The organism is Gordonia sp. p3-SID1431 (assembly GCF_025143765.1).
Taxonomy (GTDB): domain Bacteria; phylum Actinomycetota; class Actinomycetes; order Mycobacteriales; family Mycobacteriaceae; genus Gordonia; species Gordonia hongkongensis.
The window spans coordinates 1-56,201 of record NZ_JAMBDT010000008.1; the positions used below are offsets into that span (position 1 = coordinate 1).

Here is a 56,201-nt window from a genome sequence, read left to right on the forward strand (position 1 = left end):
TTAGATGCCGGATTGCCTGGCCCGTACATAAACTTCTGGAACGACTTAGATGCGGGATTGTCTTCCCCGTACATGAAGTTCCGGAACGCCTCGGAGCGCAGCGTCGTGTCAAACGCCTCGTTGGTGCGAACCCATTCCCTCAGGCGCTCCATAGTCTCTTCGGGCAGAACGATCCTCGAACCAGAATCGGAGACAGAAATGCGTGCATTCTTGACCTCGTCGATCACATCGTTGTCCACATCGGCGTCGAGATAGGTGTTGAGGTCTTCGAGGAAGGTGTCCGAGTTCACGTGGTGGTATCGCTGGCCGGTTTCGTCAGCGAACTCACGCAGAAGGTCAGGTAGAGGCCCGAAGTCCTTGTCGTCAACGATCTGACGCCAGTCTGCCTTCATGTCGTCGCTCACAAACAGCACGTCCTGCTCGACAGCTCGGGCCAGGTCCATCATCTCCATCCAGATGAGTGGGTCACCGATCCCGCCGTCCCGCTTGGACTCATCGACTCCGGTCCCGGGGGGCATGGCAGCGGCGAGCCGAGCACGTGCCTGGTCCTCCCATGCCCGGAGGTCGGTCGATGTCCGCCGACGACCGATCTGACCGGCATCGGTGAACAGCTTCTCGATACGATCCCGGATTGGGTCATCTGTCTGAATTTGTTTGGGGTGGAGGATATTCGACTCACGCTCTGCCCGTATCGCTCCGTCGATGGTAGTCGCGGCTTCCTTGAATGCCGTGTCCGCCGCGTCGAGTAGTCGTTTCTGTACTCCGGTGTCCTTGACTTCCCTGATAGCCGCGCGAAGTTCCTGCAGGAGCTGACTATTGACGCCTTTGCCCTTGACTCCCGAGATGATGTTCGTCGCTCTGGTGTATTGCTTGGCGTGATCGGCTGCGACGGACAGTCGTTGACGGTGGTATTCGAAGCCGGCGCGGTAGGGAAGGAAGAGGCGCGGACGGATATCGTCCCGTTCGAGCTGGACGAGGATCTTCTCGCGGGACTCCTTCGATATCCGGTACAGGCCCAGCAGGACGTTGGCATCCAACGCGATTCTGGCCTTAGTGACGAAATCGCGGCGCTCATCGTCGCCATCGGAGTACCACTCACCGAACACATCACGCATCGCGTCCTCCTGCCTTCGCTGCGCCATTCCCGCTTTGCGGCGGGGCCGCTGGTCAAATCTAAAGCTCGGGTCCGTGGTCGCGGGAGCGTTCTGTGCTACGCGACGATGGCCGCGGGGAGGTCCCCGGTGCCGGTGTGCGCGGTGCCGCCTGTGCAGCACGGGTGTCGGCGAGCAGTTCTCCAATCGAACGTGGCCTGTCCGAAGTCCAGACACCGTCGTCGGGGTTCCACTGGCCGTTCTCTGTCGCGCCCGTCAGGATCGGTTCGATGAGGCTGTTGGCGGCCGTGAGCGCGGCGTCGGCCTGGTGCAGGTGCGCCGGCAAGCCGCTGTGCGCGGCGCGCTCTGGGTAGTCGCGCTCCCAGGTCGGGTTGGGCAGCACCAACGGCGCAGGGATCGTCAGGTCGCGGCGCTGTTCTTGGTGGCAGATCGCAGCATGCAGCTGCTCGGCGTCGAACGACTGGGTGCGGGCGAGGATGACGAGGTCGACCAGATCGTGGGCGCGGGTCGAGGGGCTGTCGCCGTGGGGGCCGTGCAGCTCGTAGAGGGCAGCGACTTTGTCGGCGACTGCCTCGGCGGCGGCCTGCATCCGGATCACGGGCATGGGGTCGAGTTCGTCGAGCGCGAGCACCGGGCGCGGGCTGATCGTCTCGGGCGGTAGCAGCATCTCCCGGTGGGTCGCGAGGTCGAGCGTGGCGTCGGAGAACCGTTGTCCGGCAAGGTTGTAACGGATACGCCCGGCGAACAAGCCCGGGCTACGAGTCGCGGTGATCGTGATGTCGAACTCGCCGAAGTCGCCGGGTCCGGGGTGGGCGGCCTGGCGCAGCGAGTGCTGCATGTGTTCGGCGTCGAGGCGGGTCGCCAGGTCGGCGTCGGCGGTGGGGCGGGCCTGGGTCGGCGCCCGGAATTGCAGGGCGGTGCCGCCGGTGAGGATCCACTGGTCGGCGTCGGGGGAACGGAACAGCCGGGCCAGGAACAACTGGAGGGTCACGGTCTGAGCGAGCTCGTCACGGCTGAATCTGCTCGTCCGAGCCTCGGCGGACAGGCGGGCTTTCAGCCCGGCACGGAAGGCCTCTTCGGACGCATACGCCATCAGCCGACCAGCACCGGTTCGGCCGGCATCTGGGCCTGATCGAGCAACGAGGCGAACAGCTCAGCACCCGAGGCGTACTTCCAGCGCGGCGCGGCCCGATCACATGCCGCGATCAGCTCGTCGGCGTCGACCAGCGATTCGGTCAGGCAGGTGTGCAGCGCGGTCCCGATGTGCCCGCCGTCGCCGTGGGTGAGCAGCAGGTCGACCACGGTGCGCGCGGGTGTGGTCACCGGCAGTCCGTCGACGAGGTCCCAGTCGCGGCCGCGGTCACCGATCGGCCGGCGCCAGGTGCGCACCGACGGGTCGCGGACGTTGATGCGATGCGGGCTGCTCAGCTCGAGCCCGGATGCGGTGATCGTGCCCAGCCGAAGGACCTGGGCGGCGGCGGCGTGGCTCACCACGCTGTCAGGGTGGGTGCGGCGGTCCTCGATGTCAGCGGCGGGGTGCAGCGCCAACCACTGTGCCGCCCAGTCACCGAGCGTGGTCCAGGCCGAGGACTCGGGGACCTCGTAGACACCGTGGTGTACCCGGACGATGGCCTCACGGGAAGCGAGGCGAGCCAGGACATACGGCGCGACGCCGAGGTTGCGGGCCTGGGCGGTGGTGAACAGCCCGAACTGGCGATCCGCCAGGTCGCGGATCGCACCCCACCGGCCAGCGTCAATCATGCAGCAATAATAGCAACGGGCGTGATCGGTGAGGCTTTCCGAGCTGTCCGAGCGCGGCCCGTCCGTGTGGACTGGGCCGGATGCCCCGGCACAGTGGTCACGGTGTGCCGGGGCGGTCGACGTCATCATCCGCTGGTGGGGTGCAGGACTTCGCGTAGGCGGGTGCCGATCCACAGCGGGACGGGTGGGGTGACGGCGTTGCCGTAGCCGTCGATCTGGTCGCGGCCTTTGCCCCAGACGGTGAAGGTGCCTTTGTGGTCGCCGAAGTCGGGGTCGAATCCGCAGCCGCGGCCGACCTCGTGCGGGGTCATCATGCGGAAGAAGCAGTCTTCCAGCGGGATGTCGGCGAGGGCGTCGCGCCAGTGAGTGGCCAGCAGGGCGGTGGTGTCGCGGCTGGTCAGGGTGCCCAGCGGATCGGTGAGCGGGTGCGCGGCGGTTTCGGTGCCGGTGCTGCCGTTCTGTTTGAACCAGCCCGCGAGCAGCGCGGGGTCGCCGGTCGCGGTGAGCAGGCCGGGGGTCTGTTCGGCGGTGACCGTCGGCATGGCCTGGGCGTGGCTGGTCGGGGTGGTGTGTTTGCGGAAGGGCACCACACCGGAGGACACGATGCTCAGGGTTTCCGAACCGCCCTGGGTGGGCAGCGCCTCATCGAGGCCGCGTGGTGCGCCCTGGAAGTTGTTGATGGCCATCGCGACCGGGGGAGTGAGCAGGCCGGTGGCGTTGGTGGCGGTCTGGGTCCACAGCGGCTGCCCCAGGGTTCGGGTCCGGCACTGCGATCCGGGGCGCTCGAAGGTGTTTCCGGCGGCGACCATGATCGCGCCGGTACTGAGCAGCGCGGTCTCTTGCTGCGAGGTTTGCGTCGACATCGGTTGCAGCGGGTGGCGTTCCACGCCGCGTTGGGCCTTGGCCGGCATCAGCACGGCGGGGAACTCGGCGAACTTCTGACGGCACCGCTCCGCGCGGGCCATGGTCGCCGGGGCCAGCGGCTTGGCCCGCTCGCCGATCCGGGTTCCCAGGTGGGTGAGGTCCAAGGCGGTCAGCGACGGTGTGGCGGTGGGGGAGACCTCACCGAAGCAGCGCGGGCAGCGGTAGTTGTACTGCTTGCCGTAGCGCACCGATCCGCTGGCGGGCACGCCGGTCTTCCACGCCCACATCGCCTCGACGGCCTCGTCGCAGGGGCCGCACCACGCCTGGGGGCGGTGGTCGAGGTCGGGGGCGGGCAGTGTGCGGTCCCAGAACACGATGTAGAGCCGGTCCCGGCTCTGTGGGACGCCGAAGAACATCGAGTTGAGGTAGAGCACCTTGTGCTCGTAGCCGAGCTTGGTGATCTCGCGCAGCCACCACCGATACGTCGACCCGTCGCCGACCTTGCGTCGCCCGGGCACCGCTGGACCCCAGGACTGCAACTCGGTGGTGCATTCGACCAGGATCAGCAGCGGGTGGTGCTGATCGGCGTAGTGCAGCACGCAGTTGGCCGTGGCGCGGTCCCGCTCGGACCGGGTGGCGCGTTCCTCGAACTCGGGGTCGTCGAGGTCGAACAACGTCAGACCCTGTTCGTAGGCGCGCTGGGTGTTGGCCTGGGAGTGGTTGGTGCAGGTCACCCCGGCGACCAGCAGATCGGCCGCCGGGAGTTCGCGCACCGAGTGGTAGGTGTCGGAGTCGGTGTTGATCAGATCAGCGATCCAGTGCTCGACGTGCGGGTGGTTGGCCTCGTGCACCTCGACCTTGTAGCGGTTGTGGTTGGCCCCGACGATGGTGTCGAATCCTGCGGCCTCGATGCCCTGGGTGAATCCGCCAAATCCTGAGAACAAGTCCAGCGCGGTCGGGTTGTCGTGGCGGAATCGTCTGCGACGCAGCGCCGGTCGATGTTCCGCTGTCTTCGAGATGATGTGCCCCATGATCGTCGCTTCCTCGCCCATTCCATCCGTGGTGGTTGCCTATAGACTACCATCAACGGTAGCCTATAGGCAACCATTACGGCACGGAGGAAGAAGGAGCAGCACATGGCAACGACCACCGAAAACACCTGCGCGGCAACACCGATGAGCGTTCATGCGCGAGCGATCGCCGCAAGCATCGAGCAGTGGCGCCGAGCCTGCGACCTCGCAGGCAGTGTCGACGCTGAACATGACGCGGCTGCCGCCCTTGTCGGGCTGGTCGAGCAAGCGATGCCCGAGCTGGCGCGCACCGAGGTTGTCGAGCGGTCGTATCTGGTCCGCCGGGTGCAGCGCTACGTCGGCCCGCTGCCCGAGCAGTGGGCAGCGATGGACGATTCCGACCGCGACCAGTACGTCTGTGACCACTGGCTGGCTGTCGAGGAGTTCGACGAGCACATCGACGACGACCAGCTGACCCTGACGATCGTGAAACCCGCGCAGTGAGCAGCTGTCCCGCGCCGACCGGGCGCACCGCCGTCGTAGTGCCGCCCGCGGCGACCTCGCCGGTAGGCTCAGCCACGCCGAGTGCGCCCGCCGACCTGGCGGGCGATAGGGGAGGAGGAGCCGTCATGGCCGTCGACATCGACGAACCTGCGTTGCTACGCGCTCTCGGAGAAGCGATCACGACCCGCCGCGAGGAACTGGGCCTCAGTCAGCGGGCCCTGGGTCTCGAGGCCGGCGTCGAGCGCAACATGCTGCGCGGCGTGGAAGACGGATCGCGGCGAGCAACCATCATCACCCTGGCGCGCATCGCCAAAGCTCTGAAAATGCCGGCCTCGCAGCTACTTCATAAGATCGGGCACTGACCTTCCCTGCATGGGGTGACACGCGGCCTCGGACCCAGGACGGAGGGGAGAGGGACTGCACAGTAGGGGGCCTCACCGCCCTCCCCTCCGATCCTGTGAGAACGGTCTTCGGCTGGGTGTGGCAACTCAGAAGAACGCGTCGCCACATTAGCAAACCGGATCTTTGCTGTAGTCGACAACTGGGCAAGCATGTTCGCGGCGCGCGAGCCAGCTGCGGTCAGACGCAGTCACAAGTAGCCAAAGCTGCTGGCGTGCAACGAACAACATCACCATCGGCGCGCTCTAAGAGCCACCAATGTGATCCGGTTCGCTGTTGCAAATGTACATCAGCCGGGGCGTTCGGCCCCGTGATTCCCGTTCACTATCGTCACTGGTGACGAAAGATAGTGCTATACACCGCAATTCGCCGAAAATGTACCTTACGACGTCGTAGCTGGTGATCCGCTGTGCTGCCGCTCCGCCATCAGAGGTAGCGCGGGGGATCGACTCTTGGGTCGTCGTCGACGGTATCGATCCTCGAGTCGGCAAGGGTGTCGGTGATTGCGGCGGCACTGGCACCGATGGTGGCGAATTGCGGGTCGGCGACGCACCATGCACGATCGGCCAGCCATGTCACCTAGGGCAGGCTCGAATCTTGGCGGCAACGCCAATTGCTGCGGCCGTGTGGTGTATCGATCCTCGATTGTCGCCGAGTTTCGCCAGCTGGCGCGCCATGCCTAGATGAGCGGTGACGTGCCGTCGGCGGTTCGTCGTGCAGAGGCCATGTGCTTCGGCGAAGAAAGTGTGCGCTGAGTGGGGTGTTGGCGCCCGCCGGACCTCTCGCATGGCCTTTCGGTACCGCCGCTGCTCATCATCGACGTGCTCGAAACCTGTGACCACCCGAAACGCTCCCTTGTCGGCGAGGTTCACTATGACCCCTGTCCACATCGACTCTAAATACTATCTCCGTTAGTAGGGAGCGTTCTAGGGGTTGCGGTGCCGAGTTTCTTGGGGCATGCAGGCGTGTGTTCCGGTCATACTTGGGTGCAGTGCCGTGTGGCGAGGGAAGAAGGATTGATGGAGAACGGTCCCAGCGAGTTGAACACCGTCGGCGCCTGGCGCGAGATGGGTTGGCGCTGATGAGCATGGCGGTGGTGCTGGTGGCTGCAGCGGCTCTGCTGGGTTGGTGGTGGCCGCGGTGGATGGTGCGTATCCAGCCACGCATCGATGCTCGGTGGGTGTTGGTGGCGTGGCCGGCCGCCCAGGCGATGTTCACGGCGTTGTGGGTCGCTGCGGTGTCGGTGCTGGTGGTGCCGAACCACTTCGGCGTGCATAAGTTGTCGGCGGTGGCCTCCTGCCTGCGTGTGTTGTCTCATGGCGCGCCGGCCCAGGTGGAGACCGTGGCTGGGGCCGCGGTGCTGGCCAGCACGGTGGCGGCGGCCGTTTGGGTGGTGTCCTTGGTGGCACGTGCTGCGGTCGCAATGGGCCGGGCACGCGAGCACTATCTGCAAGCGTTACGTCTGGTTGGCCAACGTTGTGATCGGTTTCCTGATGTGTGGTGGCTCAGCGATCAGCGGCCGATGGCCTTCTGTTTGCCGGGCCGCAACGCGGGGATCGCTGCGACGACGGGTTTGCAGGACGTTCTGACCGGCGCTGAACTGAATGCTGTGATGGCTCACGAACGCGCACACCGACGCCAGCGGCATCACGCGATCGTGTTGCTCGCTGGGGTTCTGGGCCGAGCGTTGCCGTTCATTCCGCTGTTCGCTCGCGGTGCTGATGAGGTGGCGACACTTGTCGAGCAGGCCGCTGATGCACGGGCGGCCGAACAGGTCGGCACCCGGACAGTGTGCTCGGCGTTGGGAACGCTGGCCCGATCGGCCGGGTCGTCGGATTTTCCGGCGGGGGCGTTGTCGATCAGTGATTCTGCGAGTGTGACGCCGCGTTTGCACCGGCTCTATGACGGTCGGCGATGTGTGTCACGTGGTCACCACGCAATGGCCGCTGCCACGGTTGCAGGGGTTGTTGTCCTACCTACCGTCGTCACCGCCACCGGCGCCGTGTCGGCGCTGGTGGCGGTAGCTTGCCTGCTGTGATGGTGAAAGCGAGCGTGTCATTTGCTCGAGGCCGTCGGGCGGGTGCGGCTGGGCCACTACAGGCCGGCGAGTAGTCGCTGCATCTCGGCGATCTCCGATTCCTGGTCGGAGATGATCTTTCGCGCCAGTGCGATGGCTTCGGGGTTCTTCCCGTCCTGGATCTCGGTCTTGGCCATGGCGACGGCGCCGCGGTGGTGCTCGATCATCTGTGTGAGGTAGAGGCGAGCCGCCGCGGTTCCCTGGGCCTCGCGCAGCTGTTGGAACTGTTGTTCGGTCATCATTCCGGGCATGTCGTGACCGCCCATTGACGGCGACATCGATTCCCCGGCACTCATCTGACTCATGTCGTGGCCCTGCGAGCTCGAGCTCATCGAAGCTCCCCACGTGGTCACCCAGGACTTCATCTGGTCGATCTCGGGCTGCTGGGCGGCTTTGATCTGCTGGGCCAGTCGGACGACCTCGGGATTGATGTCGTTCTTGTCGAGCAGGATGTTGCTCATCGTGATCGCTTGTGAGTGATGGGAAATCATCTCCTGGGCGAAGGTCATGTCGGCCGCGTTGTGCTCGCCCATGTCGGCCACAGAGGATGGTGCCGCTATCGAGGTGGTGGTGACCATTCCCGTCATCGAGGAGTGGTCTTGTCCCTCGGAGTCGGAACAGCCCGCCAACACCAGCAGGCCCGCCGCTGATGCCCCGATGATGATGCGCGCGCGCTTTGTCGACATCTGTCCTCCTTGTTTCAGACGCCCCGCAAGGTGGCGCTTCGATAACAATTCTACTAGCCACGATAGTAGTTCGGTGCGGTTCGGGCCCTTGCCTTTCCCCTACTGACCTGCGGGAAGCATGTCTCGCGACGAAAATCACGGCTGCAGTCGTGGGAACTTGTGTGACTGGTGGGGCTGGTGGTGTGCGTGGTGTGATGCTGGGCGTCGCTCTCTCGGCGTGGACTTTCGGCATCGATTCGATCCGCCCGAGTGGTGGTCGACGTCGACGTCAGAAGGGTTCGACGGTATGCACATGGTGGTGGCTTCGTTCGCGGGCGCAGTGAACGGGCGGTGGATGCTCATGGTGGTCGCGGTGGCGACGGCAGTGGGTGTGGCGTGGGCGCCGGTGCTGCCCGCGGCGGCCGCACCCGATGACCATGTCGCCCGGGAGCTGGTGGTTCTCGTGCAGGACACGGTCAAGGCGGCGCTGGGCGGTGCGGCGGCAGCGAGCTTGGGTGAGCCGATCAAGCATGCGTCGTCGTGTTTACGTGATCATGCGCAGTCCGGGAGCAGCGACAGCGGCAGTGTGGCCGCGTTGGAGTGTTTCGGCGCGTTTGGTTCGACTGTCGATCCGCTCAGTGGCTTTCGCATCATCGATGCGTTGCCGCTGGCTCGTCTGGTGGCAACGTTGGTGGCGGCGTTGGTGCCGCACGATCCCAGCGTCCCGCATGGGCCGCAACCACAACCGGGGGCTCCGGGTGCTGCGGTGCCGGGGAGCGGGGGTGCGGTGGCGCCTACTGCCGGCTCGATCACCTCGACGTTCGGGGATGGGCGCGGCCATCAGGGCATCGACATCGGCAACGATCTGGGTGCTCCGATTGTCGCGGTGGCCGATGGGGAGATCATCACCGCCGGCCCAGCGCAAGGCTTCGGCTTGTGGATGCGGATCCGCCACGATGACGGCACGATCACCACCTACGGCCACAACGATGAGAATCTGCTCGAGCAGGGCACCCGGGTCCGGATGGGACAGATCGTGGCCACGGTGGGCAACCGCGGTGTGTCGACCGGCCCGCACCTGCATTTCGAGGTTCTCGATCCCGCCGGGGTGAATGTCGATCCCGCACAGTGGCTGGCCGAGCGTGGGGTGGTGCTGGCCGTTGATGCCGAGGCCGAACGCCCGGCCCCGGGCGGGCCGGTGGTGCCGCAGTGGGTGCGACAGCCACGGACGTGAGCGGATGCGTCCGCGCCGAGGGTCGGGCGTGATCGGTTGTGCGGGTGGGGATCAGGAACGGACGAGTCGGGCGATGGCGGCGGAGGCTTCGGCGATCTTGTCCTCGGCGGTGGCGCCGCCGGCCTGGGCGGCGTCGAGGACGCAGTGTTTGAGGTGGTCGTCGAGCAGGCCGAGCGCGACACCTTCGAGCGCCTTGGTCAGCGCCGATATCTGGGTGAGGATGTCGATGCAGTATTGCTCTTCATCGACCATGCGGTGGATTCCGCGGGCTTGGCCCTCGATGCGTTTGAGTCGCGCGAGGTAGCGGCTTTTGTCACTGATGTAGCCGTGCGCGGTATGTGCGCACTCGTTCTCCGGTGCGGACGATGTCGTCATCGGACAATCATCTCCTTTTCAAGGGTCTGTTTCCTTACCCAGTGCTGGCTGTGGGGCGGGTGTCGTGCAGCGCGTGGGTGGTGCTGGTCTGCGGGCGTAGGTCCAGGCGGCGCAGGAGCTGGGCGTTGAGAGCCACGACCACCGTGGACGCCGACATCAGGATGGCACCGACCGACATGGGCAGCACGAATCCGATCGGGGCGAGGATCCCGGCAGCCAGTGGCACCGAGATCAGGTTGTATCCCGCTGCCCACCACAGGTTTTGCTTCATCTTGCGGTAGCTGGCCTTGGACAGTTCGATCACCGAGAGCACCGAACGCGGGTCATCGCTGGCGAGGATGACTCCGGCCGAGGCGATCGCGACGTCGGTGCCCGCGCCGATGGCGATGCCGACGTCGGCTTGAGCGAGTGCGGGGGCATCGTTGACGCCGTCGCCGACCATGGCGACTTTGCGGCCCTCGCGCTGCAACTCGGCGACCTTGTCGGCTTTGTCCTCAGGGCGCACCCCGGCAAAGACCCGGTCGATACCGAGCTCTGCGGCGACGCTGTGCGCGACCGCTTCGGCATCACCGGTGATCATCACTACCGCCACGCCCACTTGGTGCAGGGCGTCGACGGCTTGGCGGGACTCCGCACGTACTTCGTCGGCGAGTTTGATCGCGCCGACGACCTCGTCGTCACGCACGACGTGCAAGATGATGGCCCCGTCGGCGCGCCACTGCTCGGCGATGGCGAGTTCGTGCCGGCGGTGCTCCTCGAGCATGCGCGGCCCGCCGACCCGCACGACCGTCCCTTCGACATGGGCGCTGACCCCGACCGCGGGTGAGGAGGTGAACTCGGTGGCCGAGGGGATCTGCAGGGCCCGGTCTCGGGCGGCGGCGACAATCGCCCGGGCCAGGGGGTGTTCGCTGTCCGCTTCGGCGGCGGCAGCGGCGGCCAGCACGTCCTCGGCGTCGCTACCAGGGGCGGGCTCGACGGCGATCACAGTCGGTTCCCCCTTGGTGAGGGTTCCGGTCTTGTCGAACAGCACTGCGTCCACGGTGCGCATAGCTTCCAGGGCGAGGCGGTCTTTGATCAGCACTCCCCCGCGGGCAGCGCGTTCGGTGGCGATGGCGACCACCAGCGGTATGGCCAGCCCGAGTGCGTGCGGGCAGGCGATGACCAGCACGGTGATCGTGCGGATGACCGCGTCATCGGGTTGACCGATCACCGTCCACACGATCGCGGTGATGACCGCAGCGGTCAGTGCGAACCAAAACAGCAGCGCGGCCGCGGAATCGGCGAGGCGTTGCGCACGTGACGACGAATTCTGGGCGTCGGTGACCAGCCGCTGGATACCGGCCAACGCAGTGTTCTCACCGGTCGCGGTGACTTGCACGCGTAGACCGGAATCGGTGGCCACCGTTCCGGCGACGACCGGATCACCTACGCCACGGCGGACGGTGCGCGATTCACCGGTCACCATCGATTCGTCGACCTCGGCGGTTCCGTCGATGACGCGGCCGTCGGCGGGAACGCTGGCACCAGGGCGCACGATCACCACATCCCCGACCTGCAACTGCGCCGGGGCCACAATGCTGATCTGTTCACCGTCGACGCGTTCGGCCTCATCGGGCAGCAGTGCCGCCAACGAGTCCAGCGCCGAGGTCGTCTGGGCCAGCGACCGCATCTCGATCCAGTGCCCGAGCAGCATGATGACGATCAGCAGGGCCAGTTCCCACCAGAAGTCCAGTTCATGGTGCACAACCTCGAGACTGGCTCCCCACGAGGCGACGAAGGCCACCGTGATCGCCAGAGCGATCAGCAACATCATGCCCGGTGTGCGCGAGCGTAATTCACTTACGGCCCCCGACAGGAACGGACGCCCGCCCCAGGCGAACATCACCGTGCCCAGTACCGGGGAAATCCATTGGACCACTCCGGTATCGGGCAGCTGATAGCCGATGAGCATGGCAAACATCGGTGAGAACGCGACGACCGGCACTGCGAGGACGAGCATGATCCAGAACAACTGCCGGAACTGGCCCACATGGTCACCATGCCCGCCGTGCCCGTGACCGCCGTGACCGGCATGACCACTGTGACTGTCGTGACCGGCGTGGTCGTCGGAACCGTGATGGCGTTGTCCGGCAGAGGAATCGGGGTGGTGATGTCCGGTGTGATCGAGCACCGCCTCGTGGTGCTCAACCTGGCCGTGGTGGTGCTGATCGGCGGCCGTGTGACCGGCGTGTTCAGCAGAGGTGTGCTCGTTCATGACGCCACCTTATACCCCTGGGGGGTATGTGTCGAGGGTGTGTGGGAGGTGCGGTTGTCGTCACCGGGTGTGGTGCGTGAGGTGAAGGCACGAAGCCGCAGGCTGTTGCTGACGACGAACACGCTGGAGAAGGCCATCGCGGCGCCGGCGAGCATGGGGTTGAGCAACCCGAGTGCGGCGAGGGGGATGGCGGCGACGTTGTAGGCGAAGGCCCAGAACAGGTTGGTCTTGATCGTCGCCAGCGTCTTGCGGGCCAGGGCGATCGCGTCCGCGGCGGCGTTGAGGTCGCCACGGACCAGGGTGATGTCGGCGGCTTGCATGGCCACGTCGGTGCCGGTGCCCATGGCCAGGCCGAGGTCGGCCGAGGCCAGCGCTGCGGCGTCGTTGACCCCGTCGCCGACCATGGCCACGACTTTGCCGTCGTTCTGCAGTGCGGTGACGGCCTGGACTTTGTCGGCGGGCAGGACTTCGGCGATCACGGTGGAGATGCCGACCTCGCGTGCGACGTGTTCGGCGGCCTTCTGGTTGTCACCGGTGAGTAGGACCGGAGTCAACCCCATGGCCTGCAGTCGGGCGACGGCTGCGGCGCTGGTGGGTTTGATGGCGTCGGCGACGACCAGCACCGCACGGATCTGTCCGTCCCAGGCCACCATCACTGCGGTTTGTCCTGCGGCTTGCGCGGATTCGCGGGCAGTTGTCAGATCGGGATCGTCCAGCGACAGTCCCCAGTCGGCGAGCAGGCTGTCGCGTCCGACGAGGACTGCATGGCCCTCGACGGTGCCCTGCACTCCCATACCTTCGATGTTGGTGAATTCCTCGACCTCGGCCAGGGCGCCGAGCTCGGTGCGTGCCGCGTCGGCGATGGCGGTGGCGATGGGATGCTCGGAGGCGTCTTCGAGCGCACCGGCGAGGGCGAGTACTTCGCGGTCGGACGTGTTGGCATCGGTGTGCACGTGCAGCAACGTCATCTGACCGGTCGTGACGGTGCCGGTCTTGTCCAGGACCACGGTGTCGATCGTGCGGGTGGTCTCCAAGACTTCCGGTCCCTTGATGAGGATGCCGAGCTGGGCTCCCCGTCCGGTACCGACCAGCAGGGCGGTCGGAGTGGCCAATCCCAGCGCGCAGGGGCAGGCGATGATCAGCACGGCCACCGCAGCAGTGAACGCTGCCTCGATGGGATAACCCGCCCCGATCCAGGCGCCCAGGACCGCGACAGCGATGGCGATGACCACGGGCACGAAGATGCTCGAGATGCGGTCGGCCAGCCGCTGGGCATGGGCCTTGCCGGACTGGGCGTGTTCGACCATGGTGGCCATCTGGGCTAGCTGGGTATCGGCACCGATGCGGGTGGCGCGTATGCGCAGCCGCCCGCCGGCGTTGACCGTTGCCCCGGTGACGGTATCGCCCGGACCGACTTCGACCGGCAGCGATTCGCCGGTGAGCATGCTGGCGTCGATCGCCGAGGTGCCCGACACGATCTCACCGTCGGTGGCGATCTTTTCTCCCGGCCGCACGATGAACTCCTCGCCGACCGACAACTCGTTGATCGGGATCCGTTGTTCGTGGCCGTCTTTGATGACGGCGACCTCTTTGGCGCCGAGTTCCAGCAGCGCCCGCAGCGCTGCACCGGCCTGCCGTTTGGAGCGTTTCTCGAAGTAGCGGCCCGCGAGTACGAACATGGTGACCCCGGCGGCCACCTCAAGGTAGATGTTGCCCGCTCCGTCGGAGGGCGCCACGGTAAAACTGAAGCCATGGGTCATCCCGGGTGTGCCGGCGGTACCGAAGAACAGGGCGTACAACGACCACAGCAACGCCGCACCGGTACCCACTGAGATCAGGGTGTCCATGGTGGCGGTGCCGTGACGCAGGTTCACCCAGGCCGCGCGGTGAAACGGCCACGCCGCCCACACGATGACCGGGGCGGCCAGGGTCAACGAGGCCCACTGCCAATAGGTGAACTGCAGCGCCGGGATCATCGCCATCGCGATGACCGGTACCGACAGCACCACCGCGCCGATCAGACGAGTGCGTAATGCCTGCAGCTCGGGGTCGCTGGCGGCCTCATCGGTCGCCGCTGCGCTCGCATCGTGATCGGTCTGCGCCGACGGCGGAAGCGTGGCCTGGTAGCCGGCGTTCTCGATCTCGGTGATCAGCAGCTGCGGATCCAGATCACCCGAGGTGGTGATACGCGCCTTCTCGGTGGCGTAATTGACTGTGGCACTGACACCGTCGAGCTTGTTGAGTTTGCGCTCGATACGCATCGCGCACGACGCGCACGTCATTCCGCTGACGGCGAGTTCGATGTCTGACCCGGCCGAGCGGGACGGGGAGGTGGTGGTCATGAGGACTCCAAGACGTGGGTTGAGCCGGCGGGATGGATGACGGGCGGTCAGTGCCCGGCGTGCTCAGGCGGGACCGACGCAGACGACGCCGGAGACGACGAGGATGTCGCGCTTGCTCGAACACGCTCTGCAGCGGTGTCGACGACGAATGTCGCGGTGTGTACCTGTCCGTCGACCTGGAAGTCGAGATAGAGCAGGTAGCGGCCCGGTGTCGGTGCGTTCGTCGCGAACCTCACCTGCGGCCCGGACAACTGCCCTGGCGTGGGTGTCGAGCCTTCGGGATGCACGTGCAGGTAGGCCAGGTCGCCATCGCGCAACGCCACCAGATGCCCGAAGGCACCCAGATACGGCTGCAAGGTGGTGACCGGCTGACCGTTGCGACTCACGGTCGCAGTCAGCTCTGAGTCGGTGCCGGCGTGCAGCTCACCGGTCAGCTCGACCTGGAACCCGGCCACCTCCGACCGCCGCGACTCACCGGCTGGTGGGCGGGGTTGATAGTCGCCACCCACCTCGAGAGTGCGTGTCAGCGTCAGGGTTTCACCGGTCGCTGCCGGAACGAAATCGGCATACACCCGGTAGGTGCCGGCCGTCTGCCACTGCCATGGAATCGACCACCGCCCAGCAGCATCCACCGTGGGGTGCACGTGGCGGAATGCGGTGCCGTCAGACCGGACCACGATCAGGTGCAGTTGTTTGTCGTGTTCCACCGTGTAGTCGGTGACCGCCGAACCGGCGGGGTCGGTGATCGAAAACGTCAACACGCCCGCCTGGCCGGTCTGCGCGGGCGCTGCGAGTCCGGAGAGCAGATAACCCCCCGACCCGACGGTGACCCCGCGCACACCCGGCGTCGCGGCGGCAGACGAGGCCGGTGCGCTCTGGTGTCCGGCGTGCGCCGGTGAGTCCGACCCAGTAGCGCCTGACCGGTCCGGGGCCACCGCGGCTGCCACGGTGTAGGCGGCCACGAAGACCACCGCCAGCGCACCAGCGAAAAGGCCCAGCTTAGAAGGGACGTTCATTGTCATGTTCCTGTCTGTCAGGAGATCGCCCAGCGACGCTGCGCTGCCGAGGAGAGCCGGGCCACCACCGGGGCGGCCCGGCCCGCGACCTCACTCAGCGAGTTGATAACCGGCTTCTTGCACCGCGCTGCGGATAGCGTCACGCTCCAGCGGAGCGGAGCTGTCGATGGTGACCTGGCCGCTGGCCACGTCCACGGCGACATTGGTTACACCGTCGAGGGTGCTGATCTCTTCGCGTACCGACGAGGCGCAATGTCCGCAGGTCATCCCGGTGACAGTGACGGTAGACGTACTCATAGCGATGCTGCCCTTCCCTTCTGGCGATACCCCGGACGGCCGTATCCCGACCCCACCCGCGGCAGTGACAACTGAGCCACTCCCACCTTGGTACCATACCCCCTAGGGTAATCAACGTCCGACGCTGGTCCGACACTGATCTCGAAGGCGGACCAGCGTCGCGGCGCACCCGGGGGAGCGGACAGACCGGGGATGAGGAGTGGGCGCCCGAACCGATCCTGCGAAAAATTAGGTAGGGGCCCGCGCGGACGCGGCCCCGCAGCGAACCGAGGCGGTGGCAAGCAAGCCGAGAATCAGCCGCGACTACCAGTTCTTCAGTCCGTGCGCCGTAATTACTATGCGCAGTAGTAGCATGTAGGTGGTGGGTGATATGAAGCCGTCGACGGAGGCGACCGCACCGTCAACTCCGCACGGCGTAGCCGTACCCCGGTTGATGGCTGCACTGCTGGTCGGTGGGCTAATTGTGGCGCTGGTGATCTACGCCTGGATCTCCGGCGCCAGTCGCTACGTCGAAAGCGCAGATCCATATCCTGGGGCGGGCACAGCTGTCGCCGATGTGGTCGGCAACTTCGCTGGCTTTGCGTTGGCTGCGGTGATGCTCGGGGGACTGGTCTCGATGGTGCTCACGGCCGTGCCTGACTCGCAAGGCTTCATCGACGCTGCGGTCTATCCAGTGTTTCGCCGCGTCCGCCGCGCCGCGGGGTGCTCTGTGGTCGTTGCGCTATTCATGGCTTTCACCGCGGCCGCAGACACCACCGGCGTGTCTGTGGGCACGATGGTCTCGAGCGGCAAGGTCGGTTACGCGTTCAGTGTGAGTTTGCCGGCGCTGGCGTGGCTGGTCGTGGCGGCAGCGGGTGTCGTGGTGCTGATCGGTTCGGTGTCACTGCGGTGGTCGATGCAGGTGGCGCTGGTGGTTCCCGCAGCGATTTGTGTGCTCGCGCTGCCCGTGGTCGGCAATGCCGCGCAGGGCCCTGACCACGACTACACGACCGGCGCGGTGATCGTCTTCGCAGTGAGCTTGGCGTTGTCGGTGGGGCTGCGGTGGGCTGATCGGTTCCGGGTTCGTGGTCTGGGGTCGGCGACCATCGACGAGGCGGCCGACCGGCGTGTTGGTGGCATTGTCCTGGGCGCCGATGTGATGGCACTGGCGGGCGCGGTGGCTGTGACGCTGCTGCTGCGGACTCCCGATGTGTGGTCGTCGGCGTTCGGTCGCGCCGCGGGGTTGTTGGTGGCTGTACTGACCGTGTTAATGATTGCCGACCTCGTGCGTTTGCGCCGGGGTGTGGTGACGCCGGCAACTGCTTCTGCCTTCGCCACGGGGACCGCACTGGTGGCCGTGGCGTGCTGGGCGGTGATGGACACCAGGGTCGCACCCGGGTTGATTGCCCACCCTTTTACGGGCTGGGATGTGTACCTGGGGTATTCCCTTCCTGGCCCGCCCGATGTCGGATCGCTGGTCTCGCTGTGGCGTGTTGATCTCGTGGTGGGTGTGGCGGCGGTGGTGGGTGTCGTGGGCTATGTCGTTGCCGCCCGGCGGGAGCGGGCAAGTGGACACCGGTGGCCGATCCGGCGAACGGTGTCGTGGGTCGCGGGGTGCGCTGTGGTGGTGGTGTCCACCAGCTCTGGGCTGAAGGCCTACGGCAACGCGTTGTTCAGTGTGCACATGGCCGAACACACGGGTTTGACCATGATCGCACCCATCCTGTTGGTGGGTGGTGCGCCGATCACCTTGCTGTTGAGGGTGCTGCCGACGATCGGAACCACCGGTGGCGCGGCGTGCCGGCGGGCGCTGCTGATCGTGCTCGGCTCGCGGGGCCTGCAGCTGCTGCTCAATCCGATTGCCGCGTTCGCGTTGTTTGTGGGCTCGTCGTATCTGGTGTACTTCACTCCGGTGTTCGACGTCCTCGTGCGCTACCACTGGGGGCACGTCGTGATGAGCGTGCTGTTCCTGGCCATCGGCTACCTGTTCTTCTGGGTGACTGTGGGGATTGATCCTGGACCCAGACAGTTACCGTTTCTGGCGCGGCTTGGTCTGCTGTTCGCCGTCATGCCTTTTCATGCCTTCTTTGGTATCGCGCTGATGACCTCCACCACGGTGATCGGTGAGTCTTTCTACAGCCAGTTGCAGCTACCGTGGAATCCCGATCTGGCTCGCACGCAATGGGTGGGTGGTGTGGTGGCTGCGGTGATCAGCGAGATTCCGATGGTGCTGGTGTGCTTGGTGCTGTTGGCGCAGTGGGTGCGTGCCGAACGTCGACCCGATCGGTCCGAGTCCACGGCCATTGATGCCGGCACCTCCCACACCGTCGCTGCGATGGTCTCGCAGTTGGCCCAGCCCCAGCCTCTGTCACCTTCAGCGGTCTATACGCGCGAAGTTCTGCAAACGCAGGCTGTTGGAGACGACGAAAAACGATGACAAAGCCATTGCGGCCCCGGCGATCAGAGGATTGAGCAATCCAGCGGCAGCCAGCGGCAGCGCGGCGAGGTTGTAGCCGAACGCCCATGCCAGATTGGTGCGCATCGTGCGTCGCGTGGCCGAGGCGAGTTGCAGCGCCAGAGCGACGGTGGTGAGGTCATCGCGCACTAACACGATGTCGGCGGCGCCGATAGCAACATCGGTACCGCGTCCGATCGCAATGCCCAGATCAGCCGATGCGAGTGCGGGCCCGTCGTTGATGCCGTCGCCGACCATCGCCACACCGGCGCCACTACTGCGCACGTTGTCGATGATGGCCACTTTCTCGGCCGGGAGCACCCCGGCGATCACGTCGTCGATGCCGACCTGCTCCGCGGTGCGCTGCGCTGCGCCGGCGTTATCGCCGGTGACCAGGAACGTGCGAATTCCCATGCGGTGCAACTCATCGACCGCCTGGCGGGCAGAGGGTTTGATGCCATCACGAATGTCGATCAGGCCCCGGACTGCATCATCGGCTGCGACATAGACCGCGGTGCCCCCAGAGCGCTCGATGTCAGTGCGCCGCGCGTCGATCGCGGCGGGCACCGCGGCGCTACGGGCGATCCATGCCGGGGAACCCACCTGCACCTTCACTCCGTCGATTACCCCTCGCACGCCGCTACCGACGTCGGTGACCACCTCGTCGACCGGTGCGGCAAGCGACTGCGGACCGGCCGCGGCAGCGATAGCGGTGGCGATGGGGTGGCTGGTGTGCTGCTCGAGTGTCGCCGCCCAGCCCAGGATCAGCTCGGCACTGTCGTCGTCGACGGTGTATACGCCGGTGACGTGTGGCTGCCCGTTGGTGAGGGTGCCGGTCTTGTCGAAGACCACCACATCGATCGTCCCGGACAGTTCCAATGCGGCGTGTCCTTTGAGGAAGATGCCCAGTTGGGCGCCTCGCCCGGTAGCGATCACCAGCGCCATGGGCATGGCCAGGCCCAGCGCGCATGGGCAGGCGATGACCAGCACGGCCACCGCGGCCCTCACCGCGTGCTCCCATGACGCCCCGGTGAGCGACCAGCCCACGACAGTGGCTGCGGCTAGGGCGATGACACACGGAACGAAGATCGCGGCGATACGGTCGGCGACGCGTTGAGCGCGAGCCTTGGCTGTCTGCGCGCTGTCGACCAGCGCGATCATCTCGGCCAGGCGGGTGTCGTCACCGACTGCGGTGACTTCGACGCGTAGTCGCCCGTCGAGGCACGTCGTGCCCCCGACGGCGGTGGAGCCTTGCTCGGCTGACACCTGAACCGGCGTCGTCTCACCGGTCATGGCGCTGAGGTCCACACTGGCGGCGCCCTCGATCACCTGCCCATCTGATGGAATGGTCTCTCCCGGCAGCACGATGAGTCGTTGCCCCACTTTGAGTTCCGCGAGGGGTATGAGCATGGTCGTGTCCCCTGCGCACTCGACTCGGGCGTCGGTGGCACGCAGAGCGGCCAGCGCCGTCAGTGCTTGAACAGCTTGTGCCCGGGCACGCGCCTCGTAGTAGCGTCCTGCCAGCACGAAGACGGTGACACCGGCTGCAACTTCGAGATAGATGGAGTCGCTGGAAAAGATTGCCGACCACACCCCCTGGCCTGCGGTCGAGGTCGCTTCGGCCGAGAACATCGAGTACACCGACAGTGCGGTCGCGGCCAGCACTCCCAGCGAGACGAGGGTGTCCATCGTGGCCACGCCGGTCCGCAACGTGCGCACCGCGGTGCGGTAGAAGGGCCACGCGCAGTAGGTCACCACCGGCGCGGCAAGCGCCACCAACACTGCTTGCCAGCCGGGAAAGCGAAGGTCGGGGACGACAGCAAGCACCACGGAGAGGTTGGCCAGGGGCACGAACAGGGCTAGCGCGACGATCAGCCGGGTGAACAGTGCCTTCGCAGTCGCTGAATCTTCGTTGACGGCAGGGGCCTGCTCGGACAGTTCCGCAGCCGCATACCCTGCTGTGTGCACGGCGTCGATAGCATCGGCGACGTGTGCGTGGGTATCGAGTTCCACGGTGGCTCGCCGTGTGGCGTAGTTGACCGAGGCGCGCACGCCGTCGAGCTTGTTGAGTTTGCGTTCCACCCGAGCTGCGCACGCACCGCAGGTCATCCCGCCCACATCGAGTTGGATGCGGCGTGTTGGGTGCGTGTGGTCAACGAGGTCGGTCACGGGTGGGCGCTTTCAGTAGGCGGTGAGGGTCCGGCACCGCAAGATGCGAGGGCCCCCGTGGGGCAGTGGCAGCAGGGCTGAGGCAACCAGGCTTCGGCTACTAAGCAGGGTAGTTTGTTCTAGACTGGCAGCAAATACGAGGCGATCAGGCAGGCGACGGTGACTCAGTTGGGTTCGTTGGAACGCGCGGTGATGGATGTGCTGTGGGGCGCTTCGGCGGCGATGAGTGTGCACGACATCGTCGATGCGCTGGCCGACCGCGACTTGGCGTACACGACGGTGTTGACCGTGGTCACCAATCTGCACAAGAAGGGCTTCGCGGGTCGCGAGAAGATCAGCCGCGCCTATCGGTACTTCCCGTTGCAGTCGCGGGAGGAGGCGACGTCGCAGACACTGCGGCAGGTGCTCGATGCCAGCGGCGATTCGACGGCGGTGCTGATGCACTTCGCCCGGATGGTTACTCCCGAGGAGCGCGCGGTCCTCAGCGAGCACCTGTCCCGGACGCGGACGGATCGTCCGAGGAAGCGCTGAGAGTGTGAGCGTCGCATTGGCCCACCTGGTGGGCGCGGCCGTGCTGGGCGTGTTGGGTCCCTACGTTCTCGACCGATTGCCCCAGCGATGGTCACCGCGGGTACTGATCACCGCCTGGGTCAGCAGTATCGCCACGGCGGTGGGATTGTTGATTCTGTCGGCGCTGTCGGCGTTGTGGCCGGATCCGCCGCCGGCCGAACGCTTCGTTGACACCTTGGCTCGGTGCGCGGGAGCTGTCCTGCACGCGGTGCGCGACGATTTCAGCCAGGTGTATGGCATTGCCGTGGCCGTGGTGGTGATCGCCGCGGTCGCTCGCACCGCGATGTCGTGCGCTCGTCACACCCGCGATGTGCATCGCGTGCACCGTCTTCATCGCGATGTCGTTGCTGTGGTGGGCAGTACCGAACCCGACACCCCCGACGTGCTCTGGATCGATCATCCCCACCCCATGGCGTACTGCGTCGGCGGGCGCAGTGGTTTCGTTGTGGCAACAAGTGCGCTGCGCACAGACGTGCCCGCCGAGGCGCGGGCCGCAGTACTGGCGCACGAGTTCGCCCATCTGAGGTCGCGGCATGACCGCGTTCTGGCGGTCTGCGATGTGATGGCACGTGCTCTGCCCTTTGTGCCGCTGTTTCGCCGGGCGCCGACGGCAGTCGCGGCCTTGATCGAAGCAGATGCCGACATGTCGGCTGCTCGGGTGACCAGCACGGCTGCCGTGCGCAGCGCACTCGCGCATGTGACCGGCCAGGGTGTAGGCCCCGGGACCCCCATGCCGCACTCGACGCGCTACCGATTGCTAATGCTCGAGAACGGCGCGATCGAGCCGACGAAGTCGACCTACGCTGCGGCGAGCGTGTTGCCCCTCCTGGGTGCTGCGTTGTGTACGGCTGCGGCACTTCCGGTGTTGTCGGTTCTCGTGCATGGGCTTACCGCATAAGTCCCGGTCACGCCCAGTTCGCTCCTCAGTGGCTGCGGCTCGACGCCCGTGGGTGTCGCGCCTGGCTGCGCCACCGGTAGCGGAGGCTGTTCACCGGGTGCTCGTCTCAGCGTGTCGATCGCAGCTGCCTGCGCGGGCGGCACACCCAGTCAGTCGCGCTATCGCGACACCCTGCGTGTTCGGTACCAAATACATGGTGTGCGGTGCTGAGCAGCGCCAACCGATGCTCGACCGGGACCGCTAACCCTTGCTCCACCAGCCGATTCGCTCTCGGTCAGGCCCGGTGATCTTGGGAAAGGCCCGGTGGCTCGTGGTCTCGCCTGACGCGGCGTAGCGACGGGTCTCTCCGCGGCCGCGGGGGTCGGTGGTGAGGTGCTTCGGCTACGGCCGCGCCGCACGGCCTCGTGCTGGTTGCATTGCGCGGGTCGCGACCGCGGCCGCACCGCGGGCCGCACACGTTGCCGCGGTCGCCGCGATCAGCCACAGCAGCAGGGGAGTGCCCTGAGCGAGGACAGAACCTGCGAGCAGGGTCAGCGCAAAGGTCATCACCGCGGTGTAGCCGACTGCGAGGATGGCGAACCACCGCGGAACGGTCAGCGGGCGGCGCGTTCGCGGGACGGCCTGGTCGAGGGCAGGGTAGGGGTAGTTGCTCACGGTCGGCTCTCCGGGTCGGGATCTGTAGATGCTTCGTGGTCTCCGGTGGTCAGCGGCGCACGGCGGACTTCTTCGGCCGCCTCGCTGGGTTCACCGTGCCGTGTGCCGACGTGGGCTTCGGCGCGCAGCCGCTCCACCATATGCGGGTAGTGCAGTTCGAACGCCGGACGCTCCGACCGGATGCGGGGCAGTTCGGTGAAGTTGTGGCGCGGCGGCGGGCAGCTGGTGGCCCACTCCAGGGAGTTGCCGAAGCCCCATGGATCGTCGACGGTGACGACCTCGCCGTAGCGGTAGCTGCGGAAAACGTTCCACAGGAACGGCAGTGTCGAGACGCCGAGGACGAACGCGCCGGCGGTGGAGATGATGTTGAGCGTGGTGAAGCCGTCTGAGGGCAGGTAGTCGGCGTATCGGCGGGGCATGCCTTCGGCTCCGAGCCAGTGCTGCACCAAGAAGGTGAGGTGAAAGCCAATGAACGTCAGCCAGAAATGGATTTTGCCCAAGCGTTCGTCGAGCAGTCGTCCGGTCATCTTCGGGAACCAGAAGTAGATGCCGGCGTAGGTGGCGAACACGATCGTGCCGAACAGCACGTAGTGGAAGTGGGCGACCACGAAGTAGCTGTCGGAGAGTTGGAAGTCGATCGGCGGGCTGGCCAGGAGCACACCGGTGAGTCCGCCGAACAGGAAGGTGACCATGAAGCCGACCGAGAACAGCATCGGGGTTTCAAAGGTCATGTGGCCCCGCCACATTGTGCCGATCCAGTTGAAGAACTTCACGCCCGTGGGTACCGCGATCAGGAAGGTCATGAAGGAGAAGAACGGCAACAGCACGGCGCCAGTGACGTACATGTGGTGTGCCCACACCGCGACCGACAGGGCGGCGATGGCGAGGGTGGCGTAGACCAGTCCTGAGTACCCGAACAACGGTTTACGGCTGAAGACCGGGAAGATTTCGGAGACGATGCCGAAGAACGGCAGCGCGATGATGTACACCTCGGGGTGACCGAAGAACCAGAACATGTGCTGCCAGAGAATGGCGCCGCCGTTGGCCGGATCGAACAGATGCGCGCCGAACTGGCGGTCGACTTCGGCGCCGAGTAATGCCGCGGTGAGCAGCGGGAACACCAGCAAGATCAGCACACTGGTGACCAGGATGTTCCACGTGAAGATCGGCATACGGAACATCGTCATTCCCGGTGCGCGCAGACAGATGACCGTGGTGACCATGTTGACCGCGCCCAGGATGGTGCCCAGACCAGACACGGTCAGTCCGAGGAACCACATGTCGGAGCCGACGCCGGGTGAGTGGATGGCGTCGCTGAGCGGGGTGTAGGCGGTCCAGCCGAAGTCCGCGGCGCCACCTGGGGTGATGAAGCCGGCAATCGCGATGGTCGAACCGAAGACGAACAGCCAGAAACCCAGTGCGTTGAGCCGCGGGAAGGCGACGTCGGGAGCGCCGATCTGCAGGGGCAGTACGAAGTTGGCGAAGCCGATCACGATGGGGGTGGCATACATCAGCAGCATGATCGTGCCGTGCATGGTGAACAGCTGGTTGTACTGCTCGGTCGAGAGGAATTGCATGCCCGGCGTCGTGAGTTCTCCGCGCATCAGCAGCGCCATCAGTCCGCCGATGAGGAAGAACCCGAAGCACGCGACGATGTACATCATGCCGATCAGCTTGTGATCGGTCGTGGTCAGCATCGTGTAGATGAATGACCCTTTGGCCTTTCGCCGCTCGGGATAGGGCCGCGTGGCGACCACCTCGGGCGGGCGCGGGGACACCGCGGTCATGAGGCCTCCATCTGACTTGAAAAAATGGCGGCCCTGATCGAAGCAACACGCGCATCGTGCGTGCGACTTCCCGGGCCGTTACTACGGACTGTAGTCGATTAACTACTAGGTAGCATAGTTGATACTGGAATTCCGAGTCGCAACCGGGAGGCGACAGGACCGCGACGAAAGGTCGCCTCCCTCATTGAGATCGGCCCGACCGGTCCGCCGCGGCCGTGCGCCGCGCCCACCCTTACCGCCAGAGGTCTGCGCTTCCGGTGCCCGACGGTTCGTTGGGCGTGATAGTAGGTTCGGCGTCGCTGTCGGAGGGCAGACTGACGCCGCGTTCGGCGAGCCATCGCACCGGGTCGAGGGCGGCGCCGGATGCATCAGCAACCTCGAAGTGCAGATGAGGCCCGGTCGAGTTACCGCGATTGCCCACCGTGGCAATGGGTTGACCGACCGTGACCGGCGCTGCCGCGTCGATGAGATTGTCGTCGTTGTGGCCGTAGGTCGTGATTGTTCCGTCGGCATGCCGGATGCGTACCCACAACCCGAAGCCTTCAGCTGGCCCCGAGTTGATCACTTCGCCGTCGGTGACCGCGAAAATCGGTGCCCCCAGGTCGTTGCCGATGTCCATACCCTGATGGCCGCGGCCGTCACCGAAGGTGGAGGTCACTCGGCCGTTCGTGGGAGCGACCACCGACCCCGGCGACGGCGACGAATAGACGGGTGGACCAGCTGGTGCCGGGTGCGCAGCCGCGGGATCGTGGGGACGCATCTCGAAAGCCAGAAGCGCCAGCAGCCGCCCGATCGGCAGCGCGTCGACAATCAGTTCGGCGGCTGCTCGTCCCGCGCCGAGCACGGCGGCGAAGCATCCCACCGCAGTGATGGGATCCTCGGCTGGCACTGGCGGCTCGACTGGGCGCGCTCGATCGGCCAGACATGTGCTGACTGTTCGGATCTCGTCGGCGAGGGTTCCCATCGCCGGGCCGCCCAGTGTCGCCGAGATCGTCTCGGCGACCAGTTGGGCGAACTGCTGAGTCACGTGGGTGGCATCGGCGTCGGCTCGCGCTCGAGCGTCAATTGAGAAGCTCAGCAGAACCGCAGCAACGATTCCCGCGACCCCCAGTCTCAGACAGGGCCGTGGAGCGCCGCAGCGGCGGGTGAGGGACGACATAGGCATGCCAGCGAGACCTTCCGGAGACGGGCGCGACGCACTGACGTTCAGCACCACACGCCAGGTGCACATGAGGCCACGATCGGCAGCCCTCCGTTCGAACCATAGGCCCCACAGGTCACAGCAGTAACACGATCTGATTGAGTGCCCATCGCAATCGCGGGCCTCTACTACTAGGTGATGTAGTTGCGGATGCGCAGTGACTGCCAAGCCGGAAACTCGCCCTGAACACAGGGTAATTGCAGGTGAGCGCATCTCTTACACGAGGTGACGCCGCAAAATGCACGTCGCGAGAAGTGGGGTTCCGGTCGGTGGATGTCACAAAAACTATGGTCATGTTGACAATTCGAATGGTGATCTACCACGCTGCGTAGTAGATCAACGTCGAGGAGTGCTGGTGCAGCAGGGGAGAAGGGTATCCGCGGTGCGGGCGGCGGTCCTGGCGCTGATATGCGTGGTGCCGTGGGTAGCGTCGGGTTGTGGTAGCGCTGGCGACGACGCCGTTGCGCAGGGGGGAACCTTTCAGTTCGTCTCGCCCGGCGGGCAGACGGTCATCACCTACGATCCGCCCTCGAGCCGTCAGCGGATCGCTGACGTCTCCGGCCCTGACGTGGTGACCGACCAGACCATCGGACTCGACGACTTCGCAGGCAAAGTCGTCGTCATCAACGTCTGGGGTTCGTGGTGTGGACCCTGCCGGGGAGAAGCCGACGACCTCGAGCATGTCTACGCCCAGAACAAGGCCTCGGGAGTCGAGTTCCTCGGTATCAATCTGCGCGATAACCGGCAAGCGGCGAAGGACTTCATGATCGACAGAAAGGTCGCCTTTCCCTCGATCTACGACTTTGCCGGTCTGACCCTGGCTGCGCTGACCACCCCAACGTCGGTGGTGCCGACCACCATCGTGCTCGACCGCGACCACCGTCCGGCCGCGGTGTTCCTCAAGGCCATTACCGCCGACGAACTCGGGTCAACAGTTCAGCGAGTCCTCGCTGAGCCTGTGGCACAACCCCAATGACCCCGCAGTCGGTCGAAGTGCAGGCTGCGGTCGGCGAGACGTTTGCCGACCTCGTCGCCAGCGGTCCGCTCCTGCTGGCGCTGCTTGCGTGTGTGATCGCCGGGCTGGTGTCGTTCGCCTCACCGTGCGTGGTCCCCCTCGTTCCGGGGTATCTGTCGTATCTGGCTGGCGTGGTCGGCGCCGAGGCGCCTGCGGTGTCGGTGGGGGAGCCGAACAAGCGGGGTCGTTCGCGCGTGGCGCTCGCCGCAGGCCTGTTCGTCCTCGGTTTCACGGTGGTCTTCGTGGCAGCGACCGCCACCGTACTCGGAGTCACCACCACTTTCGTGGTGAATCGTGAAGTCCTCCAACGCATCGGCGGCGTGGTCACCATCATCATGGGCCTGGTGTTCATCGGGCTGGTGCCGGCACTGCAACAGGAACGACGGTTCGCCCCCCGCCGCGTCTCCAACATCGCCGGCGCTCCGCTGCTCGGCGGGGTCTTTGCACTCGGGTGGACCCCATGCCTAGGGCCCACGCTCGCGGCGGTCATTGCGACGGCCAGCGGCACCGAAGGTGCCACCGCAGCCAAGGGCGTCGCGCTGATCGTGGCGTACTGCGCGGGCCTTGGTATTCCTTTTGTCGTGCTTGCGTTTTCCTCGGCATGGGCGTTGCGCAGCCTCGGCTGGTTGCGGACCCACGCCCGCATGATCCAGATCGTCGGCGGCGCCATGATGATCGCGGTAGGTATCGCCTTGATCACCGGCCTGTGGGATCAATTCATCGTGTGGGTCCGCGACGCGTTCATCACCGATACCCAACTACCCATCTGACTACCCATCTGAGGCCTGTAGTGGCGGCGCCGGTTCGACGGACCCAACACCACCGGCTTCCGGTCACCGCACCGTCACGAGACCCAACACCACCGGCGTCACGCCGCCGACGTCGGGCCATCTCAGCACATCCCGATTCAGTCGTGACGTGATCCGCCGGTTCCGTTCCGCCCCGGTCTGTCATATAGTCACATGCGCATGTATTGATATATGTGGACAGCGTAGCTATCTGGGTGTGGATGAGAGGGAGTACGACGCATGGGAGCCGGACACAATCACGGACCAACCGACCCCGCATCCAGCGACTCGTCGCTGCGTGTCCGGTTGGCGATCGCGTTTGCTCTGACGGGGATCATTGTCGTGGCCCAGCTTGTCGGGTCGGTGATCACGGGAAGTCTGGCGCTACTGACCGACACCGCGCACGCCGCGACAGATGCGATCGGTTTAGCGGTCGCGCTCGTCGCAGCAACCGTGATGCACCGCCCGGTCAACAAAACCCGCACCTGGGGACTGCGGCGCATCGAGGTCATCGCCGCTCTGGGGCAGGCCTCGCTGCTGCTCGCTGTGGGCCTCTACGCTGCTGTCGAAGGCGTACGACGACTGTTCTCGCCACCCGAGGTGCCCTCGACCGAACTCCTGCTCTTCGGAGTCATCGGACTCGTGGCGAACATCGTCGCCATGCTCGTGCTCGCCTCGGGACGCGGCGCCAACTTCAACATGCGAGCGGCGTTTCTGGAGGTCCTCAACGACGCACTGGGATCGCTGGGTGTGATCGTCGCCGCAATCGTCATCGCTACCACCGGTTTCCAACAAGCTGACGCGCTGGCCGGGTTGTTCATCGCCGCGCTCATCGCACCCCGCGCCCTCAAACTCATGGCCGAGACGACGCGGGTGCTGATGGAATTCACCCCGAAAGGGATCGATCTCGACGACGTCAGGGCCCACATCCTCGAGATGGACCGTGTGCACGACGTGCACGACCTTCACGCATCGACGGTGGCCACGGGCCTACCGATCATCAGCGCTCACATTGTGGTCGATGACGACTGCTTCCAGGACGGCCACGCCCCCACCATGTTGGATGACATCCGGACCTGCGTGGCGACCCACTTCGCCATCTCCTTCGAGCATTCCACCTTCCAGCTCGAGACCAGCGCCCAGCGCCACCACGAGGAAGCGTTAGCCACCCATCACCCGTGAGGGATCACATCGGCGTCACACCACACCTGCGGTCTGCGCGAGTGCGGATCTCTGCTACGCGAGTCTGCCGTCTCGGGCCGGGCGCTGCCCCGGAGGTGTCACATCAGCGTCGACCAGTACCACCAGAAACGGTGGGCGATCAGGGCGATCACTGCCAGCACCCACACCAGCGGTACCACGGTGTGCACCGTGAGGATCGCATCGAGGGCTCGGCGCGCTGTCCCGGGTGGGCAGAAATGGTCGGCATTGCGCAGGCTCACATACCAAAAGGCAACCACGACAACCACCCACACGGCCATGCAGTACGGACAGAGCGCGTTGATTCGGTACAGGCTCTGGAAGATCAGCCAATGGACGAACACCACCGCACCCGTCAACCCACTCTGCAGCCCGATCATGACCCAGGTGGGCGGCCGGCTCCCCATCAGGACCGCGACAGCAATCAGCGCGGAGAAGCCGGCAATTCCGATCAGTGAGTTGGGAAACCCGAAGACGACCGCCTGGGGGGTGTCCATCACCGATCCGCAATTGACGATCGGGTTGATACTGCAGGTCGGTGTGTACGCCGGATCGGTTGCCAGTTCGAACTTTTCAACCGTCAGCGTGAACGCAGCGATGAGCCCGATACTTCCGCAGACCGCAAGGATCCACGCGAGCAGTCGCGGAGACACTGGGAATCGTGTAGCTGCCGCCGTGGGCGAGGATGGCGAGGCCTGGCGGGGTGGTGGTGGGACGGTCACTGGCGTAGTGCGGATTCGAGCGCCGAGCTCAGATCGTCATAGCTCTCGGGTTTGATGAGTTCGTCGTTGATGAAGAAGGTGGGTGTGCCGGTGACACCTAGCGCTTTGCCGTCAGCGACATCGCGGTCGATGAGTTCGCGGGTGGCCTGCGAGTTGTAGTCGGCGGCAAATCGATCCATGTCCAGACCGAGCTCCTGGGCATAGGAGAAGAACAGATCGTCCAGCGGTACCCGCTGCTCACCCCAGCTGCGTTGGGTGTCGAACATCTTGCGGTACATCGGTTCGAACTGGCCTTGCTCGGCCGCGGCGGCAACGGCCCGTGCCGCGCGGTCAGCGTTGAAATGCCCGGGGAGCGGGAAGTAGCGGACCACGAACGTGACCTGATCGCCGTATGTTTGGCGAAGCTGCTCCACCGCCGGGTATGCCGCCCCGCACCCTTCACATTCGAAGTCCAGGAATTCCACGAATGTTGCCTTGGACTCGGTCGGAGTCGATAGACGTGGGGAATCATCCCGTACCGTCATGCTCGCCTGGGCGTCGGCCTGTTCGCTGTCGCCGGCCCGGGACACCACGAACACCACTGTCAGCGCCAGGCAGAACACGATCACCACGGCGAGTGAGATCTTGACGTTGCGGCTCACCGGGGCACCCTCGACTCGAGTCGAACCTTCAGCGCTTGACCTGCCACGATGTTCACTCCCGTCAAACTACTACTACGTTAGCTAGTAGTTTACAGGCGCGCGGCCCCGGCCGGGCGCCCGCGGGCGGATCGGTGCGCTCGACAAACTTCGGTGAGGGGTGCGGTGCGCGGTGGTGAGTTCTTCGGGTGCTCGGCGGGCCGGTGCGTCGTTTCCACCGATGCTTCATCCGGTGTTGCGCAGCGCTGCTGCGGTCGGCGCCGGCGGCATGCTGTATGTGAGTTTCCCTCCGCGTCAGCTGTGGTTCCTGGCCCCGTTGGCTATCGCGGTTCTGGTGGTGACGCTGCGGGGGCGGTCGTTGTGGGCGGCATCCGGCTATGGCTATCTGGCTGGGCTGGGGTTTTTCGTGCCTTTGCTGCCGTGGGTCGGCATCTATGTGGGTGCGGTGCCGTGGCTGGTCTTGGCAGCAGTCCAGGCGGTGGCGTTCGGGGTCTTCGGGGTGTTGGCAGCGGCACTGGGCAGATGGCGCGGCGCGCCGGTGTGGTTGGCAGGCGCCTGGGTGGCAGTCGAAGCTGTTCGTTCCCGGATACCGTTTGGCGGTTTCCCTTGGGGCCGAATCGCATTCGGTCAACCCGACGGGTTGCTCCTGCCGTTGGCGGCGCTGGCCGGCGCGCCGGGGTTGTCGTTCGTTGTGGTGCTGCTCGGCGCGGCCCTGGCCGCGGCGGCGGGGGCGGTGGTCCGCCGGCAGCCTCAAACGTTGGCCGGGCCTGCGGCCACGGTTGCCGTGATTGGACTGCTGGTGTGGACGATGACGCCCGCGGGGGGAGGCGATGACGCGGGGGAGCGGTCGGTGACGGTGGCAGTGGTGCAGGGCAATGTGCCGCGGCTGGGGTTGGATTTCAATGCTCAGCGGCGCGCAGTGCTCGACAATCATGTCCAACGCACCCTCGACCTGGCAGAGCAGGTCCGCTCTGGGCGGGTCGTGCGTCCCGATGTGGTGGTGTGGCCGGAGAACTCATCCGACATCGACCCGTTCGGTAACCGCGATGCTGCGGCGCAGATTGATCGTGCCGCGCGGGCGATCGGGGTGCCGATCCTGGTGGGAGCGGTGATCGCCGGGAGCAACGGCACGTCCCGCAACACGTTGGTGGTGTGGGATCCGGTTACCGGTCCTGGTCAGGAGCACGACAAACGTCAGCTGGTGCCGTTCGGGGAGTACTTGCCGCTGCGGGAACTGATGACACAGCTGTCGTCCTACGCCAGCCGGGCCGGCAACTTCGTTCCTGGCACGGGCAATGGTGTCGTCGATCTTGCAGGTGTACCGGTGGCGGTGGCGACCTGCTACGAAGTCGCGTTCGACGATCTGGTGACCGACTCGGTGCGCGCCGGCGCGCAACTGATCGCCGTACCGACCAACAACGCGACGTTCGGGCGCACCGAGATGACCTACCAGCAACTCGCGATGTCGCGGGTGCGGGCAGTCGAGCACGGTAGGGCGGTGGTCATCGCAGCAACCAGTGGGGTGAGCGCGATCATCGAGCCTGATGGGACCGTTGCACAACGCACAGCGCTGTTCACCCCTGATGTCCTCATCGCGCGGGTGCCGCTGGGGACAACGACGACTCTGGCGACGCGGATCGGAGCAGCAGGAGAAGGGATCTGTGCTGCCGCGGTCCTGGCGGCACTGGTTGTACGCACGTGGAGATCACGCCAACGCACCTGACGCGGCGTGGTTGCTTCAGTGGCGTTCGCGATGGGGCGTTGGTGAGCTACTCGGTGCGTCATCGGCGTCATCCGACGGGCTCGAACAGCAGCTGCACCCTGGTTCTGTAGTGGCAGCACAACTCGTGCTGGTCGCCGCGCCGCGTAATCGTGGAGTCGGCAGCAGGGGCACCTCGGGCACCGGCCGTGGCTGATCGGTGGTGGTGGCGGATACCGGGGCGCAGCAGGCGTCGCCTGTGTCGTTGTAGGGCGCCACCGAGATGTTGAGCTTGCCGCGGGTTACCCGGGGCATGGCACCGGTGCCTGGCAGTGCTTTCGTCCGGGCAGCGCGAATCGCGTTGGCGATCACCAGCACTTCTGCGAGTTCGTGGACGAAGACCACCGTGGCCAGGCCGAGGACGCCCGTGGCGGCCAGCGGAATCAGCACACCGATGATGGCCAGAGAGAATCCTATGTTCTGCACCATGATTCGGCGTGCGCGCCGAGCGTGGGACAGCACGTGGGGGAGATGGCGGAGATCTTCGCCCATCAACGCCACATCGGCGGTTTCGATGGCGACGTCGGTACCCATCGCTCCCATTGCGATTCCGACATCGGCGGTGGCCAACGCTGGGGCGTCGTTGACGCCGTCGCCGACCATGGCGATCGCCCGCCCGCGCGCCAGCGTGGGCAGCAAGTCGGCTTTGTCTTCGGGAAGCAGTTCGGAATGGACGGTGCTGATTCCGGCCGCCGTGGCCAAGGCGTGTGCGGTGCGATCGTTGTCCCCGGTCAGCATGACCGAGTTGACACCCAGCGCCGTCAGCTGAGCGACCGTTTCAGCGGCCTCGGGGCGAAGCTCATCGCGGACGGCGATGGCGGCGACGACGGTGCCATCGCGTTCGATCAGCACGACGGTGGCACCGTCGCTCTGCAACCGGGTGACCTCGCCGGCGAGCGCGCCAGGATCGAGCCACCCGGGTTTGCCCAGGCGCAGTTGCTGTCCGCGTATCTGGCCGGTGAGTCCGTGACCGGCGATCGCGGTGACGTCCTCGGCAGGTGAGTCCAGGGCAGGTGCGGCCGCGAGAATGGCGCTCGCCAGCGGGTGCTCGCTGCGTGCCTCGAGCGCGGCGGCATAGGACAACGCGTCTTCGCGGGTGATCTCGGGTGTGCTCACCACGGCGATGACCTCCGGAGTGCCGCGGGTCAAGGTGCCGGTCTTGTCCAGTGCGACGACGCGGACCCGTCCCAACTCCTCTAGTGCAGCACCGCCTTTGACCAGTGCGCCATGGCGGCTGGCGGCGCCGATCGCGGCGACCACCGTCAGCGGCACCGCGATCGCTAACGCACACGGGGACGCGGCAACGAGGACTACCAGGCCGCGTTCGAGCCACAGCAGGGGATCACCGAGCAGCGCACCGATACCTGCCACGAGCGCCGCGAGCACCATGATGGCGGGGACCAGGGGGCGGGCGATGCGGTCGGCGAGACGTTGGCCGGCGCCTTTGCGTTCCTGCGCTTGCTCGACGATGTGAACGATGCGGGCCAGGGAACTATCCGCGGCGCGGGCGGTCACGCGGACTTCGATCGCACCGCCACCGTTGATGGCGCCGGCGTAGAGCAAGTCGCCCGGACCCGCCTCCACCGGAACAGATTCGCCGGTGATCGCCGACATATCCACGCTGGTAGTGCCCGCGGTGATCGTCCCGTCGGTCGACGCGCGCTCACCGGGACGCACCACCAGCACATCGCCGATGATCAACTCATCAGGGGACACGGTGATCTCGCGACCCTCACGAATCACCGACGCGGTCGGTGGAACCAGCGCGAGCAGTGCCCGCAGCCCGCGCCGGGTCTTGGTGACCGCGTAATGCTCGAGTCCTTCAGCGACCGAGAACAAGATTCCCAGCAGCGCAGCCTCGGGTATTTGGCCCAGCGCCACAGCCCCGATCGCGGCGATCGTCATCAGCGTTCCGACACCGATGCGCCCGTGGCGCAGCGACCTCAGCGTCGACGGCACGAACGTTGAGGCAGCGACGACGACCGCGACCAGTTCCACGACGATGCCCGCGGTCTCTGACAGAGAGCCTCCGATGATCCAGCCGAGCGCGAGGAACACTGCTGCGGCGGCGGCGAAACGCAGCTCGCGCACCTGCCACAACCGAACCGGGCCCTGATCGACCTCGGCGTCGAGGTCGGCGGGATCTGATGGTCCGCAGCATGCGTCAGCCATGAGCTCGCCCCTGCACTGTGGCCGCCGCCGATGACGTCGTCGTGGCTGGTACGGAGACACATGCAATCGCTAGAACGGCTGTCACGAGAGCGTGGCCGGAGGGGGTCAACGCGTACATCACCAACCGTCCGTGCCGGCGCCCGGTCACCAGGCCGGCGCCCTTGAGTAAGCGCAGATGGTGCGAGACAAGGTTCTGCGCCAGGCCTACCACCCACGCGAGGTCGCAGACGCATAATTCCTCGCCCGACAGCAACGCCGTCGCTACACGTAGCCGGGTGGGATCACCGAGTGCGCGAGCTCCGGCGGCGGCACGGTCGACCGCGGTCACCTCGGGTAGCGCAGTCCGGATAGTTTCTGCGTGCGGCAGATCGAGGCACAGCAGGTCGCATGTGTCCACCGACTCCTGAGTCATATCAACATCCTTACGTTCATTGATATGGCCCATTGTAGGCGCGCCGGCGCGAATACCTCAACACCCATCGATATGGCGAGTTGGCGTCGACAAGCTCCAGCCCGGCGGGGGGCGCCTAGGTGTCGGTGTTGCCCTTCTTCCACTGTGACCACGGGATGTTCCAGTCGCCGAGTCCATCGACTCCCGAGAGCGTGTCGGCGTTGGTGTTCTTGACCGTGACGGGGTCACCGCGCAGGGTGTTCTTCACGAGCCATTCCGCGTCTGCGGGACTCAGGTTTGGGCAACCGTTGCTGACGTTGCTGTTGCCTTGCGCCGACATCGACCACGGTGCGCCGTGCATGTAAATGCCGCTGTAGGACATTTGCACCGCCCATTGAACGGGTGTGCGGTATCCCGCTGCGGACTCGACAGGCACTCCGTAGGTGGACGAGTCCATGATGATGTGCTCGACGCGATCTCCGATCATGTAGATGCCGCGGGGCGTCGGAGTGCTGTCTTTGCCGAACGAGGTCGGCATCGTGCGGATGACCTTGCCGTCTCGTTTGACGACGATCGTTTTGGTGTTGTCGTCGGCAACGATTTCCTGAGCTCGGCCAATCGTGAAGTCGTAGGACAAGTTCTCGTCGCCGTAGAGCCCGTCGCCGAGATCGACTCCGTAAATGTTGACGGCGACACTGACTTTGGTGCCCGGTGTCCAGAAGCGTTCGGGCCTCCACCGGACCTCAGAGTCGCTGATCCAATAGAACGCACCCTGCATCTGGGGGTCAGACGACACGGTGATCGCCGCCTGTGCCTTCTTTCGGTCAGGGATGGGATCGGCGAACCGCACGCCGATCGTGTGGGCGATCCCGACGGTTTTCTCGCCGAGAATGGCCGCGCTGGTCAACGATTCCGGTGAGGTCGTGGTGAAACGCTGCGAGACGACCGATCGACCGCCCACGCCCACGGCCTCGGCTTGAACCACGTATCGCTTCGAATACCCCAGGGGCTGGGTGCTTGTCCACGTTGAGCCGTCCTCGCTCAGGGAGCCCGCCAAGGGACGGCCGCTGGCTGTGGGAATACGGACGTTAGTCAACGCGCCGCGACTGGCCGTGACAACAATAGGAAGCCCAGGTTCGACAACCGCGTTGGGCGCAAGTCGCCCGCCACCTTCAGTGGCCACAGCGATGGAAGGGTGTGTGATGTCGGCGAAGCTGTCAACGGCCCGAATCTCGTTGCTGTAGACGGCACCTCCGGTCGAGCTGCACGAGGTCAACACCATCACCACCGCCGTCAGCGTTGCGAGCATCAGCAGTCGCGGGATACCGGACCGGACCGACCCGCGGCATTCACGAGAGCCCGAGCACTGCGGCTGCCCACCGTGAGTCGATCGGCGATCACGTGGCTCTTCGGTAGCTCGAGTCCCTCTTACGCGGCCCATCGATTGTCGAACCCTCCCACTCGGCGCTGGACTAGCTTTACTAACCACGATAGTAGTTGAAGGCTGTGCGCTCCTTTACCCGCTGCACCGCGTGAGAGAAGGTTCGAAACGTCTTCGTGGTGGGCCACCGCCGAGCCACCACGTCGACCTCACTATTGCCGTGTGGCGACACCCAACAGGTAATCCCCGCCGATGCGTGTTTGCCACCGCTCGCCGACGTCGAGACCGTGGTGGGACAACTCGTGCAGGAATTCACCGGCGGTGAACCGATCCTCGCTCGGATGGTCAAACAGCACTTGGTAGGTCGGCCGAGCAAGGGCGGTCGCGGTGACCTCGTCAAAGAAGAACCGCCCACCCGGTTTGAGTACGCGGGCCACCTCGTCCAAGGCTTCCCGCCAGTTCGGGATGTGGTGAATGATCGCGAAGTCGAAGACTGCGTCATAAGTACCGTTCTGCCCTCCGCCGACGTCGTGAAATGCTGAACGCAGGTCCGTTGCGCTACCTCGGGCGAGGTGTGCCCTGCCGGTGTGTCGGCGCAGGCGGTGGCGAGCGCGAGAAATCATCGCCGGATCGAGGTCTACCGCGTCGACGCGCGCGGCGCCGAACTCGTCGAGGATCAGCCGGGTGCCGTAACCCGACCCGCACCCCAGCTCAGCAACGTGCGCTCCCGGGGTCCGTCCGCCCAACGCGGTCAATACACGCGCCTCGTAGCGCTGCAGCCACCGCCGGGGCGGCGAGTTCACCAGAACAGTCTCCACGCGGTTCATCAACATTGTTGACCACCCTCCCTCATTCATCGGCGGAGACCGCTTATTATCGTCTGGTGACGATCAATAGCATGGATGGGTGTCCCACGTCGAGAGCCGGAACGAATGTGGACGCGGCGGTGGCGTTGTTTCACAGCCTGTCCGATAGCACCCGTTTGTCGATTGTGCGTCGTCTTGCCGGCGGGGAGGTCAGGGTCGCCGACCTGGTAGGGGAGTTGGGTTTGGCGCAGTCGACAGTGTCGGCGCATGTGGCATGTCTGCGCGACTGCGGGCTCGTTGAGGGACGCCCACAGGGTAGGCAGGTGTTCTACCGCCTCACTCGGCCCGAGTTGATGGATCTGCTGGCCTCGGCGGAGACCCTGCTGGCGGCCACTGGTAGCGCGGTAGCGCTGTGCCCGAACTATGCCGGCGACGCCGCCGCAGCGTCAGCGAGTTCTACCCCGGCTGGAGCATTTACGTGACCGACGCGACGCCGGCAGTGACGAAAACACTCCACCCCCGAGGCGTTCTCTTGGTCCTGGTTGTCGTGGTGACCTCCGTCGGGCTGGCAGTCAACTCCTTCGTTGTCAGCCGACTCACCGAGGGCAGTACGGCCGATCTGGGAGTGCTCCAATTGCGGTTAGCGTTCAACCCCGGTGTTGCATTCAGCCTCGGTGATCAGCTGCCCAGCTGGGCCATACTCGCCGTGGCCGGGTTAATCACCCTCGCACTGGCCGGCTACGCAGTGCACGTCGCACCCGACGCGGGGGTCGCCGGCCGGATCGGATTTGCTGCAGTCCTCGGCGGCGCACTCACCAACCTGATCGACCGCGCCGCCGACGGCGTCGTCACCGACTACTTCCATACCGGCTGGTTCCCCACGTTCAACCTCGCGGACACATTCATCACCATCGGCGTCGTCCTGATCGTGCTAGATGTGTTGCGGCAAGAATGGTCAGCTCCGCGCGACGCCTAGGGGATCGAACCGTCGCGCGGACTCGCTTAACCGGTGACTGTCAGGTAGATCAAGGCGACGTTGAGCACGATGATGACCGCTGCAGTCAGCCAGGCCAGCGACGTGGTGAGTCGATTGTTCACATCCTCGCCCATCAGCATCCTGTCGCTGGTGAAACGCACTAACGGAACCAGTGCGAAGGGGATGCCGAAGGACAGAACGACCTGCGAGACAATCAGAGCTCGGCTGGGATCGATTCCGATGGCCAACACTGTGATGGCAGGTATCAGGGTGATCAGGCGTCGGAGTATGAGCGGGATCCTGCGCTGCAACAGCCCGTCCATGATCATCGCGCCGGCGTACGCCCCGACCGAGGTTGATGCCAGCCCCGAGGCAAGAAGCCCCAGCGCGAACAGCAACGCCACCACTTGCCCCAAGGTGTCGGCGACCGCCGCATGCGCTCCGTCGATCGAATCGACCCCTTCACGGCCACGCAAAGTGGTTGCTGCCACCAGCAGCATGGACAGGTTGACCGCGCCCGCCAGCAGCATCGCCAGACCGACATCGATCTTCGTCACACGCAACAGCCGCGACCGGATCGGCCCCTCCGGTTGATGGCCGTGTCGATCCCGCACCAGACCTGAATGCAGATACACCGCGTGAGGCATCACCGTCGCACCCAACATGGCGGCCGCGATCAGCACGCTTTCCGTGCCATCGAACCGCGGCAAGAGGCCCCCCACGACAGCCCCGGGGGGAGGTGGTGCCACCACGGTGCTTGTCAGAAAACCGATGGCAATGACAGCCAGCAAGCCAATGATCACCCGCTCGAACGGTTGCTGCCCTCTGCGGTCTTGGACAAGAAGCAAGACCATCGACACCGAACCTGTGATGACGCCACCGATGAGCAACGGCAGGTCGAAGAGCAGATTCAGCGCGATAGCTCCGCCGACCACTTCGGCGAGATCGGTTGCCATAGCGACAATCTCAGCCTGCACCCAGTAGGAGAGCCTGGCGGTCCGCGACGCGCGCAGACGCACCGTCTCCGGCAATGACCTGCCCGTGACCACCCCGAGCTTGGCAGAAAGGAACTGCACCAACCCCGCCATCACGTTCGCAACCACGATCACCCACACGAGGAGGTAGCCGAACTGGGCGCCGGCGCTGATATTGGACGCGACATTGCCGGGATCAACATAGGCGATGGCTGCGACGAAGGCCGGACCAAGCAGTAGGGACCCAGACCGAGCTCGCGCGAGCCGCGGACGAGCCGAAGCCATGACCTCTCGCATTGCCGCCCCTCAATCACAAAGTTCGGTCTACCGAATAAAACTATTCGATACACCGTAGTTCATGGGTCGGCACATGACGAGACTTGGGGAGCTTGGTTGGTGGGGCGAGGTCTTCGACGGCCTGTAAGTGCGAGTGCGCCGCAGCGGGGCGCATCACTGCTTGTCATCTGCGTGCCGAAATACTACGCTACGTAGTATTTCAATGTGGGCAGGAAGAGCAGGTGGGACCCGGATGGCGATGCGGGCGAGGAAGTCCCGGCGGCCGATGGTGCTGGGAGTCGACTGGCAGACAGCTCAGGATCACGTCGCCGACCGCGCACTCTGTTCTCTCGCGAGGGATGACGACCTCCCGGGTGCGGCGTTACCCATACGACGACGATGATGCACACCGACACCATCGAAGCGCCGACGCCGCGACGACCACGCCGCCGGCTTAGCCCCCTACCCAGATTGTGGCGCTCGCTGACGTCGATGAAAACAGCACTCATGCTGCTGTTCCTGTTGGCCGCGGCGGCAATCCCGGGCGCTCTGCTGCCGCAGCGCCCACTCAACGAACAGAAAACAACCCAGTACATTGTCGACCGCGGCGCCCTCGGCACGTGGATGGACAGACTGCAGCTCTTCGACGTCTTCGCCAGCTCGTGGTTCACCGCGATCTACGTCCTGCTGTTCGTGTCACTTGTGGGATGCCTCACTCCCCGAATCCTCGAGCATCTGCGCGCGGTCCGAGCCCGTCCAGTTCCCGCGCCGCGCAACCTCACCCGCCTGCCGCGGCACCTCGAGGACACCGTAGAAGGAACACCCGAAGAGGTTGTTGCCCTCATCAACGCCAACCTCCGGGGCTGGCGCCGAGCCACCACCACACGACCAGCGACTACGCACCGACCCACCGCAGCCGTAGAGATCTCCGCGGAAAAGGGTTACCTCCGCGAGTGGGGCAACCTCGTGTTCCACTTCGCCCTACTCGCCTTGCTGATATCGATCGCGGCCGACAAACTTTACGGCTACGAAGGCACCCGCAGTCTCGTCGCCGATGGCACACAAGGGTTGTGCAACACCTCGACCGCGGTTTATGACTCATTCCGCGCAGGCAGCCTCGTCGATGGCACCGATCTCTCACCATTCTGTGTCCGCGTCGAGGGCTTCGATGCCCGGTTCCTGCCGAGCGGTCAGCCCGACATGTACGAAGCCGACGTCACCTACACCGGGGACGTGCGACAGTCCGATCCCGATACGTGGAGCACCGCACGCGTCCGAGTGAACGAACCGCTGCGAGTAGCAGGCGACCGCGTCTATGTCCTCGGCAACGGCTTCGCACCGACGTTCACTGTGACGTTCCCCAACGGTGAGCAACGCACTCAGACAGTACTGTTCATTCCCGACAACTTGCAGACGATGCTGTCCTCCGGCGCGGCCCGTTTCGATACCCCAGCCGGCCTCTACCCCGACCCAGACGAACGTCGCAATCGACAGATCGCGATCGAGGGCCTATTCGCGCCCACCGCAGCATTCCAAGGAACCCTGCTCACCTCATCGTTTCCCGTGCCGAATGATCCGTATGTGGCGATCAGGATCTACCAAGGCGACACCGGACTGGATACCGGTCGCCCGCAGAATGCGTACTCCTTGAACCGAGCGCTCATCGAGCAGGGTCGGCTCCAGCAGCGGGCACAGGTCAATCTCAGCCCGGGACAGACTCACACCATCGCCGATGGCACCGTGGTGCGCTTTGATGGGTATGAACGCTTCGTGTCCATGCAGGTATCACACGGGCCGGCACAGAACTGGGTTCTGTTGTCGGCGACCGTGATGCTGTCTGGGTTACTTGTGTCTCTATTTATCCGGCGTCGCCGAATCTGGGTGCGGCTAGTGCCCGTCGGAGTCGACGGCCAACGCACCGCAGTAACAATCGCAGGTCTGGCCCGCACCGATCAGGCCGGGTGGGGCGAAGACTTCGACCAGCAGGCGCGGCGATGGCTGACCCAGCCAGGGCCGACAAACCGCCGACCACGGCGCGCACATCAGCCATGAGATCTCACATCCGTACAGATCTCATCTCATTGAACCGCCCCCCCTGCAGGACGCGGCACCGAACCAACTGTCACGTCACAATCCATCCCGATCGCATTCACGCCACACGGAGGCCCATAGACCATGCGCAGAAACACTTCTCACGGCGCCGCCACCACGCCGGCCTCTTCGGCCAGATCCCTCATCGCCATCGCGCTGCTGTACAACATCGCGCGCCTAGCACTCGCTGCTGCGCTAACTGGACTAATTCTGCTGGTCGCCTACCTAATTGACGTGGACGTCCCGTTCTTCGTAACCGTCGTGCTCGCCGTGATTCTCAGTAGTCCAGTCTCGATGATCGCCCTCAAACCCCTACGAACTCGTATCAATTACCGGGCCGAAGCAATGGACTCCCGCCGAGCAACCAAGAAGGGACTCGCCAGACCGGACGCGACATGAGTTGGCATCAGGCCAGCAAACATGATCAGCCAGGCCCGACTGTCCTGCCGAACATGCAGTGCGGTCTGCCGGATCGGTGAAACCAGCGCAGTTCACCCTCGATGACCACCGACCCGCACCGTTCCTCTCAATCGATCGGGCTAGGCGTCAACTGTGTGGCCGTCGAACCGATCACTGGCCCGCGCGGATTTGGCCCGACCTAGTCTCGTCTCGAGAGCTCGCGACACCTGAGCGGGACCAACTCGTCCTCATACCTCCCGCGCCGATACGGCGGGTCATCCGACGACGTAGACGCCCCGGGTTCTCAGCCACTGTGCAGGATCGAGTTTGGGTCCATCTTGCTGCCAGACCTCGTAGTGCAGGTGTGGGCCGGTGGAGTAGCCGCGGTTTCCTACCGTTGCGATTTGCTCGCCGGCCTGGACTCGCTGCCCGACGCTCACCAGTGTCTCGTTGATGTGCCCATACACGCCGATCGTGCCGTCGTCTTGCAGCACTCGTATCCACAGCCCGAACCCATCAGCCGGACCGGATTCGATAACCTGCCCGTCGCTGGTCGAGACCACCGGTGTGCCAATCGTGTTGGCGATATCGAGGCCATAGTGCGTGGTACTCCAGCGCGCTCCGTAACTCGAGGTCACGGTGCCGTAGGTCGGTGCCGCCGACCGTGGCCGTTGTGGCACCGGGGGTTCAGAGGGCCGCGCGCGATCTGGCTGTGCCAGTTCTCGCATAACCGAGGTCAGCTCATCGCGTGACGATGCCCCTGCCGACGTGCGGTTTCGCTGTGCGTCCACCGATCCGACGGTTACAGATCGTGGGGCTGCTGCGGACTGGACGTCGACGGGCACGCCAGTCTGGGTCAGGGGAGTGATCGTTGGGTTGTGTTGATCGGCGAGCGCGGTGGCCGCGGTCCCGCCGGCAGCGCATAGAACCACCGCGGCCATGAGTGATCCACTCAACCCGGCAGCGGCCGCCGACCGAGTGGAGGTGTCCGAGACCTCTTCGCCGTCAAGAACCTCGAAGAAGCCTGACTGAGCTTGCTCGCTGGACTGAGGTTCAACGACACACAACGCCCGCTCCCACGGTGCGGTAGGTGCTGCCGATGAATGCCTGCCGAGGTCGAGCGGGCGCTGCGAGCGAGGCGGCCCGAAAGATCGATGGGCACGCCCGGCTTGGCGGGGTAGGGCGGTGCGCGAGCGCGCGGTGTATGGACGGCCACTGCGAGGTGGGTATGGCGGCGCCGCCCCGGGCGCCGTCGTCGATCGAGCATGCGGCGAGTAGGAGGGCACCGGGGCGCCCGAGATGATGGGCCGAGTGAACCCGGCCGGCACCTCGGGTTGGAGAGGCATTCGGTGTCGCCCGGCCGCATGCACGACGTGTGCATGCTCGGGCCGTGCGAGTCCAGGGGTGAGGCTCGCTGATGCGTCGCGCCGGAACGCAGAGATACCAGCGGAGGGCGGGCTGGGATCAGCTTTGCGATGCCGTGCCAAGGGGAGTCCTTCAGTCCAAGCGTCAGTCCGGATGGAAACAGTTCGATATCGAACGAGCCACAGACAGGTTACTACTATCCCGGTTAGTTTCTCCCCGTTGGCCCCAGGATCGATCCTTCGGGCTCTGCGAAGCTCCGATGGTGCGTTTGGTTGACCAGCGGGTACGTTGTGGCCGACTACGGGTCGGCGTCCATGCGTTCGCCAGTTCCCGCCTGGGCAACTGCGTCGGCAACGAAGCGTCCGGCTCGTAACGGTCACCATAGATCGAAACGACTGGGGGCTAGGCTGACAGCCCCTGTCGCCGACAGCCTGCACTCGACGATCACCCGCCAGAGAGCGTGACGGCGGTCCTGGCATGATCGGCCGCATGCGTGGACTGCTACGAGCGCTCGGGTGGGGTGCGGTCCTCGCCGCTACTGCCGGGATTGCTGCCCACTATTCTGGCCTGGTCAGCAATCTCGCGTCCCGGCTGGCGGCGTTCACGCCGGTGCTGATCATCGTCGGCGTCGTCGGTCTGCTGCTGTTGCTCGCTGCGCGCGCCTGGCTCTCCGCGGCAGGAGCTGTGCTCGTCATCGCCGTGGGCGTGACGGCGCAGGCCCCGCTGTATCGGGGGGCGCCGCCACCGACGGCGCGTGAAAGCTGGAATTACCTTATGTCACATAACCATGATAGGTGTTCTCCCCCAGCTGTTTTCGAATGCCGATAATAGATATTATGTCAAGTAGATGATTGCATACTCATCTGCTGTATTAACCCGCGCCGATCACCCACTACTGCGGGCCCTCGGGCACGACTCGTCCAGCCAGAGAGTCCAGAGCCATGTGGACAGCGGTTGTGGTTCGTCGGACGTCGCCGGTTGCCAGCAGGTCGAGGAGACCGCCACGGAGGACGGCGAGAACAGCCGTCCGTTCACTTTCGGCCTTCGACGTTTGCCGGACGCCTGTCGGTTGCGCCTCGGCGAGCATCGTCAGCCAGTCGTCGACAGTCCCCTGCGCGAACAGGCTCCACGGGCCGTCGGGGTCGGTGAGCGCTCGACCGTAAGCCTCGACCCACAATGCCAGTACCGGTCGTTGCGAAGGCGTGGACAGCCATTCCCACACCGCTCGTGCAACGGCGAAGATATCCCGTGCAGCAGGCTGTTTTGCGAGGACTACGCGCCCCGCCATCGATTCCATCTGGTCGGCGCGAGCGTGCTGCAGCAGTGCCTGGATGAGTCCATCCTTGCTGCCGAACAAGTACAGCAGCACACGCGGACTCGACCCGATCGCGGTCGCCAACGGTCGTAGCGACAGGGAGGCTGCCCCGTTGTCGACGATGTAGGCGTATGCGGCGTCGAGGAGCTGGACTCGACGGGCAGAGCCTGTCGCCAGCTCAGGCCGTGGCGCGCTCACAGAGTTTGTGACCAGGTCTGTTCGACCAGATCTTTTCCGAACAGGCGGCTCGACCACTCGGTGTCCAGCGCGAATCCGGCGTCAATGTAGACGCGACGAGCTGAAGTCAGGGAGTCGACCGTCCAGAGTTCCATCCGCTCATAGCCCGCTCGCCTCGCGAAATCGACGCTGGTCCCGACCAGACGTCGACCCAGCGAGTGCCCTCGCGCCTTCGGATCGACCAAGAGCACTCGCAGCTTGGCGGTGCGCTCATCCTGTCCACGAGTGCAGAACACCGAGCCGACCCGCGCGCCGTCGAGTTCGGCGACCCAGCCGGCCTCGGTGTCTTCGTCGTGGTTGCGGGCAAAGGCGGCAACGATGTCGGCGACCAGCGTCTCGATCGTTATGTCCCAACCGAACTCGCGCGCGTACACCTCGCCGTTGGTCTGTACGACCCACCCGAGGTCGCCTGGCTTGCCGAACGGACGGAGCACGACACCACCGGACGGCGGGGTCGACCACGCCGCTGCTGTTCCCTGGGTCATCGCGACCTCCGAGTAATCTCACTGAAACGAGTGTTTCAGTACGGTAACACGCGCTGCGCGAATTGAGCCGTGCGACGGCGTTCACCCTCTCTACGTCGGCGGCGACCACGCCGTCGTCACCCGGACGTACAGAGCCCTGGCTGTGGTGACGCGCAGTTCCGACGACTGCTACCTCGCGATCTGGGCCGGCCATTCAGCGTGTCGTGTCTCCCCCACCGGGTGGGCCTCGGATGTACACCCCGAGCTGCGACTACCACCTCTACACCAACAGCTCTCACCACGAGAACGTCTGTCGTGCAGAGTGATACGTGGCCGGTTGGCCGGAAACTGCCGTCAAGCTCTGAAGACGTGAAGGCTGACCGATCACATCCGGTGGTTTCCGTGTTCTACTGGTCACAGGTGACCTCATGCCCGACGGCGTCGACCGTCGGTTTGCCGAGTGCATGGGGATCGAAGTGAGTCTGTACCACGAGGACCGTCTCCTCGAATCCCGCTTGCACCGTGCTGTACCTCTCGCCCAGGTCGACCTGCTACGCCGGAGCGTCCCGTTTGCCCGTGACGTATTCGACCAATTCATCTATTCCGCCACCCAGTACTCAATCGTGGAGGGAACGTGGGACACGTTCGTCGGAGAGAGCCTCCGGTACCTCGCTCTCACCAGTGACGAGCCGGCGAACTCTGTCCCGCCGCTGATCCCCCCGGAGATCGCCGCCACGGTCGCCGACATCATGTCCAGATTTCGCCGCCGAGCACCCGGCGAACCGGTCATCGACGGGCATTCGATGACAACCGTTCATCAGCAGCAGCTCGGTGAAGAGTTGATGTTCGCCCTCGGCGGCGACCACGACGACGGAGTTCATGCTGCGGGCACGCGCGCCTACAGCAAGATGATGTCGGCCCGAATCGGTGACGGTTTTGTCCACCCAGTCGTCGGGGGTCATTTCTGGAGCGACATATACGCTGCGGAGTCCCGCCACCCAACGATGGGTCCACACGTGACCGTGCTTCCCACGATCGCCGCCGCCGTCGAACGATGGCACGCCTCCCCCGCCGACCGCCCGCGATGCGAACGCATCATCTGCGACCGTGCCCACTCCCGCGGGTGGAAAGACCTACCACCCAGCGATGGCCGGTGGGTGGCCGTGACACCCAGTGGACTGCTCTCATGATGGCGTCGGTCCGGGGCACTGATATTGGGCGACGGTCGCTCGTACAGTGAGGCGATGACGGACTCGCGGCTTCTGCGCTCACTGTCGACACTGATCGGAATCCTCCTGGTCAGTGTTGCGGTCGCGGTACCGACAGCGGTCGCTCTGGCGTGGCCGCTGATCTATCTGTCCGAGTCCGTGCTGCACCTGGGCTGTTCCTCGACCACGATCGATGGGCAGCAGGTGTGGGTCTGCCCCGACGGGATAGGGTACGTGATTCCGGGGGTAGCCCTGGTCGTGCTCTTGACCATCGTCGGCGTCGTTGTCGGTATCTTCGTTCAGCGCGATGCCCTGAGGCCGCCGGCAGCGGCAATCGACTGGCGCGGCGGGGCCGGTGTCATCACATCTCTGACGCAGCAGCGCCTTTCGAGGTCAGCTTCCGAGACCAGACGCGATCCGTTCGATCCGCGGCAACGCGATGGCCAGTACCGGCAGATACGGTACCGCCCAGACCGGCGCACCGAAGCTGAGAATGCAGCCACCCGCCACCGGGATCACCTCGTGCCGCGTCGCGTTCACACCCGCCACCTTCCACGCCCACAATCGTCCGTCGACGAACTCGGTGATCTCGAACGGCACGGGTACCCCCGCGACAGTCGTGATCGTTCCGCGTGTCCCAGAGGCCAACTCGACGTCACCGTCTACCTGCGCCCCGAAAACCGTGGGTCCCCATGACGGCCAGGCGTTCACATCGGTGATCGTCGCCCACACTGCGTCAGGAGCCAGATTCATCCGCAACTCTGTCGTCGGCATGCCATGCCGAAAACCAGTGCGAACTCGCAGCACCGACCTGAGCGATGCGGGAGTCGACAAGTTGTGCAACATCGGACCATCGTCGCAGAACAAGGCCCGGCGCGGCCCTCATCGCCTTGTTCCCGCATAGAAACGTGCCGGGTGAACGTCACCGTGCGATCGTTCGCGGTTCCTCGACCCCGGCGAGCTTGTCGGGATTGCGCATCGCGTAGATCTGGTCGATCACGCCGTCGACAATGTGGAACGTGAACACGCCCTGCAGTTTTCCGTCGAAGTACACGAGCATGCCGGGCTCGTGATTGAGCACGGCCACCTCCGCACGATAGTCGTCGATCGTCGTCCCGAGTCGCGCGAATCCGGTGAGCAGGCGCGCCACCGGCAGCGAACCCTGAATGGGCCGTTTCACCGCCGTGGCCTTGCCGTCACTGTCGGCGGTGAACACGACGTCGGGCGACAGCAGCGCCATGAGCGATTCGACCTCACCTGACTGCGCGGCGGCGAGAAACTCCTCGACAACCGCTCCGGCGCGTTGGGCGTCGACCGGCTCGAACCGGGGCCGCCGCGACTCGACATGCGACCGGGCGCGGTGCGCGATCTGGCGCACCGCGGCCGCCGACTTCGAGACCATCGATCCGATCTCGGCGTAGGAGAACCCGAACACCTCGCGCAACACGAACACTGCACGCTCGTCCGGACTCAGCGATTCCAGCACCACCAACATCGCCGTGGACACCGACTCGGCGAGTACGACGTCGTCGGCGAGGTCGCGGTCGTCGAGCAGGATCGGCTCGGGGAGCCACGGGCCGACGTACTCCTCACGACGCCGCGAGCGCGACCGCAGGGTGTTGAGTGCCTGGCGTGTGACGATCTTCGCGAGGTAGGCCTTCGGGTCGGCGACTTCGACGTCGTCGACCTCCGCCCACCTCAGGTAGCTCTCCTGCAGGACATCATCCGCGTCGGCGGCGGAACCGACGATCTCATAGGCGACGGTGAACAGCAACGGCCGCAGTTCTGCGAATCGTGCTGCGCGACGGTCGAGTTGACCGCCTGTCATGGCTACTCCGTTCGTCGACGGGCCGTTCGTCATCGTCCGACCGGTTCACGCTCGGCGGTCGCGCTCTTCGCTGCACCGAACCAGCTGAACTTACCGGGCCGCGCGGCCTCACGCCGGATGTTGGCCACGGTTTCTCGGCACACCAACTCCTTCGTCCAGGCTGCGAGACGACCGGTCACCACCGCCGGCGTCGGCGAATCGTCGCGGCGCGTGAACTGCAGGGTGGCCGCATGTCGGCCGATGCTGGCACACTGCGCGACGAAGCCCTGGTCGACAGGGCTCGGCTGCTCACCGGCGATCTTCGCGAGGACCGCGTCGGCGGCCTGGGCGCCCAGTGGTTCAGCGGCCTGACAGCTCATCCGCAGCGTCATGCCATCAACAGCCACCGCGTCACCGGCGCCGATGATCCGGTCGTCGTCGATGCTGGCCAGGGCGGCGTCGGCGCGCAGGCGGCCGATCTCGTCGGTCTCCAGGCCGCTGGCGGCCGCGAGTTCCGGCGCCTCGAAGCCGGTCGCGAGAACCGTTGCCGCGCTGGGTAGCACGATTCGTTGACCGTCGATGTCGACGGTGACGGTCCGCTCCCCGAGCTCGACCACACGTCCCTGGTCCATGACATCGACACCCAGTCGATTCAGCTGCGTCTCCGTGGCGCGTCGAGCCCGGGCGCTCACCGAAGCCGCGAACTCACCGCCGCCCACCAACCGGACGCTGTGTCCGCTCTCGGCGAGTTCTGCCGCAACCTCGATCCCGGTGAGTCCCCCGCCGATGACGGTGACCGTCTCGTGCGCCGCCAGATCCTCGACGCGTTCGCGCATGCGTTGTGCACTCTCCCAATCGGCGATGAACAGCGCATGGTCCGCGGCCCCTGGGATCTCGGGGGTGCGGTGGCGGGTGCCGATCGCGTAGATGAGGTAGTCGTAATCGAGGTGCGCGCCCGACGCCAGATGGACTCGCCGTGCGTCGGCGTCGATGCGCGTGGCGGTGTCGGCGAGAACGCGGATGTCGTCGGCCAGCACATCGTCGAATGCGATCTGCGGATCACCGGTCCCCGAAACGAACTGGTGGAGCCGTATGCGCTGTACGAAGAACGGCTGTGGGTTCACGACCGTGACGTCGACCGCACGATCACGCCGGAGCCGGTTGGCCGCCATCGCGCCGGCGTAGCCCGCACCCAGTACGACAACGTGCGTCCGCTCCCCGTCAGCCTTGTCGTCGCCGATCTGGTTGATGTCGGTGGTGTTCATGGTCCCGCCTTCCGTGGTGGTGTTCGATAGTGCTCGCCCTCGAGACACCGGCGGCGACGAGAATGTGACACCCGGGCCGAATCCGCTGGTCAGCGGCCACCCTCGGCGCCGACCTGCGCCCGACACGGTAGTGGCTCTCATCGGGGTGATCACCGGTCTCGTCGCAGCTGCCCTGGGATCGGCGGCGGTCCTGCGGCAACCGCCGTGGCCTCGGATGATCGTCCGGCCGGACCATCTTTCCGATCCGCCAATGCGGTCGACCACACCGCGCTGAGAACAAAGGCGTCTAGGCGGCAAACGCTCCATCCTGATGCGGATCGCCGACTGGACCCATCCAGCGCTTCCGTCGTCCGAGCGCCGATGAGTTCCCGCCGCGCCGGGAGTCTGCCCGGGTGGGACGAGACCGTCCGCACCGAGCCACCGATGCCTGCAGACATCGACGACGACAAGGCAGGATCACCATGATCGACACAACCGGAGCAACCCTCACCCACACCGTCGACGCCTCCCCCGACGCCGTCTTCGACGCGTGGACGACGCCGCAACTCTTCGCCGCCTTCTTCGGCGGTGCCACGAATGAGGTCCCCGTCGACTCGGTCACGCTGGACGCCCGACCCGGAGGCACCTGGACCGCAACCATGATCGCCGACGCGGAAATGCCCGAGTTCCATTGGCGCGGGGAGTACATCGAAGTGCAGCGACCGAGCAAACTCGTGCTGACGATGACCGACGAGCCGGGCGACGCACGTGAACTTCTCACCGTGGACCTCATCGCAGTCGACGCCGGCACCGAGCTCCGCTTCAGCCAAACCGGCGGAAACCTCACCGATGAGCAGTACGAGTACGCGACGGCCGGCTGGCACGCGGCGTTCGAAGCGCTGAATGCTGTGCTGTCCGGGTAGTCCCGAGGCGCTGTCGCATACGCGGAACGGAAAGCGCAACCGTCCCGACCGGAGCTATCCGGGCGAGGAGTTCACAAATACCGCCTATCGGGGCCACGAGCCCCCCATCGTCGCCAGGACGTGCAGAGCCCTGGCTGCGGGACGCGCAGCTCCGATGACTTTTCGGGCCCAGAGAAAGAAGCAAGGATCGTGAGCAGACTGATCATCAGCATGTGGACCACTCTCGACGGTTATGTCGCTGGCCTCGATGACTCCATGGACTGGCTACTCGCCGATTCCGACCTCATGAACTACGAACTCGCCCTCGTCGAGCACGCCGGCGCGCTCCTGCTCGGCCGGATCACGCACGCCGACTTCGCCTCCTACTGGCCGGCTGTCGCCGCCGGAACGATCGACGCCGACGACGGCAATCGGCGTTACGCCCGTCGCCTCGACCAGCTCGACAAGTTCGTCGCCTCCCGTTCCGGTGACATCGCCGCATGGCCGGTGACCCAGCACGTCACAGAAGTGACCGCCAGCGAGATCCAGCGCATCAAGGATCGCGCCAACGGCGATGTGGTCGTCTACGGCAGCCTCAGCTTGATCGCGACACTCAATGCGATGAACGCGGTCGATGAGTTCCACCTCATCGTCAACCCGATCTTGCTCTGCAAAGGCAAACCCGTCCTCGACGCACACCAGCCTTCAACCCGACTGGAACTGATGGAATGCCGACCCTTCTCCTCTGGCGCAGTCTTGCTCAGATACGCCGCCCTGACGACACCCGCGACTCATGAATGAAATCGAATCACCTCCCCGCAGGCACGGTGCTAATGGACACGAACGTAGGGTGGCACGGGAGGTGCAATCGACTGACCGGCGACGCGGCTGGTGACATCACATCGCGTTTTCCGAGGCCAGCTCTCCGAGACCGGTCGCAATTCGTTCAGTCAGCCGTTTCCTATCCGCTCTCGTGTGCGCGACGCCGCGAGAACCCGCCACGCCCGCGGACTGATCACGTACATCGCGCGGGATCGTCTACTGAAGTGCGACGGATTCGTGATGCACCAGCGCCGGGCGATTGCCGCGACCGGTTGATGAGCGGTCTCGGCGCGAGGTCATCATGCGCGCCCTCGAGTCGACTCGTGATGATCCACTGCTCGAGACTCGTGCCGGCATCGGCGAGGAGCTGGAACAGTTTTCGGACGGTGATGCCGTGCGCCCGCGCGATCGACACCGGCGACAAGTCCGGATCGCTGAGGTGCATGCGAACGTGTCCGCGGGTCCTGGGAAGCAACACAGCAGCTGACCGACGCCGGCCTGTCGGCCGAGACGATCGCCGCGGCCCACAACGTGTCGACCCGGGAGCTGTACGCCGACTGGCCCAGTTCCGAAAGGCGGCTGATGGATCACGTCATCCGACGCCGCCTCGACCGTGCCCGTGACGCCATGATCGCCCGCGCTCATGGGTTCAGCGACTCAACGCATTTCACCAAGCGGTTCCGAGCCGCTTCGGGGTGACCCCGTGACAGTCGCGGCGCGACAATCTGAACTCGTGACGACAAGCCGCCCGGTTGCACGGCGCCGCGACCTCGTGACCACCCACCGAACGCTAAGGAAACTGATGCCGCGCTGGCATCGCCTGCGGTCTCGCGTCGACCACCGCGGCCGCGGATGACCCCGGGCCGGATTACTTTCCCGGCCACTGATCACCACTCAGAGTCACGCCCCCCCGTTTGCGGGAAAATGCCATGCGAGTACTGCTGTGAGTCTTTAACGTCCCACGAATGATTGCGCAACAGAACGATGACTGGCGCCCGGCGCCGGCTGACTGCCCGGTCGATCTGGTCGTCGACGGAGAACTGTTTCAAGTGACAGTCCGTGCCGACGGTGGGTATTCAAGCAAGTGGACGTCGGGCCCGAACCCTGGGTACGGCTTCGGCTCCAGCGGGCCGCGAGTTGCGTGGCAGAGCGACGACGGGCTCCCGCCCGCCCCGCTGCCACTCCCCCTGCCGACGATTCGCGACCACCGCGAGTCGATCAGGGAGTTCCTCTCGAACATCAACCCGGAGACCGGATATCTCGATTGAGCGGGATACCGGACCCGCGGTGATCTCAACCTCCGTGGGACGAGCGTGTCTGCGCCAACGATCGTTCGAGAAGCGTTGTCAGCACTGCGAGATCGACATCTCGGAGCCGAGTGACGTGGAGGCACGACTTGGCGACGCGACACTTTCCCAGCCGGTCGATGAGATCTGGCCACTGCGTGGCGAAGTCGCTGACCAGGTAGATGGTGTGATTCTTCGGGCCGGGCGCGAAAGCGAGTTCCGGCGCCCGACCGCCATGCCCGCTGGCGTAGCGGTACTCGTACTCGCCGAAGCCGATCATGCGGCCGGCCCAGAGGACGGGCCGGTGTCCGGAGATCTCACCGAGCAAGGCGACCAGTTCATCGGCCTCGTCCCGACGTGGACCGACTGCTCGGTCGAGCACTTCCTCGATCGGCGCCTCGGACGGCCTCATCGCGGGCGCCTTGCCGCCGGCTCGCGGTTCTTCGTTCACAATCGATACCCACCGGTTCTCTTCGCCTGGAATGGCACGTCGCCGAGAAACTAGCAGACCTGATTGGTAGATCGGCACCGATCAGGACTCGCCCGACTGCTTCTGCCCAACCGCACCCTCCCCGCCGTGAGCCCGATGAGTTCTGCGAGCAACGAGGGTCTGCCCTCCTGCGGACCGAGCCGTCCGCGGCGAAACATCGATGTCGGCCGACGTCGACGACCAGAAGGCAGTCACACCATGACGGACGCAACCGGGGCAACCCTCACCTACACACTGAACGCTTCTCCCGCCGCCGTGTTCGACGCGTGGACGACGCCGGCTCTGTTCGCCGAGTTCTTCGGCGGCAGCGCGAACCAGGTCCCCGTCGAATCGGTATCGCTCGACGCCCGACCCGGGGGCACCTGGGCAGCAACAATGATCGTTGGGGGCGATTTCCCCGAAGTCCATTGGCGCGGTGAGTACGTCGAGGTCAGCCGACCGAACAGACTCGTACTGACGATGACCGACGAGCCGGGTGATGAACGTGAACTCCTAACCGCTGACTTCATGGCAGTCGACAACGGCACCGAGATCCGTTTCAGCCAAACCGGTGGCAACCTCACCGACGAGCAGTACGAGTACGCGGCCGCCGGCTGGCGCGCGGCGTTCGAAGCGCTGGACGCTCTGCTCGCCGGATAGGCTCGGGGGTTAGGTGGCGAGCGGCGCCGCTGAGCGAGATTGCAACCGGCCAGGACGAACGATGAACAGACCTCGACGTCTGGACGTCGGAAACGTCCGCCGCCGGCTCGCGTCTAGTCCCAGCCCGCCGTCTCCGCCGCCGCTCGATGAGTCTGCTCGAGGAACTTCAGGACCACGGCGTCCGGGTCCGGCGATTGGCGTACAAGCTGATACGGCAGGATGTACTCGCCCAGTGCGGCATCCCACCGCGCCGGAGCCTCGACCGCCGGGTGCGTGTCGTAGCCCTCGGGATGTGGGTAGGCGTAGGCGTAGAAGGCCCCCTCCTCGGCGCCACCCGGCCAGTAGCCCGCGCTCGACACCTCGTCGCTGTAGGCCTCGTGCATCACCCAGTCGGGGCAATTCGGCACCCCACCCGGATGCTGGGGTGCACTGCGTCCCGAGAACCGTGTGACGGCCAGATCGAAAGCGCCCCAAAAGAAGTGGACCGGTGACGACTTGCCGCGGAAGCGGCCGCGGAACTCCGACAGCACGCGGTGCGCACTGACGAGAGACCGCCAGAACCGAGACACGGCGTCGGCGTCGTACGACGAGTGGGCGGTGTCCTCGGCGAACGGGGTCGCATCAGGCAGTTCGACGGGGGTACCGACGATGGCGATGTCGAAGCCGAGGTCGGCGAGGTGAGCGGTGTACTCCGCGTAGAAATCGGCGACCGTCCGCGGTTCCAGCTTCATCTGACGGGTGCTGCCATCGGTGACGAGGAAGAGCAGCTGGTGGTCCAGAAAGTCGAAGCGGATCTCGAGGCCGCGGTCTCCGACGGCCATCAGGGACGTGGTCAGGCCACGCGCGTCCACATACAGCGGTACGCCCCACCAGTGGTTGACCTCGGGTCCGAGAGCGAGACGCGTCTTGCCGACGATCTGGGTCCACAACTGGACGGTGTCCCTTGTGTCGACCCACGACTCCACCGGTAGTGCGGGCCAAGCCTCGTATTTGGTTTCCATGTCGCCAATGATCCCGGACGCGTCAACTCGAACGTGCCGATGAGCCGTCGGCCCTGTGAAGTTTCGACGGAGACACCGACGAACACCTGCGTAACCTGTCGCGGAGACGGCAGTCGGACACGACCTCGACGTCGCTATCAAGGAGGAGCATTGCCGCGCATCACGCTCGGAACGGTCTTGATGTTCGTCGCGATCGGAACCACCATCGTCACCGCGTTACTCGGGGCGCCGGATTGGCTGATCGTCGTCGTAGCCGCCTTGCTCTTCGTGCTCGCCCTGGTGCTCCCGATCGCAATACGGGACTTCGGGGCGAACAGGCACGTGCAAGGCCGAGGGGCCGAGAGGCCAGCGGGGGCTCCGTCCCGGCCGCCGCACAGTCGTCATACGGGAAGCTCCGACTCGTCCTCGAGTTGGTTCGGTTTCGATGGCGGATGGTCAGGCGACGGCGGCTCCGATTCCTCTGGCGGAAGCTCGGGTGGCGGCGACTAGTGGGTCGACCACCCGGTCCATTGCGAGACGTCGACGAATGGCTGGTCCACTCCCCCCGCACCTCCTCACGGTGACCTGGCTCTACGTCCCGACGCCGACGAGTGGCCTAGCACCAGTGAAGTGCGGGTGCGCCTCTCCCCCGGCCAGGCAGGCGGCACCGAGTTGGAGCTCATCCATGCAGCATTCGTCGGAGAACCCTTGTTCGCGACGTACGGACCAGGTGCCGGCGGGGTCGGTTGGGATCTATTGCTCCTCGGTCTGACCCGGCTGCTCGTCGATGGCGAAACCGCTGACCACGAAGCAATCGAGAAGTCTCCCGAGGGACGCGAGTTCATCCGCCGTAGCGCGGCGGCCTGGGGAGAGGCACACCTCGCGGCCGGAGGTGAACCCGCGCAGGTCGCGGCCGCGGCTGCGGCCACCGCGAAGTTCTACGCACCCGATTCGGTGTGATTCCGGGTCTATTCGCGATACAAATCGGCAAACAACAGCGTTAAACGCCTATCGTCGGACCGCCGTCCCTTTTCTCGCATCCCCCCGGCGAGATTTGCGATGTGATAGACATTCGTCAGACCTCTGAGGCGGCTTAGAATGAAGCAATATTCGCGAATAGTCCTGGTGCTCATTGTGGCAATCGGAATCGGGCAATGGACACCGAATGTCGCAGGTGCAGCGCCGGGCCCGGGTGGGGCGACAGTGCTGACACTGGACCCGGCCTTCCGCTCGCTTCCGATGAACTGGCTGCGCGGTGAGCTGTTCGCACCACCCAATCGAGTGGTGAACGTGCCGTACAACAACTTTCCCGGCGCGACGAACACCCACCGCGGACGCGACAAGTTGAACGAGATGCTGCACGAGATCCCCGGGCGGAAGATCGTCGTCGGACACAGTCAAGGCGCGCAAGTTCAGGATGATTGGCTACGCACCTACGGTCCCACCAGCGACATCGACCCTGCCACAGTGACGTTCGTCCTGACCGGTGATCTCGAATCGAAATACAACGGTTGCGCCAACCAGGGAGGATGCCGCGCGGACTACGGCGGCAACAACTTTCCCGATGACACCCGATACACCGTCAAGATAGTTGCGCGACAATACGATTTCTGGGCCGATGCACCCAACCGCGACCTCATGAACGACGCCGCCCGACGAAACCACAGTGCGTCGGATTCGGTCGGCGGACGTGGTGAAGGCCGCCCGGTACACAACGACTACAGCATGATCGGGCTCGACGATCCGGCCAACAAGACGTTCGTCGAAGGCAACGCCACCTACATTCTCGGCGCCCCGGCAACCTATTACCTGCCCATGGTCACCCAGATGTGGACGACTGCCGCCCGCAAGGCCGAAGAGGACGCACGACTTCGTCCGGAGGTCGAGAAAGCCTACGACCGGCCGATGGGTTCGCCGCCGGCCCCCTCTGACACCTGAGCCGGTTCATCTGACCCGAATCGGACAGAACCGAAGTTCGAGCGCGCGCCGGCACCTAACATCAGGACTGCAACGTGACGGCATGACGAGCGAGGACCGGCATGAAAAAGACCCTGAATTCCCTGTCCGAAAGCGAATATGTACTCGTCCGCGAGACCAAGAAATCACAGATGGCCGGCCTCGACGAGGACGGACTGATCGATCTGCACTCGCGAATCCGGCGCGCACGGAACAAGCACGTCACCCTCTACCGCCGTGCGGGTGCTGAGAAAGTCAAGACCAAAGGCGGCCGT

Annotated in this window: 54 protein-coding genes and 1 pseudogene (1 of these 55 running past the window's edge); 25 read left to right on the forward strand and 30 right to left on the reverse strand. The window is 65.3% G+C overall.

Features of this window, described 5'->3' with window-relative positions; all coding sequences use genetic code 11:
• The 4 genes from M4D77_RS03735 to M4D77_RS03750 form a co-directional block, all read right to left on the reverse strand.
• Window positions 1-1,115: PIN-like domain-containing protein (locus M4D77_RS03735; RefSeq protein ID WP_259935580.1), on the reverse strand; the 1,115-nt coding region annotated here is incomplete at its 3' end.
• 58 nt (window positions 1,116-1,173) lie between these two features.
• Window positions 1,174-2,205, reverse strand: coding sequence for a nucleotidyl transferase AbiEii/AbiGii toxin family protein (locus M4D77_RS03740; RefSeq protein ID WP_055476913.1), 1,032 nt, complete (start codon window positions 2,203-2,205; stop codon window positions 1,174-1,176).
• On the reverse strand, window positions 2,205-2,873 hold the full coding sequence (locus tag M4D77_RS03745; protein ID WP_055476912.1) for a type IV toxin-antitoxin system AbiEi family antitoxin domain-containing protein: 669 nt from the start codon (window positions 2,871-2,873) through the stop codon (window positions 2,205-2,207). The genes M4D77_RS03740 and M4D77_RS03745 overlap by 1 nt, the downstream gene beginning before the upstream one ends.
• Window positions 2,874-2,998: 125 nt before the next feature.
• Complete coding sequence (locus M4D77_RS03750) at window positions 2,999-4,789, reverse strand: DNA cytosine methyltransferase (protein WP_259935581.1); 1,791 nt, start codon at window positions 4,787-4,789, stop codon at window positions 2,999-3,001.
• Between the two features lie 84 nt (window positions 4,790-4,873).
• On the opposite strand from M4D77_RS03750, the gene M4D77_RS03755 reads away from it, so the two are divergent.
• Both M4D77_RS03755 and M4D77_RS03760 read left to right on the forward strand, forming a co-directional pair.
• Window positions 4,874-5,251, forward strand: a complete 378-nt coding sequence (locus tag M4D77_RS03755) for a hypothetical protein (RefSeq protein WP_259935582.1) — start codon at window positions 4,874-4,876, stop codon at window positions 5,249-5,251.
• A gap of 125 nt (window positions 5,252-5,376) precedes the next feature.
• Entirely contained in the window at window positions 5,377-5,613 is a 237-nt protein-coding gene (locus tag M4D77_RS03760) for a helix-turn-helix domain-containing protein (protein WP_035755500.1), read from the forward strand.
• A 463-nt stretch (window positions 5,614-6,076) separates the two neighbouring features.
• Here M4D77_RS03760 and M4D77_RS03765 read toward each other — a convergent pair whose 3' ends face one another.
• A complete protein-coding gene (locus tag M4D77_RS03765; protein WP_171011586.1) occupies window positions 6,077-6,229 on the reverse strand; it encodes a hypothetical protein in 153 nt (50 codons plus the stop codon).
• Window positions 6,230-6,731: 502 nt separating this feature from the next.
• On the opposite strand from M4D77_RS03765, the gene M4D77_RS03770 reads away from it, so the two are divergent.
• Entirely contained in the window at window positions 6,732-7,688 is a 957-nt protein-coding gene (locus tag M4D77_RS03770; RefSeq protein ID WP_035755572.1) for a M56 family metallopeptidase, read from the forward strand.
• A 56-nt stretch (window positions 7,689-7,744) separates the two neighbouring features.
• Here the strand turns inward: M4D77_RS03770 and M4D77_RS03775 are convergent, their stop codons facing one another.
• Window positions 7,745-8,413: a DUF305 domain-containing protein gene (locus tag M4D77_RS03775; protein ID WP_035755501.1), complete on the reverse strand. Its 669-nt coding sequence runs from the start codon at window positions 8,411-8,413 to the stop codon at window positions 7,745-7,747.
• A gap of 286 nt (window positions 8,414-8,699) precedes the next feature.
• On the opposite strand from M4D77_RS03775, the gene M4D77_RS03780 reads away from it, so the two are divergent.
• Entirely contained in the window at window positions 8,700-9,626 is a 927-nt protein-coding gene (locus M4D77_RS03780) for a M23 family metallopeptidase (protein ID WP_035755502.1), read from the forward strand.
• Between the two features lie 51 nt (window positions 9,627-9,677).
• Here M4D77_RS03780 and M4D77_RS03785 read toward each other — a convergent pair whose 3' ends face one another.
• The 5 genes from M4D77_RS03785 to M4D77_RS03805 form a co-directional block, all read right to left on the reverse strand.
• Window positions 9,678-10,001, reverse strand: coding sequence for a metal-sensitive transcriptional regulator (locus tag M4D77_RS03785; RefSeq protein WP_035755503.1), 324 nt, complete (start codon window positions 9,999-10,001; stop codon window positions 9,678-9,680).
• 34 nt (window positions 10,002-10,035) lie between these two features.
• A complete protein-coding gene (locus M4D77_RS03790; protein ID WP_035755504.1) occupies window positions 10,036-12,255 on the reverse strand; it encodes a heavy metal translocating P-type ATPase in 2,220 nt (739 codons plus the stop codon).
• Window positions 12,252-14,597, reverse strand: coding sequence for a cation-translocating P-type ATPase (locus M4D77_RS03795; protein WP_035755513.1), 2,346 nt, complete (start codon window positions 14,595-14,597; stop codon window positions 12,252-12,254). The genes M4D77_RS03790 and M4D77_RS03795 overlap by 4 nt, the downstream gene beginning before the upstream one ends.
• Before the next feature lie 47 nt (window positions 14,598-14,644).
• Window positions 14,645-15,613, reverse strand: a complete 969-nt coding sequence (locus M4D77_RS03800) for a hypothetical protein (RefSeq protein WP_035755515.1) — start codon at window positions 15,611-15,613, stop codon at window positions 14,645-14,647.
• 90 nt (window positions 15,614-15,703) lie between these two features.
• Window positions 15,704-15,910, reverse strand: a complete 207-nt coding sequence (locus tag M4D77_RS03805) for a heavy-metal-associated domain-containing protein (protein WP_035755517.1) — start codon at window positions 15,908-15,910, stop codon at window positions 15,704-15,706.
• 433 nt (window positions 15,911-16,343) lie between these two features.
• Between M4D77_RS03805 and M4D77_RS03810 the strand changes: the two genes are divergently transcribed.
• Window positions 16,344-18,326 carry a cytochrome c oxidase assembly protein gene (locus M4D77_RS03810; RefSeq protein WP_035755519.1) on the forward strand — a complete coding sequence of 661 codons (1,983 nt, stop codon included), beginning with the start codon at window positions 16,344-16,346 and terminating at the stop codon, window positions 18,324-18,326.
• Here M4D77_RS03810 and M4D77_RS03815 read toward each other — a convergent pair.
• Window positions 18,264-20,513, reverse strand: coding sequence for a cation-translocating P-type ATPase (locus M4D77_RS03815; RefSeq protein WP_035755525.1), 2,250 nt, complete (start codon window positions 20,511-20,513; stop codon window positions 18,264-18,266). The two genes, M4D77_RS03810 and M4D77_RS03815, sit on opposite strands and share 63 nt — an antisense overlap.
• A 159-nt stretch (window positions 20,514-20,672) precedes the next feature.
• Here M4D77_RS03815 and M4D77_RS03820 point away from each other — a divergent pair, with 159 nt between their 5' ends.
• Complete coding sequence (locus M4D77_RS03820) at window positions 20,673-21,044, forward strand: BlaI/MecI/CopY family transcriptional regulator (RefSeq protein WP_005199796.1); 372 nt, start codon at window positions 20,673-20,675, stop codon at window positions 21,042-21,044.
• A gap of 28 nt (window positions 21,045-21,072) precedes the next feature.
• A complete protein-coding gene (locus tag M4D77_RS03825) occupies window positions 21,073-21,981 on the forward strand; it encodes a M56 family metallopeptidase (protein ID WP_249356257.1) in 909 nt (302 codons plus the stop codon).
• 381 nt (window positions 21,982-22,362) lie between these two features.
• Here the strand turns inward: M4D77_RS03825 and M4D77_RS03830 are convergent, their stop codons facing one another.
• The 3 genes from M4D77_RS03830 to M4D77_RS03840 form a co-directional block, all read right to left on the reverse strand.
• Window positions 22,363-22,635 (reverse strand): hypothetical protein, encoded by a 273-nt coding sequence (locus tag M4D77_RS03830; RefSeq protein WP_011161139.1) that lies wholly within the window; start codon window positions 22,633-22,635, stop codon window positions 22,363-22,365.
• On the reverse strand, window positions 22,632-24,422 hold the full coding sequence (ctaD, locus tag M4D77_RS03835; RefSeq protein ID WP_011161138.1) for a cytochrome c oxidase subunit I: 1,791 nt from the start codon (window positions 24,420-24,422) through the stop codon (window positions 22,632-22,634). The genes M4D77_RS03830 and ctaD overlap by 4 nt, the downstream gene beginning before the upstream one ends.
• Before the next feature lie 232 nt (window positions 24,423-24,654).
• The gene (locus tag M4D77_RS03840; protein ID WP_306413978.1) at window positions 24,655-25,449 is read right to left on the reverse strand and encodes a M23 family metallopeptidase; all 795 of its coding nucleotides are present in this window, start codon (window positions 25,447-25,449) and stop codon (window positions 24,655-24,657) included.
• 529 nt (window positions 25,450-25,978) lie between these two features.
• Between M4D77_RS03840 and M4D77_RS03845 the strand changes: the two genes are divergently transcribed.
• From M4D77_RS03845 to M4D77_RS03855, 3 genes are all read left to right on the forward strand, one after another.
• On the forward strand, window positions 25,979-26,599 hold the full coding sequence (locus M4D77_RS03845; RefSeq protein ID WP_082652992.1) for a TlpA disulfide reductase family protein: 621 nt from the start codon (window positions 25,979-25,981) through the stop codon (window positions 26,597-26,599).
• Window positions 26,596-27,408, forward strand: coding sequence for a cytochrome c biogenesis CcdA family protein (locus tag M4D77_RS03850; RefSeq protein WP_011161135.1), 813 nt, complete (start codon window positions 26,596-26,598; stop codon window positions 27,406-27,408). Before M4D77_RS03845 ends, M4D77_RS03850 begins: the two co-directional genes overlap by 4 nt.
• Window positions 27,409-27,666: 258 nt before the next feature.
• Complete coding sequence (locus tag M4D77_RS03855) at window positions 27,667-28,608, forward strand: cation diffusion facilitator family transporter (RefSeq protein WP_011161134.1); 942 nt, start codon at window positions 27,667-27,669, stop codon at window positions 28,606-28,608.
• 98 nt (window positions 28,609-28,706) lie between these two features.
• Here the strand turns inward: M4D77_RS03855 and M4D77_RS03860 are convergent, their stop codons facing one another.
• Complete coding sequence (locus tag M4D77_RS03860; RefSeq protein ID WP_011161133.1) at window positions 28,707-29,279, reverse strand: vitamin K epoxide reductase family protein; 573 nt, start codon at window positions 29,277-29,279, stop codon at window positions 28,707-28,709.
• Window positions 29,280-29,344: 65 nt separating this feature from the next.
• Window positions 29,345-29,989, reverse strand: a complete 645-nt coding sequence (locus tag M4D77_RS03865; RefSeq protein ID WP_011161132.1) for a thioredoxin domain-containing protein — start codon at window positions 29,987-29,989, stop codon at window positions 29,345-29,347.
• 217 nt (window positions 29,990-30,206) lie between these two features.
• Here M4D77_RS03865 and lnt point away from each other — a divergent pair, with 217 nt between their 5' ends.
• On the forward strand, window positions 30,207-31,709 hold the full coding sequence (gene lnt, locus M4D77_RS03870; protein WP_011161131.1) for an apolipoprotein N-acyltransferase: 1,503 nt from the start codon (window positions 30,207-30,209) through the stop codon (window positions 31,707-31,709).
• Window positions 31,710-31,724: 15 nt separating this feature from the next.
• On the opposite strand, the gene M4D77_RS03875 is transcribed toward lnt, so the two are convergent.
• The 4 genes from M4D77_RS03875 to M4D77_RS03890 form a co-directional block, all read right to left on the reverse strand.
• A complete protein-coding gene (locus M4D77_RS03875; RefSeq protein ID WP_259935584.1) occupies window positions 31,725-33,917 on the reverse strand; it encodes a cation-translocating P-type ATPase in 2,193 nt (730 codons plus the stop codon).
• Window positions 33,910-34,329, reverse strand: a complete 420-nt coding sequence (locus M4D77_RS03880; RefSeq protein WP_011161129.1) for a helix-turn-helix transcriptional regulator — start codon at window positions 34,327-34,329, stop codon at window positions 33,910-33,912. Before M4D77_RS03880 ends, M4D77_RS03875 begins: the two co-directional genes overlap by 8 nt.
• 115 nt (window positions 34,330-34,444) lie before the next feature.
• The gene (locus M4D77_RS03885; RefSeq protein ID WP_011161128.1) at window positions 34,445-35,617 is read right to left on the reverse strand and encodes an Ig-like domain-containing protein; all 1,173 of its coding nucleotides are present in this window, start codon (window positions 35,615-35,617) and stop codon (window positions 34,445-34,447) included.
• A gap of 284 nt (window positions 35,618-35,901) precedes the next feature.
• Window positions 35,902-36,492 (reverse strand): class I SAM-dependent methyltransferase, encoded by a 591-nt coding sequence (locus M4D77_RS03890; protein ID WP_311199297.1) that lies wholly within the window; start codon window positions 36,490-36,492, stop codon window positions 35,902-35,904.
• Window positions 36,493-36,587: 95 nt separating this feature from the next.
• Between M4D77_RS03890 and M4D77_RS03895 the strand changes: the two genes are divergently transcribed.
• Entirely contained in the window at window positions 36,588-36,977 is a 390-nt protein-coding gene (locus tag M4D77_RS03895; protein ID WP_084811731.1) for a winged helix-turn-helix domain-containing protein, read from the forward strand.
• Window positions 36,978-37,045: 68 nt separating this feature from the next.
• Window positions 37,046-37,471, forward strand: a complete 426-nt coding sequence (gene lspA / locus M4D77_RS03900; protein ID WP_249356259.1) for a signal peptidase II — start codon at window positions 37,046-37,048, stop codon at window positions 37,469-37,471.
• 26 nt (window positions 37,472-37,497) lie between these two features.
• On the opposite strand, the gene M4D77_RS03905 is transcribed toward lspA, so the two are convergent.
• The gene (locus tag M4D77_RS03905; RefSeq protein WP_137809380.1) at window positions 37,498-38,730 is read right to left on the reverse strand and encodes an Nramp family divalent metal transporter; all 1,233 of its coding nucleotides are present in this window, start codon (window positions 38,728-38,730) and stop codon (window positions 37,498-37,500) included.
• 390 nt (window positions 38,731-39,120) lie between these two features.
• On the opposite strand from M4D77_RS03905, the gene M4D77_RS03910 reads away from it, so the two are divergent.
• A complete protein-coding gene (locus M4D77_RS03910) occupies window positions 39,121-40,773 on the forward strand; it encodes a cytochrome c biogenesis protein ResB (RefSeq protein ID WP_370659211.1) in 1,653 nt (550 codons plus the stop codon).
• Window positions 40,774-40,896: 123 nt separating this feature from the next.
• Entirely contained in the window at window positions 40,897-41,211 is a 315-nt protein-coding gene (locus M4D77_RS03915) for a DUF4229 domain-containing protein (RefSeq protein WP_011161122.1), read from the forward strand.
• Between the two features lie 275 nt (window positions 41,212-41,486).
• On the opposite strand, the gene M4D77_RS03920 is transcribed toward M4D77_RS03915, so the two are convergent.
• Window positions 41,487-42,152: a M23 family metallopeptidase gene (locus M4D77_RS03920; RefSeq protein WP_099047831.1), complete on the reverse strand. Its 666-nt coding sequence runs from the start codon at window positions 42,150-42,152 to the stop codon at window positions 41,487-41,489.
• A 901-nt stretch (window positions 42,153-43,053) separates the two neighbouring features.
• Between M4D77_RS03920 and M4D77_RS03925 the strand changes: the two genes are divergently transcribed.
• The gene (locus M4D77_RS03925) at window positions 43,054-43,404 is read left to right on the forward strand and encodes a hypothetical protein (protein ID WP_259935585.1); all 351 of its coding nucleotides are present in this window, start codon (window positions 43,054-43,056) and stop codon (window positions 43,402-43,404) included.
• A 64-nt stretch (window positions 43,405-43,468) separates the two neighbouring features.
• Here M4D77_RS03925 and M4D77_RS03930 read toward each other — a convergent pair whose 3' ends face one another.
• Complete coding sequence (locus M4D77_RS03930) at window positions 43,469-44,089, reverse strand: TetR/AcrR family transcriptional regulator (protein ID WP_223258858.1); 621 nt, start codon at window positions 44,087-44,089, stop codon at window positions 43,469-43,471.
• Window positions 44,086-44,613: a GNAT family N-acetyltransferase gene (locus M4D77_RS03935; RefSeq protein WP_259935586.1), complete on the reverse strand. Its 528-nt coding sequence runs from the start codon at window positions 44,611-44,613 to the stop codon at window positions 44,086-44,088. Before M4D77_RS03935 ends, M4D77_RS03930 begins: the two co-directional genes overlap by 4 nt.
• Window positions 44,614-45,020: 407 nt before the next feature.
• On the opposite strand from M4D77_RS03935, the gene M4D77_RS03940 reads away from it, so the two are divergent.
• Window positions 45,021-45,782 carry a hypothetical protein gene (locus M4D77_RS03940; RefSeq protein WP_259935587.1) on the forward strand — a complete coding sequence of 254 codons (762 nt, stop codon included), beginning with the start codon at window positions 45,021-45,023 and terminating at the stop codon, window positions 45,780-45,782.
• A gap of 411 nt (window positions 45,783-46,193) precedes the next feature.
• On the opposite strand, the gene M4D77_RS03945 is transcribed toward M4D77_RS03940, so the two are convergent.
• From M4D77_RS03945 to M4D77_RS03955, 3 genes are all read right to left on the reverse strand, one after another.
• Complete coding sequence (locus M4D77_RS03945) at window positions 46,194-46,574, reverse strand: SRPBCC family protein (RefSeq protein ID WP_065631666.1); 381 nt, start codon at window positions 46,572-46,574, stop codon at window positions 46,194-46,196.
• Between the two features lie 148 nt (window positions 46,575-46,722).
• On the reverse strand, window positions 46,723-47,628 hold the full coding sequence (locus M4D77_RS03950; protein WP_259935588.1) for an RNA polymerase sigma-70 factor: 906 nt from the start codon (window positions 47,626-47,628) through the stop codon (window positions 46,723-46,725).
• 29 nt (window positions 47,629-47,657) lie between these two features.
• On the reverse strand, window positions 47,658-48,872 hold the full coding sequence (locus tag M4D77_RS03955) for an NAD(P)/FAD-dependent oxidoreductase (RefSeq protein ID WP_065631664.1): 1,215 nt from the start codon (window positions 48,870-48,872) through the stop codon (window positions 47,658-47,660).
• 94 nt (window positions 48,873-48,966) lie between these two features.
• Here M4D77_RS03955 and M4D77_RS23825 point away from each other — a divergent pair.
• The 4 genes and pseudogenes from M4D77_RS23825 to M4D77_RS03970 all read left to right on the forward strand — a co-directional run.
• Window positions 48,967-49,146: pseudogene (locus M4D77_RS23825) on the forward strand (hypothetical protein); the annotation flags it as partial.
• A 187-nt stretch (window positions 49,147-49,333) separates the two neighbouring features.
• Window positions 49,334-49,774 carry an SRPBCC domain-containing protein gene (locus M4D77_RS03960; protein ID WP_068970444.1) on the forward strand — a complete coding sequence of 147 codons (441 nt, stop codon included), beginning with the start codon at window positions 49,334-49,336 and terminating at the stop codon, window positions 49,772-49,774.
• Between the two features lie 189 nt (window positions 49,775-49,963).
• Window positions 49,964-50,554: a dihydrofolate reductase family protein gene (locus M4D77_RS03965; RefSeq protein ID WP_065631663.1), complete on the forward strand. Its 591-nt coding sequence runs from the start codon at window positions 49,964-49,966 to the stop codon at window positions 50,552-50,554.
• A gap of 986 nt (window positions 50,555-51,540) precedes the next feature.
• On the forward strand, window positions 51,541-51,843 hold the full coding sequence (locus tag M4D77_RS03970; protein ID WP_068970445.1) for a hypothetical protein: 303 nt from the start codon (window positions 51,541-51,543) through the stop codon (window positions 51,841-51,843).
• Between the two features lie 25 nt (window positions 51,844-51,868).
• Here the strand turns inward: M4D77_RS03970 and M4D77_RS03975 are convergent, their stop codons facing one another.
• Window positions 51,869-52,273 (reverse strand): DUF1801 domain-containing protein, encoded by a 405-nt coding sequence (locus tag M4D77_RS03975; RefSeq protein ID WP_068970457.1) that lies wholly within the window; start codon window positions 52,271-52,273, stop codon window positions 51,869-51,871.
• A gap of 276 nt (window positions 52,274-52,549) precedes the next feature.
• Here M4D77_RS03975 and M4D77_RS03980 point away from each other — a divergent pair, with 276 nt between their 5' ends.
• Window positions 52,550-52,990: an SRPBCC domain-containing protein gene (locus tag M4D77_RS03980; RefSeq protein ID WP_065631660.1), complete on the forward strand. Its 441-nt coding sequence runs from the start codon at window positions 52,550-52,552 to the stop codon at window positions 52,988-52,990.
• Window positions 52,991-53,103: 113 nt separating this feature from the next.
• Here M4D77_RS03980 and M4D77_RS03985 read toward each other — a convergent pair whose 3' ends face one another.
• Entirely contained in the window at window positions 53,104-53,991 is an 888-nt protein-coding gene (locus M4D77_RS03985) for a DUF5996 family protein (protein WP_065631659.1), read from the reverse strand.
• Between the two features lie 609 nt (window positions 53,992-54,600).
• On the opposite strand from M4D77_RS03985, the gene M4D77_RS03990 reads away from it, so the two are divergent.
• The 3 genes from M4D77_RS03990 to M4D77_RS04000 all read left to right on the forward strand — a co-directional run.
• On the forward strand, window positions 54,601-54,930 hold the full coding sequence (locus M4D77_RS03990; RefSeq protein WP_212744287.1) for a hypothetical protein: 330 nt from the start codon (window positions 54,601-54,603) through the stop codon (window positions 54,928-54,930).
• A gap of 279 nt (window positions 54,931-55,209) precedes the next feature.
• Window positions 55,210-55,908, forward strand: a complete 699-nt coding sequence (locus M4D77_RS03995) for a PE-PPE domain-containing protein (protein WP_223258861.1) — start codon at window positions 55,210-55,212, stop codon at window positions 55,906-55,908.
• 101 nt (window positions 55,909-56,009) lie between these two features.
• A protein-coding gene (locus M4D77_RS04000; protein ID WP_065631656.1) for a hypothetical protein crosses the window boundary here: on the forward strand, window positions 56,010-56,201 show its 5' portion. It continues 339 nt past the right edge of the window; only the first 192 of its 531 coding nucleotides appear in the window; it begins with the start codon at window positions 56,010-56,012; the stop codon falls past the right edge of the window.

Excerpts from the sequence above, each read along its gene's own strand:
- M4D77_RS03740 (WP_055476913.1), bottom strand. The coding sequence starts at position 2,205 with ATGGCGTATGCGTCCGAAGAGGCCTTCCGTGCCGGGCTGAAAGCCCGC.
- M4D77_RS03745 (WP_055476912.1), bottom strand. The coding sequence starts at position 2,873 with ATGATTGACGCTGGCCGGTGGGGTGCGATCCGCGACCTGGCGGATCGC.
- M4D77_RS03750 (WP_259935581.1), bottom strand. The coding sequence starts at position 4,789 with ATGGGCGAGGAAGCGACGATCATGGGGCACATCATCTCGAAGACAGCG.
- M4D77_RS03755 (WP_259935582.1), top strand. The coding sequence starts at position 4,874 with ATGGCAACGACCACCGAAAACACCTGCGCGGCAACACCGATGAGCGTT.
- M4D77_RS03760 (WP_035755500.1), top strand. The coding sequence starts at position 5,377 with ATGGCCGTCGACATCGACGAACCTGCGTTGCTACGCGCTCTCGGAGAA.
- M4D77_RS03770 (WP_035755572.1), top strand. The coding sequence starts at position 6,732 with ATGAGCATGGCGGTGGTGCTGGTGGCTGCAGCGGCTCTGCTGGGTTGG.
- M4D77_RS03775 (WP_035755501.1), bottom strand. The coding sequence starts at position 8,413 with ATGTCGACAAAGCGCGCGCGCATCATCATCGGGGCATCAGCGGCGGGC.
- M4D77_RS03780 (WP_035755502.1), top strand. The coding sequence starts at position 8,700 with ATGCACATGGTGGTGGCTTCGTTCGCGGGCGCAGTGAACGGGCGGTGG.
- M4D77_RS03785 (WP_035755503.1), bottom strand. The coding sequence starts at position 10,001 with ATGACGACATCGTCCGCACCGGAGAACGAGTGCGCACATACCGCGCAC.
- M4D77_RS03790 (WP_035755504.1), bottom strand. The coding sequence starts at position 12,255 with ATGAACGAGCACACCTCTGCTGAACACGCCGGTCACACGGCCGCCGAT.
- M4D77_RS03795 (WP_035755513.1), bottom strand. The coding sequence starts at position 14,597 with ATGACCACCACCTCCCCGTCCCGCTCGGCCGGGTCAGACATCGAACTC.
- M4D77_RS03800 (WP_035755515.1), bottom strand. The coding sequence starts at position 15,613 with ATGAACGTCCCTTCTAAGCTGGGCCTTTTCGCTGGTGCGCTGGCGGTG.
- M4D77_RS03805 (WP_035755517.1), bottom strand. The coding sequence starts at position 15,910 with ATGAGTACGTCTACCGTCACTGTCACCGGGATGACCTGCGGACATTGC.
- M4D77_RS03810 (WP_035755519.1), top strand. The coding sequence starts at position 16,344 with ATGGCTGCACTGCTGGTCGGTGGGCTAATTGTGGCGCTGGTGATCTAC.
- ctaD (WP_011161138.1), bottom strand. The coding sequence starts at position 24,422 with ATGACCGCGGTGTCCCCGCGCCCGCCCGAGGTGGTCGCCACGCGGCCC.
- M4D77_RS03850 (WP_011161135.1), top strand. The coding sequence starts at position 26,596 with ATGACCCCGCAGTCGGTCGAAGTGCAGGCTGCGGTCGGCGAGACGTTT.
- M4D77_RS03855 (WP_011161134.1), top strand. The coding sequence starts at position 27,667 with ATGGGAGCCGGACACAATCACGGACCAACCGACCCCGCATCCAGCGAC.
- lnt (WP_011161131.1), top strand. The coding sequence starts at position 30,207 with ATGCTTCATCCGGTGTTGCGCAGCGCTGCTGCGGTCGGCGCCGGCGGC.
- M4D77_RS03875 (WP_259935584.1), bottom strand. The coding sequence starts at position 33,917 with ATGGCTGACGCATGCTGCGGACCATCAGATCCCGCCGACCTCGACGCC.
- M4D77_RS03880 (WP_011161129.1), bottom strand. The coding sequence starts at position 34,329 with ATGACTCAGGAGTCGGTGGACACATGCGACCTGCTGTGCCTCGATCTG.
- M4D77_RS03885 (WP_011161128.1), bottom strand. The coding sequence starts at position 35,617 with ATGCTCGCAACGCTGACGGCGGTGGTGATGGTGTTGACCTCGTGCAGC.
- M4D77_RS03895 (WP_084811731.1), top strand. The coding sequence starts at position 36,588 with ATGGATGGGTGTCCCACGTCGAGAGCCGGAACGAATGTGGACGCGGCG.
- M4D77_RS03905 (WP_137809380.1), bottom strand. The coding sequence starts at position 38,730 with ATGGCTTCGGCTCGTCCGCGGCTCGCGCGAGCTCGGTCTGGGTCCCTA.
- M4D77_RS03910 (WP_370659211.1), top strand. The coding sequence starts at position 39,121 with ATGATGCACACCGACACCATCGAAGCGCCGACGCCGCGACGACCACGC.
- M4D77_RS03915 (WP_011161122.1), top strand. The coding sequence starts at position 40,897 with ATGCGCAGAAACACTTCTCACGGCGCCGCCACCACGCCGGCCTCTTCG.
- M4D77_RS03920 (WP_099047831.1), bottom strand. The coding sequence starts at position 42,152 with ATGGCCGCGGTGGTTCTATGCGCTGCCGGCGGGACCGCGGCCACCGCG.
- M4D77_RS03925 (WP_259935585.1), top strand. The coding sequence starts at position 43,054 with ATGATCGGCCGCATGCGTGGACTGCTACGAGCGCTCGGGTGGGGTGCG.
- M4D77_RS03935 (WP_259935586.1), bottom strand. The coding sequence starts at position 44,613 with ATGACCCAGGGAACAGCAGCGGCGTGGTCGACCCCGCCGTCCGGTGGT.
- M4D77_RS03940 (WP_259935587.1), top strand. The coding sequence starts at position 45,021 with ATGCCCGACGGCGTCGACCGTCGGTTTGCCGAGTGCATGGGGATCGAA.
- M4D77_RS03945 (WP_065631666.1), bottom strand. The coding sequence starts at position 46,574 with ATGCCGACGACAGAGTTGCGGATGAATCTGGCTCCTGACGCAGTGTGG.
- M4D77_RS03950 (WP_259935588.1), bottom strand. The coding sequence starts at position 47,628 with ATGACAGGCGGTCAACTCGACCGTCGCGCAGCACGATTCGCAGAACTG.
- M4D77_RS03955 (WP_065631664.1), bottom strand. The coding sequence starts at position 48,872 with ATGAACACCACCGACATCAACCAGATCGGCGACGACAAGGCTGACGGG.
- M4D77_RS03960 (WP_068970444.1), top strand. The coding sequence starts at position 49,334 with ATGATCGACACAACCGGAGCAACCCTCACCCACACCGTCGACGCCTCC.
- M4D77_RS03970 (WP_068970445.1), top strand. The coding sequence starts at position 51,541 with ATGATTGCGCAACAGAACGATGACTGGCGCCCGGCGCCGGCTGACTGC.
- M4D77_RS03975 (WP_068970457.1), bottom strand. The coding sequence starts at position 52,273 with ATGAGGCCGTCCGAGGCGCCGATCGAGGAAGTGCTCGACCGAGCAGTC.
- M4D77_RS03980 (WP_065631660.1), top strand. The coding sequence starts at position 52,550 with ATGACGGACGCAACCGGGGCAACCCTCACCTACACACTGAACGCTTCT.
- M4D77_RS03985 (WP_065631659.1), bottom strand. The coding sequence starts at position 53,991 with ATGGAAACCAAATACGAGGCTTGGCCCGCACTACCGGTGGAGTCGTGG.
- M4D77_RS03995 (WP_223258861.1), top strand. The coding sequence starts at position 55,210 with ATGAACTGGCTGCGCGGTGAGCTGTTCGCACCACCCAATCGAGTGGTG.